This is a genomic window from Herbaspirillum autotrophicum (assembly GCF_001189915.1).
GTDB classification, from domain to species: domain Bacteria; phylum Pseudomonadota; class Gammaproteobacteria; order Burkholderiales; family Burkholderiaceae_D; genus Herbaspirillum; species Herbaspirillum autotrophicum.
Genome location: NZ_LFLS01000034.1, coordinates 1 through 57,671, shown reverse-complemented (window position 1 = coordinate 57,671; position 57,671 = coordinate 1). Strand labels below are relative to the sequence as shown.

General features: G+C 56.7%; 57 protein-coding genes (1 of these 57 running past the window's edge). 23 read left to right on the top strand and 34 right to left on the bottom strand.

The features are described 5' to 3' along the window. On the top strand, positions 1-598 hold the 3' portion of the coding sequence (locus AKL27_RS21765; RefSeq protein WP_050464966.1) for a sulfurtransferase. 260 nt of this gene lie to the left of the window's left edge; the window shows 598 of its 858 coding nt (coding positions 261-858); its start codon lies beyond the left edge, outside the window; it ends in the stop codon at positions 596-598. Here the strand turns inward: AKL27_RS21765 and AKL27_RS21760 are convergent. The 7 genes from AKL27_RS21760 to AKL27_RS21725 all read right to left on the bottom strand — a co-directional run bounded on the left by AKL27_RS21760 (position 572) and on the right by AKL27_RS21725 (position 10,509). Continuing rightward, positions 572-1,480, bottom strand: coding sequence for a LysR family transcriptional regulator (locus AKL27_RS21760; protein WP_050464965.1), 909 nt, complete (start codon positions 1,478-1,480; stop codon positions 572-574). The two genes, AKL27_RS21765 and AKL27_RS21760, sit on opposite strands and share 27 nt — an antisense overlap. 231 nt (positions 1,481-1,711) lie before the next feature. Then, complete coding sequence (locus tag AKL27_RS21750) at positions 1,712-2,482, bottom strand: ZIP family metal transporter (protein ID WP_269749263.1); 771 nt, start codon at positions 2,480-2,482, stop codon at positions 1,712-1,714. Between the two features lie 109 nt (positions 2,483-2,591). Continuing rightward, entirely contained in the window at positions 2,592-6,776 is a 4,185-nt protein-coding gene (locus tag AKL27_RS21745; protein WP_050464963.1) for an Hpt domain-containing protein, read from the bottom strand. Between the two features lie 37 nt (positions 6,777-6,813). Continuing rightward, complete coding sequence (locus tag AKL27_RS21740; protein WP_050464962.1) at positions 6,814-9,036, bottom strand: methyl-accepting chemotaxis protein; 2,223 nt, start codon at positions 9,034-9,036, stop codon at positions 6,814-6,816. A 52-nt stretch (positions 9,037-9,088) separates the two neighbouring features. Next, positions 9,089-9,673, bottom strand: coding sequence for a chemotaxis protein CheW (locus tag AKL27_RS21735; RefSeq protein ID WP_232311062.1), 585 nt, complete (start codon positions 9,671-9,673; stop codon positions 9,089-9,091). Continuing rightward, positions 9,670-10,035 (bottom strand): response regulator transcription factor, encoded by a 366-nt coding sequence (locus tag AKL27_RS21730; RefSeq protein ID WP_050464961.1) that lies wholly within the window; start codon positions 10,033-10,035, stop codon positions 9,670-9,672. Before AKL27_RS21730 ends, AKL27_RS21735 begins: the two co-directional genes overlap by 4 nt. Before the next feature lie 36 nt (positions 10,036-10,071). Beyond that, entirely contained in the window at positions 10,072-10,509 is a 438-nt protein-coding gene (locus AKL27_RS21725) for a response regulator (RefSeq protein ID WP_050464960.1), read from the bottom strand. Between the two features lie 31 nt (positions 10,510-10,540). On the opposite strand from AKL27_RS21725, the gene AKL27_RS27925 reads away from it, so the two are divergent. Beyond that, the gene (locus AKL27_RS27925) at positions 10,541-10,795 is read left to right on the top strand and encodes a hypothetical protein (RefSeq protein WP_157057042.1); all 255 of its coding nucleotides are present in this window, start codon (positions 10,541-10,543) and stop codon (positions 10,793-10,795) included. Positions 10,796-10,805: 10 nt separating this feature from the next. Here the strand turns inward: AKL27_RS27925 and AKL27_RS21720 are convergent, their stop codons facing one another. After that, positions 10,806-10,958, bottom strand: a complete 153-nt coding sequence (locus AKL27_RS21720) for a rubredoxin (protein ID WP_083439209.1) — start codon at positions 10,956-10,958, stop codon at positions 10,806-10,808. A gap of 95 nt (positions 10,959-11,053) precedes the next feature. Here AKL27_RS21720 and thiD point away from each other — a divergent pair, with 95 nt between their 5' ends. Further along, positions 11,054-11,878, top strand: coding sequence for a bifunctional hydroxymethylpyrimidine kinase/phosphomethylpyrimidine kinase (gene thiD, locus AKL27_RS21715; protein WP_050464958.1), 825 nt, complete (start codon positions 11,054-11,056; stop codon positions 11,876-11,878). A 23-nt stretch (positions 11,879-11,901) separates the two neighbouring features. Beyond that, positions 11,902-13,197 (top strand): glutamate-1-semialdehyde 2,1-aminomutase, encoded by a 1,296-nt coding sequence (hemL, locus tag AKL27_RS21710; RefSeq protein WP_050464957.1) that lies wholly within the window; start codon positions 11,902-11,904, stop codon positions 13,195-13,197. Positions 13,198-13,305: 108 nt separating this feature from the next. Here the strand turns inward: hemL and erpA are convergent, their stop codons facing one another. From erpA to rplM, 6 genes are all read right to left on the bottom strand, one after another. Further along, on the bottom strand, positions 13,306-13,671 hold the full coding sequence (erpA, locus tag AKL27_RS21705) for an iron-sulfur cluster insertion protein ErpA (protein ID WP_050464956.1): 366 nt from the start codon (positions 13,669-13,671) through the stop codon (positions 13,306-13,308). A 53-nt stretch (positions 13,672-13,724) separates the two neighbouring features. Beyond that, a complete protein-coding gene (locus tag AKL27_RS21700; protein ID WP_050464955.1) occupies positions 13,725-14,123 on the bottom strand; it encodes a bactofilin family protein in 399 nt (132 codons plus the stop codon). Between the two features lie 9 nt (positions 14,124-14,132). After that, positions 14,133-14,837 (bottom strand): DUF6776 family protein, encoded by a 705-nt coding sequence (locus AKL27_RS21695; RefSeq protein WP_050464982.1) that lies wholly within the window; start codon positions 14,835-14,837, stop codon positions 14,133-14,135. 23 nt (positions 14,838-14,860) lie between these two features. Then, positions 14,861-15,898 (bottom strand): N-acetyl-gamma-glutamyl-phosphate reductase, encoded by a 1,038-nt coding sequence (gene argC, locus AKL27_RS21690; RefSeq protein ID WP_050464954.1) that lies wholly within the window; start codon positions 15,896-15,898, stop codon positions 14,861-14,863. 240 nt (positions 15,899-16,138) lie between these two features. Then, entirely contained in the window at positions 16,139-16,531 is a 393-nt protein-coding gene (gene rpsI / locus AKL27_RS21685) for a 30S ribosomal protein S9 (RefSeq protein WP_050464953.1), read from the bottom strand. Between the two features lie 9 nt (positions 16,532-16,540). Beyond that, positions 16,541-16,969: a 50S ribosomal protein L13 gene (gene rplM, locus AKL27_RS21680; RefSeq protein WP_050464952.1), complete on the bottom strand. Its 429-nt coding sequence runs from the start codon at positions 16,967-16,969 to the stop codon at positions 16,541-16,543. Positions 16,970-17,603: 634 nt separating this feature from the next. On the opposite strand from rplM, the gene AKL27_RS21675 reads away from it, so the two are divergent. After that, complete coding sequence (locus tag AKL27_RS21675; protein ID WP_050464951.1) at positions 17,604-18,050, top strand: OsmC family protein; 447 nt, start codon at positions 17,604-17,606, stop codon at positions 18,048-18,050. 48 nt (positions 18,051-18,098) lie between these two features. Here the strand turns inward: AKL27_RS21675 and coq7 are convergent, their stop codons facing one another. The 9 genes from coq7 to AKL27_RS21630 all read right to left on the bottom strand — a co-directional run bounded on the left by coq7 (position 18,099) and on the right by AKL27_RS21630 (position 28,863). Continuing rightward, positions 18,099-18,725 carry a 2-polyprenyl-3-methyl-6-methoxy-1,4-benzoquinone monooxygenase gene (gene coq7, locus AKL27_RS21670; protein WP_050464950.1) on the bottom strand — a complete coding sequence of 209 codons (627 nt, stop codon included), beginning with the start codon at positions 18,723-18,725 and terminating at the stop codon, positions 18,099-18,101. 35 nt (positions 18,726-18,760) lie between these two features. Then, on the bottom strand, positions 18,761-19,795 hold the full coding sequence (pyrC, locus tag AKL27_RS21665) for a dihydroorotase (protein WP_050464949.1): 1,035 nt from the start codon (positions 19,793-19,795) through the stop codon (positions 18,761-18,763). Between the two features lie 177 nt (positions 19,796-19,972). Then, a complete protein-coding gene (locus tag AKL27_RS21660) occupies positions 19,973-20,698 on the bottom strand; it encodes an amino acid ABC transporter ATP-binding protein (RefSeq protein ID WP_050464948.1) in 726 nt (241 codons plus the stop codon). Positions 20,699-20,752: 54 nt separating this feature from the next. Continuing rightward, the gene (locus AKL27_RS21655) at positions 20,753-21,448 is read right to left on the bottom strand and encodes an amino acid ABC transporter permease (protein ID WP_050464947.1); all 696 of its coding nucleotides are present in this window, start codon (positions 21,446-21,448) and stop codon (positions 20,753-20,755) included. Between the two features lie 3 nt (positions 21,449-21,451). Continuing rightward, entirely contained in the window at positions 21,452-22,201 is a 750-nt protein-coding gene (locus AKL27_RS21650) for an amino acid ABC transporter permease (protein ID WP_050464946.1), read from the bottom strand. A gap of 203 nt (positions 22,202-22,404) precedes the next feature. Further along, positions 22,405-23,352: an amino acid ABC transporter substrate-binding protein gene (locus AKL27_RS21645; protein WP_050464945.1), complete on the bottom strand. Its 948-nt coding sequence runs from the start codon at positions 23,350-23,352 to the stop codon at positions 22,405-22,407. Between the two features lie 971 nt (positions 23,353-24,323). Continuing rightward, positions 24,324-25,619, bottom strand: a complete 1,296-nt coding sequence (locus AKL27_RS21640) for a Glu/Leu/Phe/Val family dehydrogenase (RefSeq protein ID WP_050464943.1) — start codon at positions 25,617-25,619, stop codon at positions 24,324-24,326. Positions 25,620-25,960: 341 nt separating this feature from the next. After that, positions 25,961-26,932, bottom strand: a complete 972-nt coding sequence (locus tag AKL27_RS21635) for a LysR family transcriptional regulator (protein WP_050464942.1) — start codon at positions 26,930-26,932, stop codon at positions 25,961-25,963. 56 nt (positions 26,933-26,988) lie between these two features. Next, positions 26,989-28,863 carry an ABCB family ABC transporter ATP-binding protein/permease gene (locus AKL27_RS21630; RefSeq protein ID WP_050464941.1) on the bottom strand — a complete coding sequence of 625 codons (1,875 nt, stop codon included), beginning with the start codon at positions 28,861-28,863 and terminating at the stop codon, positions 26,989-26,991. Between the two features lie 194 nt (positions 28,864-29,057). Here AKL27_RS21630 and AKL27_RS21625 point away from each other — a divergent pair, with 194 nt between their 5' ends. The 4 genes from AKL27_RS21625 (at position 29,058) to AKL27_RS21610 (ending at position 32,261) form a co-directional block, all read left to right on the top strand. Then, positions 29,058-29,525, top strand: coding sequence for an acyl-CoA thioesterase (locus AKL27_RS21625; protein ID WP_050464940.1), 468 nt, complete (start codon positions 29,058-29,060; stop codon positions 29,523-29,525). 165 nt (positions 29,526-29,690) lie between these two features. Then, entirely contained in the window at positions 29,691-30,650 is a 960-nt protein-coding gene (locus AKL27_RS21620) for a 2-hydroxyacid dehydrogenase (protein WP_050464939.1), read from the top strand. 10 nt (positions 30,651-30,660) lie between these two features. Next, entirely contained in the window at positions 30,661-31,620 is a 960-nt protein-coding gene (locus AKL27_RS21615; RefSeq protein ID WP_050464938.1) for a 2-dehydro-3-deoxygalactonokinase, read from the top strand. A gap of 23 nt (positions 31,621-31,643) precedes the next feature. Continuing rightward, complete coding sequence (locus AKL27_RS21610) at positions 31,644-32,261, top strand: 2-dehydro-3-deoxy-6-phosphogalactonate aldolase (protein WP_050464937.1); 618 nt, start codon at positions 31,644-31,646, stop codon at positions 32,259-32,261. Between the two features lie 90 nt (positions 32,262-32,351). Here AKL27_RS21610 and AKL27_RS21605 read toward each other — a convergent pair whose 3' ends face one another. From AKL27_RS21605 to AKL27_RS21595, 3 genes are all read right to left on the bottom strand, one after another. After that, positions 32,352-34,034 carry a long-chain fatty acid--CoA ligase gene (locus tag AKL27_RS21605; protein WP_050464936.1) on the bottom strand — a complete coding sequence of 561 codons (1,683 nt, stop codon included), beginning with the start codon at positions 34,032-34,034 and terminating at the stop codon, positions 32,352-32,354. A gap of 292 nt (positions 34,035-34,326) precedes the next feature. Next, a complete protein-coding gene (locus AKL27_RS21600; protein WP_050464935.1) occupies positions 34,327-35,382 on the bottom strand; it encodes an aminopeptidase in 1,056 nt (351 codons plus the stop codon). Then, on the bottom strand, positions 35,364-37,481 hold the full coding sequence (locus tag AKL27_RS21595; RefSeq protein WP_050464981.1) for a molybdopterin-containing oxidoreductase family protein: 2,118 nt from the start codon (positions 37,479-37,481) through the stop codon (positions 35,364-35,366). Before AKL27_RS21595 ends, AKL27_RS21600 begins: the two co-directional genes overlap by 19 nt. Between AKL27_RS21595 and AKL27_RS27920 the strand changes: the two genes are divergently transcribed. Both AKL27_RS27920 and AKL27_RS21590 read left to right on the top strand, forming a co-directional pair. Next, complete coding sequence (locus AKL27_RS27920) at positions 37,480-37,755, top strand: hypothetical protein (protein ID WP_157057041.1); 276 nt, start codon at positions 37,480-37,482, stop codon at positions 37,753-37,755. The two genes, AKL27_RS21595 and AKL27_RS27920, sit on opposite strands and share 2 nt — an antisense overlap. A gap of 42 nt (positions 37,756-37,797) precedes the next feature. Then, on the top strand, positions 37,798-39,210 hold the full coding sequence (locus tag AKL27_RS21590; protein ID WP_050464934.1) for a M20/M25/M40 family metallo-hydrolase: 1,413 nt from the start codon (positions 37,798-37,800) through the stop codon (positions 39,208-39,210). A gap of 51 nt (positions 39,211-39,261) precedes the next feature. Here the strand turns inward: AKL27_RS21590 and AKL27_RS21585 are convergent, their stop codons facing one another. The 4 genes from AKL27_RS21585 to AKL27_RS21570 all read right to left on the bottom strand — a co-directional run bounded on the left by AKL27_RS21585 (position 39,262) and on the right by AKL27_RS21570 (position 43,172). Further along, on the bottom strand, positions 39,262-40,209 hold the full coding sequence (locus AKL27_RS21585) for an ABC transporter ATP-binding protein (protein ID WP_157057043.1): 948 nt from the start codon (positions 40,207-40,209) through the stop codon (positions 39,262-39,264). A 74-nt stretch (positions 40,210-40,283) separates the two neighbouring features. After that, entirely contained in the window at positions 40,284-41,267 is a 984-nt protein-coding gene (locus tag AKL27_RS21580; protein ID WP_050464932.1) for an ABC transporter ATP-binding protein, read from the bottom strand. Positions 41,268-41,274: 7 nt separating this feature from the next. Further along, positions 41,275-42,183 (bottom strand): ABC transporter permease, encoded by a 909-nt coding sequence (locus tag AKL27_RS21575; protein ID WP_408609782.1) that lies wholly within the window; start codon positions 42,181-42,183, stop codon positions 41,275-41,277. 11 nt (positions 42,184-42,194) lie between these two features. Continuing rightward, positions 42,195-43,172 carry an ABC transporter permease gene (locus tag AKL27_RS21570; protein ID WP_050464930.1) on the bottom strand — a complete coding sequence of 326 codons (978 nt, stop codon included), beginning with the start codon at positions 43,170-43,172 and terminating at the stop codon, positions 42,195-42,197. Positions 43,173-43,462: 290 nt separating this feature from the next. On the opposite strand from AKL27_RS21570, the gene AKL27_RS21565 reads away from it, so the two are divergent. Further along, complete coding sequence (locus AKL27_RS21565; protein WP_050464929.1) at positions 43,463-44,656, top strand: M20 aminoacylase family protein; 1,194 nt, start codon at positions 43,463-43,465, stop codon at positions 44,654-44,656. 212 nt (positions 44,657-44,868) lie between these two features. Then, positions 44,869-45,222, top strand: coding sequence for a DUF1304 domain-containing protein (locus AKL27_RS21560; protein WP_050464928.1), 354 nt, complete (start codon positions 44,869-44,871; stop codon positions 45,220-45,222). A 12-nt stretch (positions 45,223-45,234) separates the two neighbouring features. Here the strand turns inward: AKL27_RS21560 and AKL27_RS21555 are convergent, their stop codons facing one another. Together AKL27_RS21555 and AKL27_RS21550 are read right to left on the bottom strand one after the other, a co-directional pair. Further along, entirely contained in the window at positions 45,235-45,999 is a 765-nt protein-coding gene (locus tag AKL27_RS21555; protein WP_050464927.1) for a DUF3047 domain-containing protein, read from the bottom strand. 77 nt (positions 46,000-46,076) lie between these two features. Next, on the bottom strand, positions 46,077-47,057 hold the full coding sequence (locus AKL27_RS21550; RefSeq protein ID WP_050464926.1) for a LysR family transcriptional regulator: 981 nt from the start codon (positions 47,055-47,057) through the stop codon (positions 46,077-46,079). 210 nt (positions 47,058-47,267) lie between these two features. Between AKL27_RS21550 and araD1 the strand changes: the two genes are divergently transcribed. The 10 genes from araD1 (at position 47,268) to AKL27_RS21500 (ending at position 56,868) form a co-directional block, all read left to right on the top strand. After that, complete coding sequence (gene araD1 / locus AKL27_RS21545; protein ID WP_050464925.1) at positions 47,268-48,263, top strand: AraD1 family protein; 996 nt, start codon at positions 47,268-47,270, stop codon at positions 48,261-48,263. Between the two features lie 181 nt (positions 48,264-48,444). Then, a complete protein-coding gene (locus AKL27_RS21540) occupies positions 48,445-49,128 on the top strand; it encodes an amino acid ABC transporter permease (protein ID WP_050464924.1) in 684 nt (227 codons plus the stop codon). Positions 49,129-49,137: 9 nt separating this feature from the next. Then, the gene (locus AKL27_RS21535) at positions 49,138-49,788 is read left to right on the top strand and encodes an amino acid ABC transporter permease (RefSeq protein WP_050464923.1); all 651 of its coding nucleotides are present in this window, start codon (positions 49,138-49,140) and stop codon (positions 49,786-49,788) included. Further along, complete coding sequence (locus tag AKL27_RS21530; RefSeq protein WP_050464922.1) at positions 49,772-50,506, top strand: amino acid ABC transporter ATP-binding protein; 735 nt, start codon at positions 49,772-49,774, stop codon at positions 50,504-50,506. Before AKL27_RS21535 ends, AKL27_RS21530 begins: the two co-directional genes overlap by 17 nt. Before the next feature lie 25 nt (positions 50,507-50,531). Continuing rightward, entirely contained in the window at positions 50,532-51,338 is an 807-nt protein-coding gene (locus tag AKL27_RS21525; RefSeq protein ID WP_050464921.1) for a transporter substrate-binding domain-containing protein, read from the top strand. A gap of 65 nt (positions 51,339-51,403) precedes the next feature. Then, on the top strand, positions 51,404-52,939 hold the full coding sequence (locus AKL27_RS21520) for a UxaA family hydrolase (RefSeq protein WP_050464920.1): 1,536 nt from the start codon (positions 51,404-51,406) through the stop codon (positions 52,937-52,939). A 147-nt stretch (positions 52,940-53,086) separates the two neighbouring features. Further along, positions 53,087-54,259, top strand: coding sequence for a fumarylacetoacetate hydrolase family protein (locus AKL27_RS21515; protein ID WP_050464919.1), 1,173 nt, complete (start codon positions 53,087-53,089; stop codon positions 54,257-54,259). Between the two features lie 9 nt (positions 54,260-54,268). Further along, on the top strand, positions 54,269-55,015 hold the full coding sequence (locus tag AKL27_RS21510) for an SDR family oxidoreductase (RefSeq protein ID WP_050464918.1): 747 nt from the start codon (positions 54,269-54,271) through the stop codon (positions 55,013-55,015). A 177-nt stretch (positions 55,016-55,192) separates the two neighbouring features. Further along, the gene (locus AKL27_RS21505; protein ID WP_050464917.1) at positions 55,193-56,086 is read left to right on the top strand and encodes an SMP-30/gluconolactonase/LRE family protein; all 894 of its coding nucleotides are present in this window, start codon (positions 55,193-55,195) and stop codon (positions 56,084-56,086) included. A gap of 233 nt (positions 56,087-56,319) precedes the next feature. Next, the gene (locus AKL27_RS21500) at positions 56,320-56,868 is read left to right on the top strand and encodes an acyloxyacyl hydrolase (protein ID WP_050464916.1); all 549 of its coding nucleotides are present in this window, start codon (positions 56,320-56,322) and stop codon (positions 56,866-56,868) included. A gap of 90 nt (positions 56,869-56,958) precedes the next feature. Here AKL27_RS21500 and AKL27_RS28530 read toward each other — a convergent pair whose 3' ends face one another. Together AKL27_RS28530 and AKL27_RS28525 are read right to left on the bottom strand one after the other, a co-directional pair. After that, positions 56,959-57,180: a hypothetical protein gene (locus AKL27_RS28530; RefSeq protein ID WP_408609781.1), complete on the bottom strand. Its 222-nt coding sequence runs from the start codon at positions 57,178-57,180 to the stop codon at positions 56,959-56,961. 241 nt (positions 57,181-57,421) lie between these two features. Beyond that, the coding region (locus AKL27_RS28525) for a hypothetical protein (protein WP_232311061.1) at positions 57,422-57,671 on the bottom strand (250 nt) is incomplete at its 5' end.

The following is a 57,671-nucleotide window of genomic DNA, read 5'->3' as shown; positions in this document are numbered from 1 at the left end:
GGGCATCAATGATCACACGCAAGTCATCGCTTACGATGCCCACGGCGGCATGTTTGCCGCACGTCTGTGGTGGTTGTTGCGCTGGCTCGGCCATGCCGAAGTGGCGGTACTCGACGGCGGCATTGCCGCATGGCAGGCCGCAGGCGGCACACTGACCGACGCCGTTACCGCACCGGCGACTCCCGGCACCCTCACCGAAAGTACGGCGCTGGTCGGCACGGTGAACGCCGGGAACTTGCTGGAGAATCTGAATACGGCCACGCTGACGGTAATCGATGCCCGCGCTGCCGATCGTTTTCGCGGCGAGAATGAAACACTGGACGCAACCGGCGGCCATATCCCCGGCGCCAAAAATCGTTTCTTCAAAGACAATCTGGATCAGAACGGCAACTTCAAGAACGCTACCCAATTGCGCAGCGAATGGAGCGCGCTGATCAGCGATCCGCGTACCGCAGTGATGCAATGCGGCTCCGGGGTTACCGCTTGCCACAATCTGCTGGCGCTGGAAGTGGCCGGCCTCACGGGCGCGCGTCTGTATCCGGGTTCCTGGAGCGAATGGAGTTCCGATCCGTCACGCCCGGTGGCTACCGGCGCTTAACCGTTTGACGAATGCATCGACGAATTCCGACACCATCGTCGGTGCATCGCGACGGTACATCAGCACTACTTCAGAGCGGAAGTCGGCTTCCGTCAAGTCGATGAATGCCACGCCCGATACGGCAATGGCGCGCATGCTGTCAGGCACGATGGCAATCCCGAAATTGGCATTGACCAGGCTCAGCAGCGATGCCTTGCGCGATGTGGCGCGCGCAACTTTCGGAAAAAATCCATGGGCGATGCAACGCTCCGCCACCAGATAACTCAAACCGCCGCGATCGCGATGTGGCATTGATACGAACAACTCATCCTGCAATTCCGCAATCGCGATTTTCTGGCGTTGCGCCAGACGGTGCTGCAGCGCTACCGCCACCACCAATTTTTCTTCGTACAGCGGCAACGTCAGCAAATGCGGATGCTTTCTCAAAATCGGCAAACGCGCCAGCCCGAGATCGGCACGGCCCTCTTCGATTTCGAGTGCCTGCAATTCCGATGACGCCTGCGAAATATCCAGCGTGATGCCGGGAAACATTTGCAATACGTCATTCAGACCGGGACCCAGCGGTGGCGATAATGGCACCGAACTGGAATGCAGCAGCCGGATCTCGCCGCGTTCACCCTTGCCGATATAACGCGCCTGCGAAATGGCCTGCTCGACATCGTCGAGAATTTTTCTGGCCTTGTCATGAAATGCCAGGCCGGCCTGCGTCAGTTCGATCTGCTTGGCGTCACGTCGCAGCAACACCACATCCATATCACTTTCCAGTTCCTTGATCTGGCGGCTCAGTGCCGACTGCGCGATGTACAGGCGCTCCGAAGCCCGGGTATAACTGCCGGCCGCGACGATTTCAACAAAGTATTTCAACTGTCGGAGGGAAATCATGGTTATGCCGTTTCGAGATAGGTACTGCAGCTATTTGATATTGGCCGCGCCGTTCCGACAACGCTACAGTGTTCTGGTGCCGAACCGTTCGGGCGCTATCGGGGAAAGGGATACTACCGTGCTGGAATCATTGCTCATTCTGCTGGGCTTGCTGGGAATCGTGATCAGCGTCGCCGTCAAACTGCTGTGCCTGCCATCCAAAACCGACCATCGGCAACACCGCCGCCAGCGCTAATGCACATGCGCGTGACGCGTCAGTACCAGCACGATCACCACACCCAGTCCGATCAACAGGATTTGCGGAATGGTTTCACGCAAGGTGGCGCGCCGTTGCATTTGTGGCATCAGATCGCTGACTGCGATATAGATGAAACCGGATGAGGCAAATACCAGCACAAACGGTATCCATTCCATGCCGCGCTCCAGCGTGAAATAACCGAGGATGCCGCCCAGCACCGCCATCAGGCTGCAAATCAGGTTGTACACATAAGCGCGGGTACGGGAAAAGCCGGCATTGAGCAAGACGATGAAATCGCCGATTTCCTGAGGAATTTCATGAGCGATGATCGCCAGCCCGGTTACCAGTCCCAGATGCGGATCGGCCAGGAAAGCTGCGGCAATCAAAATGCCATCGGTGAAATTATGCAAGCCATCGCCGACCAGGATCATCCAGCCGGCCTTGCCCGCTTCGCGTTTATCGTGACCGTGATGATGGCCGTGACCATCGTCTTCATGGTGATGCGAATGGCGCAGAATGGAGAATTTTTCCAGCAGAAAAAATGCCAGCAAGCCACCGAGCAGCGTGGCAAACAGCTGATGCGGTTCGGCCTTCGACTCAAAGGCTTCGGGCAATGCGTGCAATAACGAGGTCGACAGCATGATGCCGACCGACAGACTGACCAGTCGTTCGACCATCTTGGACAGCAGGGCAAACGAAAAAATCGCGGCGGCAGTAATGCTGAAAACGCCGGCAATGGTCGTGGCCAGCAGGATCGAAAGCAAACTTGAGCTGATTTTGGGCCCCTGTCGGTATCACCGTGTCAAATCCGGACGGATGCACGTGTGACTGGAAAATAAAACGAGAGATTAGACCATATTTTGCTCTTGCGCATCAGCCTGCGCTGTTTGCATCGTCATGGGAGCCGGGTAACGATTCGTGATCGAAGATGACCTGATTGACGGAAAAATTGCGCGCCTCGTCGCTCTCCCCGAGAAAATCCCTGATCAACCCCAGCAACATGTCTTCCTGATAAGGTTTGCCGAGATAGGCATTGACGCCCAGTTCCATCGCGCGTTCGCGGTGTTTGGCCGCGGTACGGGAAGTAATCATGATGATCGGAATGCGGACATTGCTATCGATGTCGCGGATATGCCGCGTGAAATCAAAACCATCCATGCGCGGCATTTCGATATCCAGCAAAATCAGATCCGGCGTGGTTTCGCGTAACTGCCGCAAGGCATCCATGCCATCGGTGGCCAGTACCACTTCGTAGGATTCCCGCGTCAGCAAGCGTTGCATGACTCTGCGGACGGTCTGCGAGTCGTCCACCACCATGATGACTTTCTTGCGCAACAGCACCGGCGCCGCGATTGCCGCCGGTTGCTGCAACAGCCGTTTATATTCCTTGCGCTGCGTCAGGCGAATCGGATTCAGGATCAGCACGATCTCGCCGGTACCCAGTACCGTGGCGCCCACGACTCCGATCATGTACGTCAGTTGTGGCCCGATATTTTTGGTCACCACTTCACGGTTGCCGACAATCCGGTCTACCAGAATGGCCGCCAGTTCGTTACCGTTCTTGACGAAAATGACGGGCGCATACGATTGCTGCAGCGGCGTACTGTTGGTATCACCGAGCAGCGCCGACATATAGTGCAAGGCGATTTTCTTGCCCTGCCAGTTAACTGCGCCGTCGCGAAAAACCTGCTCTTGCTCATGCGCCTTGAGTTGCATGACCTGCTCTACCAATACCGAGGGAATGGCGTAAGTCTTGCGACCGGCCGTCAGCAAGACGACCTGCGTCACCGCCAGTGTCAGCGGCAAATGCATGATGAACTGCGCGCCCTGACCGGTGACGGAGTCCACTGCAATGCGACCGCCCAGCGAAGTCACTTCGGAGCGCACCACGTCCATGCCGACACCGCGTCCGGCCAGTGCCGTCAGGTCATGACTGGTGGAGAATCCCGGCTGAAAGATCAGGTCCATCAAGCCGATATCGGAAATTTCCGCATCGGCGGCCAGCAAGCCCAGACTATCGGCCTTGTCGCGGATATGCGCCAGGTTCAACCCCTGACCATCGTCCGCCATGCGGATGGTCACTTCATTGCCCTCTTGCTTCACATCCAGTTGCAAATGCCCGCAGACCGTCTTGCGCGCCGCCAGCCGTTGTTCCAGCGACTCGATCCCGTGCACGGCAGCATTGCGCAATAAATGTTCGAACGGCGCAATCATTTTTTCCAGAATGCTGCGATCAATTTCAACCGCACTGCCGGTGATATCAAGCTTGAATTCTTTACCGGTTTCCTTTGACAGTTGCCGCACCAACCGCTGCAAACGCTCTTCGACGCTGTGAAACTGCACCATGCGGGCGTGCATCAGTTCCTGTTGCAGATCGCGGGTCAGCCGGGCTTGTTCGACCAGATTGGTTTGCGTATTGTTGACCGCACCCAGCAAGGTTTTTTGCAGTGAGGACACATCGCTGACGCTCTCGGCCATCATGCGCGTCAATTCCTGCAAATGGGTAAAGCGGTCAAACTCCAGCGGATCAAAATCCCGGCCCTCGCCAAGCGTTTTGTCAGACGCAGAAATCTGGATTTCCGCCTGAATTTCAATCTTGCGCAACTGCGCCCCGAGACGACTGACATTGGCTGCCAGCTCGGTCGCCGATTCGCGCAAAAACTCGACTTCGGTTTCCAGCCGTGAACGTGAAATGGATAATTCACCCGCCTGATTCAGCAAGCGATCAAGAATGTTGGCGCGAATCCGTACCAAAGGCACCGTCACTGCCGCGTTACCGGCATCACCGTCATTCGGCGACACTCCGGAAGCTTCGCTGGCAGCACTGTCGGGCGCATCGCCGACGGCGTCGACACCATCGGCAATTTCCGGATGTTGCAGCGCTTCAAACAACTGCAAGCCCTGATCATAATCCGTCAGCAAGTGCTGTACTTGCGCCAGAGTCAGGCATCCGCCGTTGACCATCGCCTCGATGTTGCTTTCCATATCGTGCATGTGCTGACCCAGCCGCATCGCACCCGCCATGCGTGCGCTGCCCTTGACGGTATGCAAGGGTCGCAGCAGGCGCTGCAATAATGCCACCTGCTCCGGATCTTTCTGCAACTGGTACAAACCCTCGCCGATTTGCGGCAGCAAGTCGCGTCCCTCTTCGAGAAAGATCGGCAACAGTTCCTGATCAATACAGTCATCGACGTCGGCGGCACCGGGGCCGCGTTCGGGAGCGGCATGCTGCGGCAACTCGCCGCACATGGCGGTCAGTGCCCGCAAGATGATCTGATTCTGTTCCGGCATGACGCCGACCGAAAATTGCAACAACATGCTTTGCGCGGTCTGCAACGCCTGCGACAAGGTTTCACATTGCGCCTGATTCGGTACCAGCGACAACCGGTCAATACCTTGCAGCAAAGCCTCGACCGCCTCGGCCATGGCTTGCAGCGCACCGAAGCCCACCGTCGCCGCACTGCTTTTGACCGAATGCACGGCGCGCAAGGTCTTGGCCGATATCCTATACAGCGCAGGATCATCGCGGCACGCCTCGAGTTCGCGCAGCAAACCGGCCAGCAACTGGGTGGTCTCCTGCAAATAAATGCGGTGCAGTTCAGCGGAAATGCCCAGCGTGCCAACGTCCTCGGACAGCGGTGCTGATCTGGTGCCAGTAGCAGCAGCGATGGATACGCTGTGCGACACCACCGGAGCTACGCGCTGCGGCCATTCCGATATGTTCTCGATGGCCGTCAGCAAGTCACGGCCATTGCGTTCGGAATGGCCATGCCGATGCAAATCCGTGACCCAATCCTGCAGTTCCGTACCAGCCCGCTGCAACAGCGCAACATGGCTGTTCCTGACGCCCGCATCCCAATTGCCAAGTGCGTTTTCAAGCACCATCGCGAGCCTGGCAAAACGCTCGAGTCCCACCATGCGTCCGCTGCCTTTGAGTGTATGAAACGCGCGTCGCAACACGACGAAGTGCATCTCCTCATCAGGTGCCGCATTCAACGCCGCCAGCGCTTGCCGGATCTTGCTCAACAACTCGTCCGCCTCTTGCAGAAAGATTTCCAGCAATTCGGTATCGATTTCTTCCGGCGGATCTTGCATCACGACGGCGGTATCTGCGGCCGCTGGCAACAGCGGCGCATCCCGGAACATTGCAGGTGGCGGCATGACAGATACCTCCGCCTGTCGCAGCGACAAGCGCGGCAGCGCAACACCTGCGTCAAAGACAAATGGCGTCGTGCGGCCATCCGGCGTATGCAACAGCCAATCCACCATCAGACTCAGCACCGCGAGCATGAATACGATCTGCGGCACCTGCGGGGCGCCGCGTGTCTCGCTGCCGGCTGCCATCAACTGCAATATGCTGCCGTGCGCAGCAGCGACCAGATTGCGGATATCGTGATAGCCCGCTGCCGCCAGCAATTCCATATCGCGTATCAGCAAGCCGGCGACATCCGCCAGATTGGCATGACTGCCGGCATCGGAAAAACTGAGTTCCAGCAGATGTTCAATCTGCATCAAATCAAGCTGCAACTCGTTGAGCGCCGTCACTGCGGCAGCGGTGTCATGGTTCGGCTGCGCGGCACGCGCGCCTTGCGCCATCGGCTGAACGGCAGCGAGCAAATGGGGATGCGCCTGCCGCGGCAATTGACTCGGCGGATCCGGCGGTTCACTCACATTTTTGTTGCACAAGCCGGCAGCAACGGAAAACAGGGGCGCGGTATCGGGATTGCCGCCAGCGGCAACCTCATCGAGATAAGCCGACAAGGCAGCGCACAGCCGGCAGATACGGATGTGAACATGCTCGCTTGCGGCATCGCCTGCGGCCACGGCAAAATCCACGGCCCGGCCCATTTCGTCCGCCAATCCGGCCAGCCGGTTGGCACCGATCAGTCGCAAGGCGCCAGCCATTTGCGACAACACCGGCGACGTTATCGTGCCGCCGCCCGACATTGCATCGACCACGCTGCCCAGGCTTTCTTGCAGCGCCGGTGCCAGTAGCGCCAGCCGTGCCAGCGCCGGGGCGTCAACAAGAGGAACGGTGATGGCGGAATCGGCACTCATCATTTCGCTCGCTGGTCTGTGGGATGACGCGCCGGTGTCAAGTGATGGTGACGCGGAAGCGCGATACCGAATTTTTCAACTGATCGGCCAACTCCGACAGCTCGTTGAACAGAGACAGAACTTGCTCTCGCCCCTGTTCGATCAATTCATTTTCCGTCAGGATATTGTGAATATTCTGCGCCACGCTGTTGGCAGAAATGGCCTGATGCCCGGTCGAGGAAGAGATGCCTTGAATCAGTTCCGCCAGTTGATTCGATACGCGTCGGATATCCGACAGCGATGCTCCCGCAGCATCAGACAATTTGGCACCTTCGACCACACCGGCCGTCGATTTTTCCATCGCGGCGACGGCATCGTGGGTATCGGCCTGAATCATGCGTACCAGTGCGCCGATCTGTCTGGTCGCCGCGCTGGATCGCTCAGCCAGACGTTGCACTTCTTCGGCCACGACCGAAAAGCCGCGCCCGGCCTCACCGGCCGATGCCGCCTGAATCGCAGCATTGAGCGCCAGCACGTTGGTCTGTTCGGTGATGTCAGAAATCAGTTCGGTGATTTCACCGATTTCCTGCGAGGATTCGCCCAGACGCTTGATGCGCTTTGACGTTTCCTGAATCTGTTCGCGGATTTCATTCATGCCCTTGACCGCATCTTCCACCGCCTTGGCGCCGCGCTCGGCGACAATCACCGAATGACGGGCAACATCCGCAGATTCGTTGGCGGAGATCGATACATCCGTAATCTGTATCGACATCTCCAGCATTGACTGCCCGGTTTCATGAATGCGACGCGCCTGTTTCTGGCCCGAGGTGGTCAGTTCGGTGGTGGTCTTCTTGACGTGATCGGAAGTCGCCGCAACTTGTGAGGCGGTTTGCGTGACCTGCCCCACCAGTCCGCGCAATGCTTCAACGGTGTAATTGACCGAGTCGGCGATGGCGCCGGTGATATCTTCCGACACCGTGGTATGCACCGTCAGATCGCCGTCGGCAACTTTTTGCAATTCATTCATCAGGCGCAGAATCGCAGCCTGATTGATGGCGTTGGTGCGCATCGCCTTTTCTTCCTGCTGTTGCGCATGCAAACTCTGGGCTTCCGCTTCCTGACGTCGCAGTTCCGCTTCGGCGGCATTGCCGCGACTGCTTTGCAATTGTACCCAGGCGATACCGATACCGCAGACCAGTGAGCCCAGCATCGACAGCAGCATCAGCCAGAACGTCCAGGACCGCGATTCCTGTGCCAGACGATAATCGTTTTGCAATACGGTCAGGTGCTGCTTGAGCATTTCATTTTCCATGAAGACCAATTGCTCGGATTGCTTGGCAGCGATGAAATTTTGCAGATTGCTGAGAATGTTGGCGACCAGCGGCTGATACTCGCCAAACACCTTGCTCAGTTCCATCAGCTTGTCGCGTACATCTTTGTCGCGTACGGCATTGAGTCGCAACAACTCGCTGCCGTTGAGAAAACCATCGATGATGTCGTGGAAGGTATTGACGTCCTTCCCCAACAAAAAAGCGGTTTCGGGATTGACGCCTTCGGAGGTCAGAAACTCGTTGGCGCTTTTGCCGAGCCGCAGCGTCAGCAATACCAGCTGACCGGCGGCGGAAATTTCGCGCGGCGAATTGCCGCCTTGCGAATGCAGCATTGAAATCTGTTCACTGAGATCAAGCAAGGTCGGCGACAACAAACGCAAACGTCCCAGCGTCGCCCCGAAACCGGTCAGCTCGGGACGCAAATTGAGAATCGTGGCGGCGGCCTTGTCCGTGTGGTCCCACACTTTCTTGACGTCGTTGAGCACCGGCGTCATGGCCGGCTCCGGCGGGCTGATGGAACTGCCCTGATAATTCCCACCCAGCATCAGCAGATTCAGTCCCTGATTGAATTCGCGGCGGCTTTCGGTCAACTGGTTGAAGGCTTCGCGGTTACCCTGAATTGCATTGGGCACGGCCTTGCCGATACGCTGCGAATGCATCACCAGATCGCTGGTGATGTGCGCCTGCAAACTCGCGTGAATATAATTCTTGGAACCCAGCCACAGAAAAAAGGCAGTCGACATCAACGCCAGCGCCAACAGCAATAGCAGGATGCGCGTCTGTTGACGCAATGAAAAACGACCAATCAACGGCAATCTCAAATTTTTTCTAGAATCAAGTCTCGCGATTTCGATTGAGGTGACGTCATTGATACGGGCAGCAGAAATGGATTCGGTTTGCACTGAAGGTTTAGTTTTGATTCCAGGAAGACGCGGCAGCTTGAGTGCCATGACTGAGACTCCTTGATTACTTGTTCAGTTCATCGAAAACGGTGTCAGGCAATTAACGCCCGACCTGCATGAAAAGCGGATCGGCCAGCAGCGGCCGCAATCCTATCTGCACCCATTCATTTTTATCCTGATCCAGATACGCATGCGTGGCGCCGGGTATCGACAGATATTTCGCAGGTTCCTGCAACACCATGTCGCCGATATGCCGCAAGCCCAGCACCCGCGACACCAGTAAGGCATTGCTGGCAGACAGTGCCGCAGCAAAGACGACGATGCGACTTTCCTTGCCCCAGGTCTGCAAGGCACCGCCATGAAACCGCTGAAGGTCGACAATGCCGACCAGATTGCCGCGGATATTGGCCAGACCAAGGTACCAGTCTTTCGTCAATGGCACCGCCGTTACCGGCATCGGCGGCACGATTTCCCCCGCTTCGCGCAGGTCCAGCAGACAACGCTGCTCGCCGATCATCACGCCCAGCCGGCTGTCGCGCATGCCGACACCGTCGCGGGCTGCCGCCATGCGATCCAGCAAGCGCGCCTGGAATTCATGCAAACTCAGACGCGGACCGCGCTCGCGTTGCCCTGACAATTCCGGAGCCACCGTGTCAGGCAGTATCAGACGATTTTCCGGGCTCAACAAATGGCACCGATTTTGGAGAGTAATTCGGCAGGATTGACCGGCTTGACGATGTAGTCGCAGGCGCCCTGGCACAATGCCCAGACCCGGTCTGCTTCCTGTCCCTTGATGCTGCACATCATGATCGACAACCCCTGGTTTGCCGGATCCCTGGTGATCTGACGCGTCAACTGAAAACCGTTTTTGCCCGGCATCACCACATCCATCAACACCAGTTCCGGTTTGTCATAATGAATCTTGCGTAACGCATCATCGCCGTCGGCCGCCGTGGCAACCTGAAAACCATGGCGTTGCAAAATGTCCGACAGCATGTAGCGATCAGTCGGCGAATCATCGACGACGAGAATTTTCCTGATCCGCATGTGCGTCCCCCTGTAGATGCACCACCGCAAACGTCGCTACCCCTGTATTTTGACCACCTGAGGTGCATACCCGGTTACTGCACTGAGCAAGCTGTCCTGACTGAATGGCTTGGTCAGATATTCATCGGCCCCGGCGGCAATACCGCGTGCCCGGTCGAAAATACTGTCTCTGGACGACAGCATGATTACTGGAATGGTACGGGATTGCGGGCTGCTTTTGATTAACGCACAGGTCCGGTAACCATCAAGACGCGGCATCAGAATGTCGCAAAATATCAGGTCGGGAGCATGCTCAGCCACCTGAGACAAGGCATCCAGCCCGTCTTCTGCCAGCAGTACCTGACAGCCGGCCTGCGCCAGAAATATCTCCGCAGAACGGCGAATCGTAACGCTGTCATCAACCACCAGCACTTTCAAGGCGACATTGTCGTGCCCGGTCTGGTCGAGTCCCGCTGCAACGTTTCCATTTTCCATGGCAACCTTTTCATCAGAACCTGGCTCCTGAATGACCGCCCGTGCGGTATTGCAGGAATGCGTTCCCGTCAGGCAACCGGTAACTGACATTCGCCCAACTTTAGCAAAAAGCTACCATTTTTGGAATACGAATAAAGCGGTCTTACTGCCTTATATTGTTGAAAAGGAATTTATCCGGCCGGTGCCGGACTGGCGGCGCATCGTTGCAATGACGCCGCCGTATGCTATCCAAGACGCTGCCCGGTACGCTGCCAGACGCGGTATTGCCGCACGGCGCGGCCGTTGAACACTGTTAATTACAGTGCAACCATTTCGAAATCCTCTTTGCGGGCGCCACATTCCGGGCAGGTCCAGTTGATCGGGACGTCGTCCCAGAGCGTACCCGGGGCAATGCCTTCTTCCGGCAAACCGGCTTCTTCGTCGTATACCCATCCACAAATCAGGCACATCCAGGTCTTAAATTCTGTTTTGCTATCGCTCACGGCTGACTATCCCTCAAATCAATCAAGTAAAATGGTAAACCAGATATCTTAATCTACTCGCCGTGCAAAACCAAACTTCTCCGTTGATATTAACCTTTGGCCCCTCCGATCCTGTCGGTGCCATTGGTATCCAGGCTGACCTGGCCACATTTGCGGCGATGGGCTGCCATGGCCTCTCGATCATCACCGCCATTCTGGTCGGTGATACCGCCCGTATCGAAGATGCCCAGATCATCGATGTCGACTGGGTCGCCGATCAGGCACGCGTGATTCTGGAAGACATGCCGGTAGCCGCCTTCAAGGTCGGCGCCGTGGGCAGCATTGAAAACATCTCGGCGATTGCTGAAATCGTGTCCGATTACCCCGATATTCCGCTGATTCTGGATCCGTTCATCTCCGTCATGCCCAATCAGGAAGGCGACGATGACGATAATCTGATCGCCATCCGCGAATTGCTGATTCCGCAAACTACACTGATGCTGGCGTCGGCGGTCGAGTTGTCGCGACTGGCAGAAACCTGGCGTGAACCGGTACCTAACGACGCACTGCCGCTGGACGCCATGCGCATCGTCGAGATGGGTTGCGAATACCTGTTTGTCACCGGCACGCCCGGCGATGTATCCGAAGTCGCCAACACGCTGTTTGATGAAACGGGTATTGTCCGGCGCGATACCTGGCAACGCTTGCCCGGCTCCTTTGTCGGTGCCGGCTCCACCCTGTCGGCAGCGATTGCGGCGATGCTGGCAAACGGCCTCGAAATTCCCGAGGCGACCTCCGAAGCACAAGAATTCACACTGGCCGCGCTGGCTCACGCGCAACGACTGGGCATGGGGAAACTCATTCCAGACCGCTACTTCTGGGCCCGCGAGTCAATCGAACCCAATTAATTTGTTTTCCACGGATTTTCTGCATGAGCACACCTACCTCCAGCACCAACGATGCGCTTTTCGCGCGCGCCCAACTCACTACCCCCGGCGGCGTCAATTCTCCGGTACGGGCATTCCGCTCGGTCGGCGGCACGCCACGCTTCATTACGCGGGCTCAGGGTCCTTATTTCTGGGATGCCGAAGATAAACGCTATATCGATTACATCGGTTCCTGGGGACCGGCCATTGTCGGCCATGCACACCCGGCAGTAGTACAAGCGGTACAGGAAGCAGCCGCGCGCGGCCTGAGTTTCGGCGCGCCGACTGCGGGTGAAATCGAAATGGCAGAAGAAATCTGCAAACTGGTGCCATCGATCGAACAAGTGCGTCTGGTATCCAGTGGTACCGAAGCCACCATGAGCGCATTGCGACTGGCACGCGGCGCGACCAAACGTGACAAGATCATCAAATTCGAAGGTTGCTATCACGGTCACGCCGATTCCTTGCTGGTCAAGGCCGGCAGCGGTTTGCTGACATTCGGCAATCCAACCTCCGCAGGGGTGCCGGAAGATTTCGTCAAACATACTTTGGTGCTGGACTACAACAGCGTCGAGCAACTCGAAGAAGCATTCCGCAACGCCGGTGATGAAATCGCCTGCGTGATCGTCGAGCCGGTTGCCGGCAACATGAATCTGGTGCGCGCCACGCCGGAATTTTTGCAGGCAATGCGCAGCTTGTGTAGCATGCATGGCGCGATCCTGATTTTCGACGAAGTAATGTCGGGTTTTCGTGTGGCACTCGGCGGTGCGCAAGAACTCAACGGCATCACCCCCGACCTGACCGCGTTGGGCAAAATCATCGGTGGTGGTCTGCCGGTAGCGGCATTCGGTGGCCGCGCCGACATCATGAAGCATCTGGCGCCGCTGGGCTCGGTGTATCAGGCCGGCACCCTGTCAGGCAACCCGGTCACGGTTGCTGCGGGTCTGAGCACCCTCAGGATCATCCAGCAGCCGGGTTTCTACGAGTCACTCGGCGCCCAAACCAAAAAACTGACCGATGGCTTGACGGCAGCGGCGAAAGCAGCCGGTGTTCCGTTTGCCGCTGATGCACTGGGAGGCATGTTCGGTTTGTACTTCGCACCACAAGTACCAGCCAGCTACAGCGAAGTCATGCAGGGCGACAAAGAGCGCTTCAATGTGTTTTTCCACGCCATGCTGGATGCCGGCGTTTATCTGGCACCGTCGGCTTATGAAGCTGGTTTTGTTTCCGCACAGCATGATGACGCCATCATCGAGGAAACCATTGCTGCCGCGCGCAAGGCATTTGCCGCCGTCGCCTGACGGGACTGGCGGGCCGGCTGCGGCCGGACCGGGCAATAAAAAAGGACGCAGATGCGTCCTTTTTTATTGCTGCCGGTCAACGCCGGCGTTGCTGTCCTGCTTTCCGTATTACGCGGAGAAGGAAGAGCCGCAACCGCAAGTAGTCGTTGCATTCGGATTCTTGATCACGAATTGCGCGCCTTCCAGGTCGTCCTTGTAGTCAATTTCCGCGCCAACCAGATATTGATAGCTCATCGAATCGATCAGCAACTGGACGCCGTTCTTGTCCATGGTGGTGTCGTCTTCGTTGACGATTTCATCAAACGTGAAACCGTATTGAAAACCCGAGCAACCGCCGCCCTGAACGAAGACCCGCAATTTCAGGTCTGGATTGCCCTCCTCTTCGATCAGCTGCGCAACTTTGGCTGCGGCGCTGTCACTGAACAGGATCGGGGATGGGATAGTGCTGACTGGGATTTCTGCGATGGCATTCATTTTGGGCTCCGGCATGGGCGAACAATGACTTCATTATAAGCGCTACAGAAAATTCATGCATCGCCGCTTGACGCGGCCAGCTTGAGCACCGGGGCTTCTTCGTTCTGGCCATGGCTGAGTTTGCCTGACACCAGTGCCCCGCCATGCATTTCCAGCGCTTTGTAGTACACATCTCCTGTTATGCGGGCTTTCGGCTGTAATTCAAGTAGCTCTGCCGAATGAACGTCGCCGATGATTTCACCGTTGACAATCAGATGCGCCGCGCGCACTTCACCGACGATCCTGGCATGCTCGGAAATGACCAGCACGCTTGGCTGTCCGACTTCAGCGTTGATATTGCCCTTGATATGGCCGTCTATGCGCAGGCCCCCCTTGAAGTTGACATCGCCGATGATATTGGTCGAAATGCCGATCAGGCTATCGATGGTGCTTTTGTTTTTGCGTCCCAACATGATTTCACCTCACAAATTCACCGATTGCTGGGTCCGCATCTGACCTCGGTCCAATACGCGCGCCTGAATCGCTTTGATGGTTGCTCCCTCGGGCAGGGTCAAGATCCCCTCCACCCGCTGATAATATTTGAATGCGAGCTTGTAACGCGCCAAATCTGCTGCATTCTGCTCGGGGAAATTGATAATAGCACTTTTGCCCGCCTGCAACACCGTTACGCTCAACTGTAAATTACCGGTGAACTCACGCGCGCCCTTCTCCCCTTGAATCACGAGCAATCTGTAACGCAATTGGTTCGGCGCAATGATTTCCGCCTTCAGCCGCTGGATGGTAATGCCTTGCACACCGATATTGGTAGGCAACAAACTTTCAAAAAAGGCAAGATCCTCTTTCAGTTTGGCATTTTCCGTTTCCAGCGCCTTGATTTGTCCGGCCAGTTGCGTCTGCGCCGAACGCTCGATGTTGAGCTGGCTTTCGGCCGCATTGGCCGAGGAGGACAACTGATCACGCTCGGCGCCCAGCTTCCTGACTTGCTCGCTGAGGGTCGCCACCTGATCTTTCATGCCGCTCGGATTGAGACCGGCGAAATTACGCCCGAGATCGTATGCCCACATGGCAATGGCCCCGCCCAAACCGACAACGACCGCCAGGAACACAGCCCTGAGCGGCCAAGGCAAATGACGTTTGATGGTCATTTTCGGCGCAGAAATCGACATGCGCCGCACCCATAGTTTGAACTTCACGGCAACACAGGTACGTGCTGCAGACCGGTCGTTTCATCCAGACCGAACATCAGGTTCATGCATTGCACCGCCTGACCTGATGCGCCCTTAACCAGATTGTCCTGCACCACCAGCACCACTACCGTATCGCCATCACCGGGACGATGCACCGCAATCCGCAACATGTTGGAAGAACGCGTACTGCGTGTTTCCGGATGCGAGCCGAACGGCATCACGTCAACAAACGGTTCATTTTTGTAAGCATCTTCAAACAGCGCTTGCAGCGTAACGTTGTCCACTTCGCGATTCAGACGCGCATACAGCGTTGAATGCATGCCGCGAATCATGGGCACCAGATGCGGCGTAAACAGCAAACCCAGCTTGTCCGATGTCAGCTTCGACAATTGCTCCAGCGTTTCCGGCGAGTGGCGGTGACCCGACACGCCATACGCCTTGAAGTTATCGGACGCTTCGGAAAACAGCATCGCCACTTCCGCCTTGCGACCGGCACCGGAAACACCCGACTTGCAATCGGCGATGATGTGCGAGGCATCAATCACGCCGGCCTTGAGCAACGGCGCCAGTCCCAGTTGCATGGTCGTCGGATAACAACCGGGGTTACCTACCAGCCGCGCCTTCTTGATCGCGTCACGGTTGAGTTCGACCAGACCGTAAGCTGCTTCCTTGAGCAACTCAGGGCAGCTGTGCGGCATCTTGTACCACTTCTCGAACACCGCCGTATCCTGCAAACGGAAATCCGCCGCCAGATCGATCACTTTGACACCGGCTGCCAGCAACTCTGGCGCCTGCGCCATGGCGACACCATGCGGCGTCGCAAAGAAGACCACATCGCAATCCGTCAGACGGGCTTTTTCCGGTGCAGAAAAAGCGATATCGACACGGCCGCGCAATGAGGGATACATCTCAGCCACCGGCATGCCATCTTCCTTGCGTGAAGTGACTGCCTGCAATTGCACCTGCGGGTGCGTTGCCAATATGCGCAGCAACTCCACGCCTGTATATCCGGTACCGCCGACGATGCCTACCTTGATCATGTCTGTTCCTTGCTGGTTCAATTGCAATTTATTTTAACAGGAGAATATTGCTGCCACGTTACCCTCGGCATGCTGCGGCGACATTCATTGTCGCCCTGACATTTCTTCGGACCGGACCCGCCACAATATATGAAATGCGCAGCTGCTGCCGACGCCATACTGCGCGCACCAAAAAAAAGCCGCCAAGCGCAATGCCGGCGGCTTTTCGATGTGCTGAAAACGCACGCGTCGGGATAAATCCTAGCGCTTGGAGAATTGTTTTGCGCGACGTGCCTTGCGCAAACCAACTTTTTTACGTTCCACTTCGCGAGCATCACGAGTAACGAAACCTGCCTTGGACAGTTCCGGCTTCAGTGTTGCATCGTAGTCGATCAGAGCGCGTGTGATGCCGTGACGAACAGCACCTGCCTGGCCCGACTCGCCACCGCCATGCACATTGACCATGATGTCAAAACGCTCGACGTTGTTTGTCAGTTCCAGCGGCTGGCGAATGACCATCAGGCCTGTTTCGCGCGAAAAATATTCATTTGCCGGCTTGCCGTTGACGACAATCTTGCCCGAACCGGTTTTGATGAACACACGAGCCACTGCACTCTTGCGACGGCCGGTTCCGTAATTGTAGTTACCGATCATGTCTGTTCCTTAGAGTTCGAGTGCTTTAGGTTGCTGAGCTGCGTGCGGATGTTGACCATCTGCGTACACTTTCAGCTTCTTGATCATCGCGTAGCCGAGCGGGCCCTTAGGCAGCATGCCCTTGACCGCTTTTTCCAGCGCGCGACCTGGAAAACGCTGTTGCATTTTCAGGAAATTGGTTTCGTAGATGCCGCCTGGATAGCCGCTGTGACGATAGTATGTCTTTTCAGTAGCTTTGGTACCTGTGACGCGCAACTTGCCCGCATTGATCACGACGATGAAATCGCCGGTGTCGACGTGCGGAGTAAATTCCGGTTTGTGTTTGCCGCGCAGTCGGAGTGCCACTTCGCTGGCAACACGTCCGAGGACTTTGTCCGTCGCGTCAATCACGAACCACTCGCGCTTTACCTCATGGGCTTTAGCGGAAAAGGTTTTCATGTTGACTTCCTAATGTAAATAAATAAACGCTCAAATTGGCGGTTCCACAAACTTGGTGCCAGGGCGAAATTGCCACCCCGCGTTTGCAGACTCATCCTTGTTATCTTTCCAGAGCGCACGGAAAGCCGAGAATTATAGCCTTTTCAATGACTTAGCGTCAAAGACTTTCTTGGCCGGGGCTGGCTTTGCCGGCATATCCGCGGTCAATTGACGACATTCCCGGGCGCACTGCCTCCGGCGGCTGTGGGAAAACGGACAAAAAAAACCCGAAACATGGTTTCGGGTTGAATCCACACCTGAGAGGAGGGTGGAGGAGACACTGGTTGACTGTCGCGCAGTGCGCTGGCCGGTCAGTGATTTCAATATAGCAAATCAATTTGTGCATCGCAAGGTAGCTTTATCAAAAAATTGAAACAATTTCCAAATTCGCAACACTCGAACTATCTGCTCATACAACGAGACCACGCCAGTATTGATGTGAAAGACTCCAAACCAAAATAAATTCCAAATAGAAATATTATTGCTTCGCAATATAACCAGAAATTTATCGATTGCAAAAACTCCACACCGATAAAACGCCCTTGACGAGAAAAGCTACAATACCGATTTCCCAATTATCAAAACGAGAACGCAAATGGAATGCACAGTACGCTGGACCGGCTTGTCCGGCATGACTTTCCTGGCAGAAACAGGCTCTGGTCACGTAGTGGCGATGGATGGCGCACCTGATGGCGGTGGCCGCAATCTGGCGCCGCGTCCGATGGAAGTCGTACTGCTTGGCACCGGCGGCTGCACTGCTTATGATGTCGTGGTTATTTTGCGCAAGAGCGGACAGGACGTCCGGGGCTGCGAGGTAACACTGAAGTCCGAGCGCGCTGAACAGGATCCCAAGATTTTCACCAAGATCCACTTCCACTTCACCGTCCGCGGCCGCAACCTGAAGCCAAACGTGGTGGAACGCGCGATCAAGTTGTCACATGATAAATATTGCTCGGCATCCATCATGCTGGAAAAATCGGCCGAACTGACTCACTCTTTCGAAATCATCGAAGACCTGACCGAGCCGGCACCACAGCAATAAACCATGGCAGCCGGGTGATCCGGCAGCCCGGATCATTCCGAGGTTTACTTACAGGTAATAGGCGACCGCTGTCATGACTTTTGACATCGCTTTCATCGCTCCGCGCACCGGCGCCGGCATCTCGACCGCGCCGAGTGCCCGTGCAGCAGCACCGTGCTCGGCTTCGTCCACCCGCATTTGTTCGACAATCGCGCGTGACCGGGCATCCTGCGGCGGCAATTTTTCCAGATGACTGGTCAGGTGCAGCTCAACCTGACGCTCGGTTTCGGCGACAAAGCCAAGATTGCGCGCATCCCCTGCTCTGGCCGCAATCGTACCGAGCACATAAGAACCGGCGTACCACAGCGGATTGAGCAAGCTGGTGCGCGAACCCAGTTCCCGCAAACGCTCGGCAGTCCAAGCCAGATGATCCTCCTCTTCCAGACCGGCATGCACAAATTGCTGCTTGAGCGGCTGCGATTGCGTGAAACGGCCTTGCGCGTCGTACAACGCCTGCGCACAGACTTCCCCGACGTGATTGATCCGCATCAGCCCGGCACTGTGCCGTTTCTCTGCATCATTGAGCAGACCGTCACCGGCCAGCGCCGCCGGATTCGGACGCGAAGACGTGACCACGCCACTGACGACGCGCAGCGCCTTGTCGACATCAGCAATCACCTTATCCAGAAAATGCATATGCAATCACTCGCCTTTCATTTCACTTCACACACTTAAACCAGCTTCCAGTTGATGCTTTCGCCGCCATTGAGCGGCACCACCACCGAGTCTCCCATCGGCAATTCAGCAGGAATGGTCCAGCTTTCGCGACGCAAGGTAACGCTGCCCTGATTGCGCGGCAAGTTGTAGAAATCCGGACCATTGAAACTGGCGAACGCTTCCAGGCGATCCAGTGCATCAGCCTGATCGAATGCTTCGGCATACAGCTCCAGCGCGTGCAGCGCGGTGTAGCAACCGGCACAGCCGCAGGCGTGCTCCTTGAGTCCCTTGGGATGCGGCGCCGAATCGGTACCAAGGAAAAATTTGTTGCTGCCGGAAATCGCCGCCGCGATCAGCGCCTGGCGATGCGTCTCACGCTTGAGCACCGGCAGACAGTAATAATGCGGACGAATACCGCCCTTGAAAATTTCATTGCGGTTGTACAGCAAGTGATGCGCAGTAATGGTGGCGGCAGTCGGACCGGTGTCGGCCATCACGTAATCGGCGGCATCCCTGGTCGTGATATGTTCGAACACCACTTTCAATTCCGGCATATCGCGACGCAACGGCAACATCACGCGGTCGATGAAGACGGCTTCGCGATCGAAAATATCGATGGCCGGATCAGTGACTTCGCCATGCACCAGAAATGGCATACCGACTTCCTGCAGCGTTTCCAGCGTTTTGTAGCACTTGGTCAGATCGGTGACACCGGCATCGGAATTGGTAGTGGCGCCCGCCGGATACAGTTTGACGGCATGCACGAAACCGCTGTCTTTGGCGCGGCGGATTTCCTCCGGCGGTGTATTGTTGGTCAGGTACAGCACCATCAGCGGTTCGAAGTTCATGCCCGCCGGCAGTGCTGCCAGAATGCGATCGCGATATGCGGCAGCCTGCGCCGTGGTAGTGACCGGCGGCTTCAGATTGGGCATGATGATGGCCCGCGCAAACTGCTTCGCCGTATGCGGCAAAACGCTGTTGAGGGTAGCGCCGTCGCGCAAATGCAAATGCCAGTCATCCGGCCGGGTTATCGTCAATACGTCAGTCATTACTCTTCTCTTCCTCAATGCGTCTGCGCCAGCGCCATGCGGCTGGCGAATCAAAACCTCAAGCCCGTCATTTTACCGCAGCGGCAGATACTGATTGCTGCGGCTGCCGCTGCGACCATGAAAAAAGCCGCTTCGACAGGCATCGAAGCGGCTTTGGGTACAGCGCGATACGGGCGATCAGTGAATGATCTTGGCCAGGAAATCGCGGGCGCGGTCAGAGCGCGGCGAATCAAAGAAAGCATCTTTCTGGCAATCTTCAACCACCAGCCCCTTGTCCATGAATACCACGCGATTTGCCACTTTCTTGGCGAATCCCATTTCATGCGTCACGACCATCATGGTCATGCCTTCCTGCGCCAGACCTACCATCACGTCCAGCACTTCGTTGATCATTTCCGGATCGAGCGCCGAGGTCGGCTCATCGAACAGCATTGCAATCGGATCCATCGACAACGCACGGGCAATCGCCACGCGCTGTTGCTGACCACCCGACAACTGCCCCGGGAACTTGTCTTTTTGTGCAATCAGGCCGACGCGATCCAGATACTTCAAGCCCTTTTCGGTGGCTTCGTCGACGCTGCGACCGAGCACCTTGACCTGACCGATGGTCAGGTTTTCACGAATCGACAAATGCGGGAACAGCTCAAAGTTCTGAAACACCATGCCGATGCGCGCGCGCAGTTTCGACAGATTGGTTTTCGGATCACCGACCGAAATGCCATCAACCGTGATGTTGCCCTTCTGGAATGGCTCCAGACCATTGACGGTCTTGATCAAGGTCGATTTGCCCGAACCGGACGGACCGCACACCACCACCACGTCGCCCTTGGCGACACTGGTGGTGCAATCGGTCAAGACTTGAAAGCTGCCGTACCATTTGCTGACGTTGTTGAGTTCAATCATTTATTTCTCCTGATTCCTGAGTTCGGTATATGCGCCGCCGGCGCACTGAGTCGGTTAGCGAATAATGGCGATGCGGTGCTGGAAGCGTTTGACCAGTTGCGACAAGGCGAAACTGAGAACAAAGTAGACCACTGCCACGAACAGATACATTTCCACCAGACGGCCGTCGCGCTGGGCAATTTTCGATGCGCTGGTCACAAAGTCCGGCACCGAGCCGAGCACATAGACCAGCGACACGTCCTGAAACAGCACAATCGTTTGCGTCAGCAGGATTGGCGTCATGTTGCGGAACGCCTGCGGGAGCACCACGTTACCCATCATCTGCCAGTAATTCATGCCGATGGCATAGCCCGCAAAAACCTGACCACGCGGAATCGATTGAATTCCCGAGCGCATGATTTCGCAGTAATACGCCGCTTCAAACAAAATGAAGGTAATCAGCGCCGACTGGAATGCACCGACCTGAATCGGCTCGCTGGCGCCAATGATCCAGGCACCGATGTACGGCACCAGGAAGTAGAACCAGAAAATCACCAGCACCAGTGGAATCGAACGGATCAGATTGACGTAAGTCGTCGCAACGAACGCCATCGTCTTGTTGCTCGACAGACGCATCATCGCCAGCAGGGTACCGATGATGATGCCGCCGGCCATGGCCGAAAACGTCAGCACCATGGTGAACTTCAGACCGGTCGTGAACAGGTAGTACCAGGACCGCTCGATAACGTTGAAATCGAAATTTGAAAACATGATTTAGTGTCCTCCCGTACTGGAGCTGCCAGTCGTGATGTAGCCGGGAACGGCAGTCACTTTTTCCAGAATCCGCGCTGCCAGCAGCGCAATCACGGAAATGACAATGTAGATGATGGTGGCGCCGGTCAGCGCCTCGAACGTCTGGAACGTGAATTCACGCATCGAGTAAGTCGCCGCAGTCAGCTCGACCAGGCCGATGGTCAACGCCACCGAGCTGTTCTTGATGATCGCTGCAAACTCGTTGGTGAGCGACGGAATGATGATACGGAACGCCATCGGCAACAGTACGTAGCGATAGGTCTGCACCGGTGTCAGTCCAAGCGCCGAGCCGGCATTGCGCTGACCGCGCGGCAAGGCGTTGATACCGGTCGATACTTGCACCGCGACCCGCGCCGAAGTAAAGAAACCGAGCGCCAGAAATGCCGTGATGAACGAAGCATTCGGCAACGCCTTGAGCCAGTTGCCGATACCGGCAGGGACCAGCTCCGGCATGACGAAATACCAGAGAAACATCTGCACCAGCAGCGGAATATTACGGAACAGTTCGACATAGCCGTTGGCGATGGTAACTGCCCATGGTTTTTGGGTAGTACGGATGGTACCGACGATGGTGCCGAGGATCAGCGCCATGATCCAGGCCGATATTGCCGTGGCGAGGGTCCATTTGAGACCGATCAGCAGCGTATCGATGTAGGGGATGCCGTCCGGAGATTGCTCCCAGAAGATGCCCCAGTTCCAGTTGTAATGCATATATAGCCTCGTCTTTTCTCGAGTCGCGTGCGTTGACAGGGCACTGCGTCGTAACTTCTACGCTACGATGCCTTTCTGTAACAGGCATTCCACGTTGATTTTTTGATATTGCCCGAACGAAATTATCTTTCGTCCAGTTAAACAAAACGGGGGACAACGCCCCCGTTTTGTATTTCACTTCATAGCTGCAATCGAAGAATGTTTTACTTCTTCTTCGACGACTGCTTTTGCGCTTCTGGCACCGCTGCGTAAGCAGAAGGTTCACCCGAATCTGTCGGCTTCGCCAGCACTGCTTGCAGTTGCGGGCTCATCGGCACGTTCAGGTTGACACCCTTTGGCGGGATTGGCGACAAGAACCACTTGGCATAGATCTTCTTGATGTCATCGCCCTTGTAGACGTTGATCAGCGCATCATCAACGACCTTCTTGAACGCTGTATCGCCGAGTGGCAGGATCAGACCGTATGGCTCAACCGACAGCGCTTCAGCAGAAACGGTGTAGTCGTTAGGCGCCTTGGAGCTGGCAGCCAGCGAAGACAACAGGATGTCATCCATCACGAAAGCCACTGCACGGCCGGTTTCGACCATCAGGAATGCTTCGGCGTGATCCTTGGCAGCCAGGATATTCATGCCCAGGTTACGTTCGGTATTGAGGGTAGTGATTTGCTTCAGGTTGGAAGTACCGGAAGTCGAAACGATGGTCTTGCCCTTGAGGTCGTCCAGCGTCTTGATATTGGCGGACTTCTTGGTCAGGAAACGATTCGCTGTCACGAACTCGGTCACGGCAAACGCGACCTGTTTTTGACGTTCCATGTTGTTGGTAGCGGAATCGCAGGAGATATCAGTTGTACCGTTGGCGATCAGCGGAATACGGGTTGCCGATGTTACCGGCACCATCTTCACGTTCAGCGCGGTCAGACCCAGCTTCTTCTGAATTGCAGTTGCGGCCTTCAGGCACAGATCGATCGAATAACCTTGATACGATTGCTTGTCATCCAGATAGGAGAACGGAATCGAGGCATCACGCACACCCAGTGTCAACGTGCCGGTTTCTTTGATCTTCTTCAATCTGCCGGTCAAGTCTTGCGCCTGAACCGAACCGATCAGAACACTTGCGCCTACCAACACCCCAACTAGCTTAATTAACTTCATGTGACCTCCTGAAAAAATTTTTACGTAGTGTACCAAAAGCCCCTACTCAAAAAAAGCCTTCATTCTTGAATAAGCTTGATTCTGCCGCCATTTCAACGCTTCGGCCTGCTGTTTTTTCTATGTCGAAATCACCGCCGGCAAACCGGAGCCGCTTCGAATTCAGCCGCCCCCTGACGATGTGCGTGAACCGCCATCTGGTACATCATGACTTCAAAAACTGCATTGCATGGTATGCGAGCCGGCCACTGCCATTTGCCGTCAATTTGCACGCACGCTCTGACACGGACAACATAGCAAGATTCAGGCCACACGGCACCAGTTCTGCTCCGCCATCCCTGCAAAAGTACACGGCCAATCATCCGCCCGGCCACCGCCCGCCTGCATGACAACATCATTGCGCCTGGTTCTTGCGACAGGTCGCCCCCACAACATAGACAGCTATTGACTGCCTGCGTCGATAGTATCGTTAAAAAGCTACCCTGTTCACACAATTATTCTGACGACTTGCATCGCCGGTGTTCGCTGGGCACCCTCATGCTTTCGATACTCTGATGCAAGAGACAGCTGATCTTACGATGCCGGCTTTTGTTGTTCAAGCTATTCCGCACGGCTGCGTCGGACCAGTCCTGCGCCGCTGCGCCAAAATGCTGCGCTACACAAACCGCTGTCATTGCAGCCATTGCATAGCTGCAGATCACTTGCGTCACAGCCGCCGCATACGCCATCAACAGCTATGCCGGCAACACCAGACCACTTCAAAACCGAACCAGACAGAAAGAACGAGCCCTCAACCGGCACGCACGGGAACATCGGGCTTGCGCCGCGAATAGTGATGAATGTCTCCGTCACTTATTCTTATCAACCCTGCTGTGCAGGCGGCTCTGATGACCGCTCTTGCACCTTCGAAAACGGGCGGCAACGCGGCCGCCCTTCGTGTTTTCCGTTATTTCAGCTTGCCGCTGCCGGCAGCATCAAGGATACAGACCGCGCATTTCACGTGCCTGCAATACCCGGGTACAAGCGACGATGAAAGCCGCCGTGCGCAAGGATACTTTCTTTTCCTCGGCCAGTTGCCAGACCGCCGCAAATGCCTCACGCATGATGCGCGTCAGACGCAGATTGATTTCATCTTCGGTCCAGAAAAAGCTGGAGAAATCCTGCACCCATTCAAAGTAGCTGACGGTCACGCCGCCGGCATTGGCAATCACGTCCGGTACGATCAAGACGCCCTTGTCGGCCAGAATATCGTCGGCTTCGGGTGTCGTCGGACCATTGGCACCTTCGAGAATGATCGAGGCGCGGATGACGTTGGCATTGCTTTCGTTGATTTGCTGCTCCAACGCCGCCGGCACCAGAATGTCGCAGTCGGTTGCCCAAAACTGGGCACGATCCTTGACTTCGTCAGCACCGGGAAAACCGGAAACGCTGCCATGTTCAGCCACATATTGCTGCAATGCAGGAACATCGAGGCCGGTGGTGCGTACCACAGTGGTCACGTGATCCTGCACTGCGACCACTTTGGCGCCCGCTTCAGCAAACAGCCGCGCAGCGATGCCGCCGACATTACCGAAGCCTTGTACCGCCACTTTCGCTTCTTTGATTTCCAGACCGCGCTTGGCCGCCGCTTCGCAACCGACCACAAACACACCGCGACCAGTTGCCTCATGCCGTCCGAGGCTGCCGCCGAGCGAAATCGGCTTGCCGGTCACCACGCCCGATGCGGTACTGCCCTGATTCATGGAGTAGGTATCCATCATCCACGCCATGATCTGCGAATCGGTATTGACGTCCGGCGCCGGAATATCCTTGTTGGGGCCGATGATGATGCCGATTTCGCTGGTATAGCGTCGGGTCATACGCTGCAACTCGCCGCGCGACAAGGTTTTCGGATCCACCCGGATACCGCCCTTGGCACCGCCGTACGGCACATTGACTGCGGCATTCTTGACGGTCATCCAGGCCGACAATGCCATCACTTCCGACAAGGTCACGTCCTGATGAAAACGCACCCCGCCCTTGCCCGGGCCGCGTGAGGTATTGTGCTGCACGCGATAACCTTCGAAGTGCGCAATGGTGCCGTCATCACGCTCGATCGGGACATCGACGATCAGCATGCGCTTGGGGCGCTTGAGCGTTTCCACCCAGCGTGCCAGCGACCCCAGATAAGGGGTGACGCGATCAATTTGTTCGAGGTAGACACCCCATGGGCCAATGCCATGCGGCGTGAGATAGGAAGGGACTTCGTGCTTGACTGGTACATTCGACATAATGCAATCGCTCCTTGTTTGAGAGGCTGCTGCGAAATCGGGCCGACATTGACGGCTATCATCCTACTCCCTGACAGACGGAAATGGATGCATCAACACCGCTTAATTTTTGCAACAACCCCGGAATCCCTGAATTCCCGGACAGCCGTGCGTGAGCCTTTACAACCGGCATCTGAACGCGACGGATGCAGAGCGCATTGCATGCATAGCTCGCGGCCATTCATGCAATGTGCTCTCTGAAATCAGCGACGCCATCGTAGGGCAAGCCGATATCAATACGCTAATGCTTTGTGCGCATATAACTATGCACATGACGCATAGTTGCCATAAAGATATTTTTATCAATCAACTTTCGTCGCCTTGCGCGAACGCGGTGGCAACAGCTTTTTTTCTTCCTGCAGGCGCAGCAGGTAATCCCACAAACGGCCGACGATGACCTTGCCGCTGCGCTGTGCGGTAGGCCGCTCGCGATAAAGACGAATCTCCATTTCCACTTCCCAGTCGCCATTGCCATCGTCAGCGCGCGCCAGTTGCTTGTTGCGCACTTCGCGGATCACCGAAGACTCTGGCAAGAAGGCCACGCCGTGCCCTTCCAGCGCCATCATCTTGAGACTCTCCGCCATGTCGGTTTCATAGTGTTTTTCCAGGTGCAACGGCCGTTTGACATCCGACAGCAGCAACTCCACCATGCGCCCCAGATAAGCATTGCTGGTGTACGACAGAAATGGCAGCGGCGTCTTGGCGCTGCCCGGAAATGCATGATCCGGCACACCCGATTTGTCACAGCGCGAGTACGGTCGCAGGCTCTCCTTGCCCATGGTCAGCATGTCGTAGCGGCTGGCATCGAGTTGCACCGGCTGGCGCGGATGGTGATAGCACAGCAGCAGATCACAGCCGCCCTCGACGATGGTCATCACCGCATCATGGACATTGAGCGCAATCAGCCGCGTATTGAAAACGCCGAAGCCGGCTTCCAATGTGCTGAGCCATTTCGGCATATAGGTCAGCGACAAGGTATGCGGCACCGCAAAGTCGACCGTGGTCTGTGCCGCCGGTCGCTTGCCGCGCAACAGCGCACGCGTGTTATTGATCTGCCCCAGCATTTCCACGGCCTGCTCGTAAAACACTTCCCCCGCCGCCGTCAGCCGGGTGGGATAGGAGGTGCGGTCAATCAGGTCTGAACCGAGCCATGCTTCCAGCGATTGAATGCGGCGTGAAAACGCCGGTTGCGTCACATGTCGCAATTCCGCGGAACGGCTGAAACTGTGCGTCTCCGCGAGAGAAATGAAATCTTCAAGCCACTTGGTTTCCATTGTTCTTATTCCATGCCTGCGAGGCCCGGGTCAGGCATCGCTGATTCATTTCCCGTTCATCTGCCGGCGAGTTGAAATGCCGCTTCCGCATGCAACGACGAAGCCTCGTCCGGTTCTTCTTCACGTGCCTGCTGGCGATCCCACATTTGCGCGTAGGCACCGTCGGCTACCAGCAATTGCGCGTGCGTTCCGCGCTCAATGATACGCCCCTGATCGAGCACCAGAATCTGCGATGCATCGACAATCGTCGACAAGCGGTGCGCAATGATCAGGGTCGTGCGGTTTTGCGCAATCTCGCGCAATTGCGCCTGAATCGCCTGCTCGGCCTTGGAGTCCAGCGCCGAGGTCGCCTCATCGAAAATCAGGATGGCCGGATTTTTGAGCAAGGTCCGCGCAATCGCCACTCGTTGCTTTTCACCGCCCGACAATTTCAGGCCGCGCTCGCCAACCATGGTGTCATAGCCGGCCGGCAGCGACTCGATGAAGTCGTGAATGTAAGCAGCCTTGGCCGCGGCCACGATGTCTTCGCGCGCGCTGCCCGGCTTGCCGTAGGCGATGTTGTATTCGATGGTGTCATTGAACAGCACGGTATCTTGCGGCACGATGCCGATGGCGCTGCGCAACGATGCTTGCGTGACGTCACGCAAATCCTGACCATCGATAGTGATGCCGCCTTCGTCGACATCATAAAAACGGAACAACAGCCGCGACAAGGTCGACTTGCCTGATCCGCTATGGCCGACTACCGCCGTGGTGGTGCCGGCCGGTACCACAAAGTCGACATCGAACAAGATCTGCCGGTTGCTTTCGTAGCTGAAATCGATATGCGAAAAGCGCAGCTCCGCACCTCTGGTTTCCAACGGTTTTGCAGCGGCGGCATCAGCCACATCGCGATGCTGTTGCAGCAGCGAGAACAAGCGTTCCATATCAGCCAGACTTTGCTTGATTTCGCGATAGATGACACCAAGAAAATTCAACGGAATATACAGTTGGATCATGAAAGCATTGACCAGCACCAGATCGCCCAGCGTCATGGTGCCGTCGATCACGCCCTGCGTGGCGCGCCACAAGATCAGCGTAACCGCGATGGCGATGATCGCCGACTGTCCGGTATTGAGCAACGACAAGGAAGTCTGTGATTTGACTGCGGCTGTTTCATAACGCTGCAAGCCTTCATCGTAGCGCCGCGCTTCAAAGTCTTCATTACCGAAATACTTGACCGTTTCATAGTTGATCAGGGAGTCGATGGCCTTGGAATTGGCGCGCGAATCGAGATCATTCATGGTGCGCCGGAAATGCGTGCGCCATTCCGTCACCGCCACCGTGAACACGATATACAGCGTCAGCGCCACCACGGTGATGATGGTGAACCAGATATCGTAGTGCAACACCAGATAGACCAGCACCAGCGCGATTTCGATCAAGGTCGGCAAGATGCTGAACAAGGTATAGGACACCAGTGACGATACGCCGCGCGTGCCGCGTTCGATATCGCGCGTCATGCCGCCGGTCTGGCGGTTCAGATGGAAGCGCAGCGACAGCGAGTGCAAATGCCGGAATACCTTGAGGGCGATGGTGCGCACTGCGCGCTGGGTAACCTTCGCAAACACGAATTCGCGCAGTTCGGTAAACAGCGTGGTCGCCAGCCGCAACGCGCCATATGCCACCAGCAAGGCCACTGGCAACACCAGCAGCGCTTGCGGATGCTGCGGGCTGATCGTCATGCGGTCCACCAGTTGCTTCAATATCAACGGTACGCCGACATTGGCCAGCTTGGCGCCGATCAGAAAACCCAGCGCCAGCATGACGCGCCATTTATAGGTCCACAGGTAAGGCAGCAGCGTCTTCAGCGTCGCCCAGTCGCTCGGGGTCTGGCCGGACGCCTTGCGCGCGGGCGCCGGTTCGGATGAAGAGGTGGAATATTGGCGCATGGAAGGAAAGATGAAATTTTTTGCTGTATGGCACCGGATACCGAACAAATCCGCCAGTTCCGATAAACTAATGGCTGGCCTGTCTTTGCTGCTGCATTTTCTGGTGCCGCTGAGGCGCCACGCTTCGGCGTCGCCCTTTGGTGCCAGATTATAAGAGCCTGACAGACTTCACGCTTCGAAAAGGAAAAAAAGCAATGACAAATCCGCACAACACCACGCTGCCGCAAGGCAAGATGCCGCAGTTGCGGGTGATGCCGATGCCGGCCGATTCCAATGTGCACGGCGATGTTTTTGGCGGCTGGATCATGGCGCAGGTAGACATCGCCGGCTCGCTGCCAGCCAGCCGCCGTGCCAATGGCCGGGTCGCTACCATCGCGGTGAACTCATTTCTGTTCAAACATCCGGTATTCGTCGGTGACTTGCTTTCGTTTTATGCCGATATCGTCAAGGTCGGCAATACCTCGATTACCGTCAATGTCGAAGTCTATGCCGAACGCAACCGTTTGCAAATCGACATCGTCAAGGTGACCGAAGCCACGCTGACCTATGTCGCCACGGATGAAAACCGCAAACCACGCGCCCTGCCGCCACTGGCTGAAGGCGACCAGATCAGCACCACCAGCAGCTTGCAGGAAATCGGCGGCGGCTGGCACAGCGCCTGAAGTACCACTTGAAAAGCGATTGCCCCGGTCAAGACCGGTTCAGATTGAAACCCGAATCGAAACTCCGCCCGAGCTTCCTTCCCCGTTTTCCCGGTGCGATGCCCCGCCTCCCAAGGTATCGCGCACTCTCCCTCCACTGCAGATGACTTACGGATTCTCTTGCTCATGACTACGCCTTCCAGCTCCCACCCTGACATTCTCATCGTCGCCCGCCTGCCGCAACATCTGAATCAACGCCTGCGCGAACAGTTCAATTGCCACGATCTGCCGGCCGGCTTGTCGGAACAGGCACTCAATGACATCGCCCCTTCGATTCGCGCCATTTCTGCCAATGGCGAATCGACCGTCTCGCGTGAATTCATCGCTCGCTTCCCGGCACTGGAAGTGATTTCCGTATTCGGCGTCGGCTATGACGGCGTCGATGTTGCCGCTGCCCGCGAGCGCGGCATTCATGTCACGCACACACCTGATGTGTTGACCGACGATGTCGCCGACTTTGCCATGACGCTGCTGTTTGCCGTGGCGCGCCAGGTGGTGCGTGCCGACCGCTTTGCCCGCGCCGGTGAATGGAGCAAGGGTCCGTTTCCGTTCACTACCAAGGTCAGCGGCGCCCGGCTCGGGATTGTCGGCCTCGGCCGCATCGGCAAGGCGATTGCCCGCCGCGCAGAAGGTTTCGACATGGATATCGCCTATCACAATCGCTCACCACTCAATGATGTCTCCTGGCGCTACGCCCCCACCCTCAAGGGCTTGGCGGCAGAGGTTGATTTCCTGGTGCTGTCGACGCCGGGCGGTGCCAATACGCGCGCGTTGATCAACGCCGACATTCTGGAAGCACTGGGACCCAAGGGTTTCCTGATCAATGTGGCGCGCGGTTCGGTGGTGGATGAAACCGCCCTGATCGCAGCTTTGGAACAAGGCAAGATTGCCGGTGCCGGTCTCGACGTGTTCGAAAATGAACCCAATATTCCAGCTGCGCTGGCAGCATTGGACAATGTCGTGCTGACGCCGCACATGGCGAGCGGCACCCTGATCACGCGTACCGCCATGGCCGATCTGGCATTCGATAATCTGGCCGCGCACTTCAGCGGCAAACCGGTGCTGACGCCGGTCCCGCAACGCTGACAGGTCAAGCATGCAAAGCACCAAACTGATCGCGCTGGATTGGGGCACCACCTCGTTACGCGCCTATCGTATCGGCGCCAACGGCATGGCGCAGGAAAAGCGTGCGCTGCCGTGGGGCATAATGAATCTGCCGCCGATCGGACCCGGCAGCGATCTCAGGTCCGGCTTCGATCTGGCGCTGGCAGAAGCCTGCGGCGACTGGATCGAAGCAGCACCGCAGGCAGCGGTCATCGCCGCCGGCATGGTCGGCAGCGCACAGGGCTGGAAAGAAGCACGCTATCTTGAGCTGCCGCAAACCATCACTGATATCGGTCAGCAACTGACCAGCGTCAGTCATGCACGCGGCACTTTGCATATCGTACCCGGCCTGTTGCAACGCGGTGCTCTGCCGAATGTGATTCGCGGCGAAGAAACGCAAGTGGTCGGGGCGCTCAGCGAATTGGGTCAGAACGAAGATGTGCTGATCGGCTTGCCGGGCACCCATTCCAAGTGGGTGCGCGTACAAGACCGGCGCATCGTGCACTTCGATACCTTCATGACCGGCGAAGTGTATGCCGTGCTGCGGCGTCACACTATCCTCGGCCGCACCATGCTGCCCACCGACCATGGCGACGACGCCAGTTTTGAACGCGGTGCGCGCGTGGCGATGTCGGAACAAGGACAGGCCGGCGTGCTGTCGACCATTTTCAGCAGCCGCACGCTGGGCCTGACCGGCGAACTTGATGGCGCGGCGCAGCCTGAATATTTATCCGGCCTGCTGATCGGCCATGAAATTGCCGCACTGGCAGCAACCCGCCGGACGACCGGCTTGGATCCGGCACCGCGCATCATCCTGATCGGCGACGATCAGTTATGCGAACGCTACCGCAAAGTGTTGGCACTGCATGCCATGACCACGGTCAACATTGCAGTTGCGGCCACCGAACGCGGTTTGTGGCAGATCGCCTCACAGGCCGGTCTGCTGCCATAAGCTTTACCTGACAAGGACACATCATGTTGAAAGAAGCACTGAAACAATGCGGCCTGATCGCGATTCTGCGCGGTATTCGTCCCGATGAAGCAGAAACCATCGGCACGGTTTTGTACGATGCCGGCTTCCGCGTCATTGAAGTTCCGCTCAACTCACCCGAACCATTCGAAAGCATTCGCCTGCTGCGCAATGCGTTGCCGGCCAACTGCGTAGTCGGCGCCGGCACCGTACTGTCGCCGGCGCAAGTGCAACAGGTCAAGGATGCCGGTGGTCAGTTGATCGTCATGCCGCACAGCGACCCGGCGGTGATTGCCGCTGCCACCGCCGCCGGACTTGCCAGCGCACCGGGTGTGGCAACCGTGACGGAAGCATTTGCAGCCCTCGCGGCGGGCGCCGATATCTTGAAGATGTTCCCGGCCGAACAACTCGGTCCGGCAGTGGTCAAGGCCTGGCGCGCCGTAATACCGGCCAGTGTTTCACTGGCACCGGTCGGCGGCATTACGCCGGCCAACATGAAAAGCTTTACCGAGGCTGGCGCCAGTGGTTTCGGACTCGGTTCGGCCTTGTACAAACCCGGCATGAACGCAGAGCAAGTCAAACAGAATGCCATTGACTTCATCCTCGCCTGGCAACAGCGCTGAATCTGCATTCGGCAGTCAGGATCGCGGCCAATAAAAAAGCTGCACGTCGTCAAACGTGCAGCTTTTCTTATCGGAAAATCCGGAGCGCCGTCAGGCCGCCTTCTTTTCATCCCGCAACTCGCGCCGCAATATCTTGCCGACGTTGGTCTTCGGCAGTTCATCACGAAACTCGATGTACTTCGGTTTCTTGTAGCCAGTGAACTGTTCTTTGCAATACGCCATCAACTGTTCGGCAGTCAGATTTTTATCCTTGCGCACCACGAACAGTTTGACCGCTTCCCCGGTATGTTCATCAGGGACGCCGACACAGGCGCACTCCAGCACGCCCGGATGCAAGGCCACCACACCTTCGATTTCATTCGGATAGACATTGAAGCCGGACACCAGAATCATGTCCTTCTTGCGGTCGACAATCTTGGTATAGCCACGTGCGTCCATGATGCCGATATCGCCCGATTTGAAGAAGCCGTCAGGCGTCATGACCTTGGCCGTTTCATCCGGACGATTCCAGTAACCGGCCATCACTTGCGGACCGCGAATCGAAATTTCCCCGGCCTGCCCCAACGGCACCGGCTGGCCGGCATCATCCAGAATGGTGATGTCCGTTGATGGCAACGGCAAACCGATGGTGCCGGAATACTCTTCGATGGTACAAGGATTGGCGCTGGCAATCGGCGAGGTTTCCGACAAGCCGTACCCTTCGATGATCGGGCAGCCGGTGACTTGCTTCCACTTGTCTGCCACCGCCTTTTGCACCGCCATGCCGCCGCCGACACAGCAACGGTAGCCGGAAAAATCGAGCTTGGCGAAATCCGGATTGTTGAGCAAAGCGTTATACAGCGTATTGACGGCCGGGAAGGTATTGATCTTGTACTTTGCCAACTCTTTGACGAAGCCGGGAATATCACGCGGATTGGGGATCAACACGTTGAGCGCACCTTCGCGCGTACCGAGCAGATTGCAGACCGTCAGCGCAAAGATATGGTACAGCGGCAACGCGCAGATAAATACCAGCTGATCAATCTTCGGACCTTGCTTCAAACCCGGCATCAGCCACTCTTCCGCCTGCAATACATTGGCCACCACATTGCGATGGGTCAGCATGGCGCCTTTGGCGACACCGGTAGTACCACCGGTATATTGCAGGAAGGCGACGTCGTCATGACTGATCGTCACCGGCGTGCGGTTCTTGCCATGGGCCTGCGCCAGCGCCTGACTGAACGTAATGGAGTCCGGCAGCGAAAACGGCGGCACCATTTTCTTGATATGGCGCACCACGAAGTTGACGATGCTGCCTTTCAACAAGCCCAGCAGTTCACCCATGCTGGCCACCACCACATGCCTGATAGCGGTATTGGCGATGACCTTGGCCAGCGTGCCGGCAAAGTTTTCCAGTACAAAAATCGCTTCCGCACCGGAGTCCTTCAACTGATGTTCGAGTTCGCGCGGAGTGTATAAAGGATTGACGTTGACCACGATATAGCCGGCGCGCAAGATGGCGGCGATGGCAATCGGATATTGCAGCACGTTGGGCATCATGATGGCGACGCGTGCGCCCTTTTTCAGGCCGGTGCTTTGCAACCACGCCGCCATCGTCGATGACAGCGCATCCAGCTCGCTATACGTCAGATACTTGCCCATGCAGACATACGCGTTACGGTCGGCATATTTTGTAAATGCCTCGTCGGTCATCTCTACCAGCGAACGATAGCGGGTCGCATCGATTTCTGCTGGAACGCCTTGAGGGTAGGAAGCAAGCCAGAATTTATCCATTGATTTACCTTTGTCTCCGGTTCAGAACGTGACGTTTGGCTAAGTCTTGATTTTTCATCATCGCTTTGGCACGCCATCAAAAAAAGCACGGTTGTGTTTTTATTTATTGCAGATGCTATCCAGCTATCGCGCGCAGAGCAAGTCTTTTCATGCGAATTCAGAAAAACTTGCTGTTCCCTTCTCAGGCAGCAACTATTCTCCGTGAACGGAGATTTCCATGGTTATCTCACAGGAAACAAATTCTCTCATGAATCCGCACTCGCCCGACGCTTGTCCCGGCAGTTCGTTGTCATTATTGCAAATCATCCAGCGCAGCGCTGCGCGCCTCTTTGCTTTGCTTCGCGAGCACCTTGACTTGCCGGTAGAAATCGCTGAAATCGCGGCTGCGCGCAAACAAGGCCTTGAATGCCGGCACCCGTTCGTTATAGGTTGCCACCAGCGCCAGATGGGCATTCGACAAGGTGCCGGCGAACCAGCGGTCATAACCGGCAAAGCCACCCCAGACTGCCTTGCGTTCCTGATACTCGCTGCGCAAGGCTGCAAAGATCTCGGCCTTGCGTCGCAGCTTTTCCTGATCGCTGCCGGCCCCCTGATAGTTGGCTTGCAATTGCGCACGGTATTTCAGCAGCAGTGCCAGGAACTCTTTCTTGCGTTCGGCAAACCGCTGATAGGCCTGATTCAACGCCGGGTCGCCATGCGCTGCCAGCCAGCGTTCCAGTCCCAGTTCCTCGACCGCCGTGGCGAATGACTCATTGAATTGCGAATCGTCTTTGGCGTAAGCCACCTGATGCGCCAGTTCATGAAAAATCAGCCGCGCCACTTCGCCGGCGGGATAGTTGATGAACGTCGACAGCACCGGATCATTGAACCAGCCCAACGTCGAATAGGCCGGCACGCCCAACACCTGCACGTCATCACCGGCCTGCGCCAGGCCATCGGCATAGGCTTGCGCCTCTTTTTGATCGTAATAGCCGCGATAATTGACGCAGCCGGCAATCGGGAAACACCACTGCCGGGCATCCAGCGACAAGGCCGGTGCGGCCACCACATTCCAGACCACGAAGGGCCGTGTCAATTGCGCGTAACTGCGATAGCTGCCGTTGTCCGGCAACGCCAGTGTGCGTATCGAAAACTGCCGGATATTCTGTACCAGCTCCAGTTGGCTGTGCAGTCTGGGGCTGGTCGCCGGATCTTGCAGCCACTCCGTGATTGGCCGTGCCTGCGCCAGCAACGAGAATTGTCCGTGTGCCGCTTGCGCGTAATATCCGAGCGAATTGCAACCGCTGAGCGCCAGACACGTGCTGGCTGCCAGTCCGGCCCGCCAGTATGTCAGGCGGGTGCGCCGCATGCTTCGACTTGTACCAGCACGTCGTAAAACGTTGGCGCATTGCCCATGTCGGTCAGACGCTGGCTGGTAACTTCATTGGCATTCTTGCCATCCCCGGCAAATTTTTTCCACCAGATCGACAGCCCGACCACCAGACCGGGACGCGCCCGGGGTGTGACCCGTGCCTTGGCCAGCATGCTGCCGCGATCATTGAAAATCCGCACCATGCTGCCGGTGACGATGCCGCGCGCGGCGGCGTCGTCAGGATGTACATCGAGATGCGGCTCACCTTCGGTGTCGCGCAAACTCTGTACGTTGACGAAGGATGAATTCAGGAAATTGCGCGCCGGCGGTGAAATCATGGCCAGCGGATATTTTTCTGCCAGCAGCGGATTACTGGCAACCGATTCATACGGTGCGATGTAGGTCGGCAATGGGTCCAGTCCGTCGGCCAGCATGCTGGCCGAATAGAACTCGCACTTGCCGGAAGGCGTGGTAAATCCGCCATCGGCGAATACTGCAGCAGCGACGTTCAAACGCTGCCAGCCTTTTTGCTTGAGGATATTCCAGTCGAAATCCGCGGCGCGCGGATGCTTGCGGTCGAATGCCTGCGCCGCGATCTGATCGTCGCTGTCGCTGAAACAGCCGTCATCGAATCCCATGCGTGCTGCCAGCAGGCGGAAAATTTCCGTATTCGGTTTGGCTTCGCCGAGCGGTTTGATTGCCGCATTGTTGGCCATCATGTACACATGTCCGTATGTCGCGTGTACATCGACGTGTTCCAGTTGCGTGGTTGCCGGCAACAGAATATCGGCGTAATCGGCGGTGTCGGTCTGAAAATGTTCGAGCACAACGGTGAACAGATCTTCACGCGCAAAACCGCGTACGACTTTTTGCGATTCCGGTGCCACTGCCACCGGATTCGCGTTGTACACGATCAAGGCATCGATGCGCGGACCGAAATCGGGAGCAGCCGGACGCGACAGTTCGTCGCCGATGGTGCTCATGTTGATGGTGCGGGGTCGTACACCTTGCCGGGTCAGCAAGTCCGGACGCTGCAACGCCGCAGTATTCTTCGGAAAAGCATCCGACATCGATACCTGGACGCCGCCGGCCCCATGCCGCCACGCACCGACCAGCGCCGGCAGGCAAGCGATATTGCGCACCGCCATGCCGCCGCCGCGAATCCGCTGCAAACCGTAATTGGCGCGGATCATGGTGGCCTCGCCATTCTTGGCCGTCGTACCGTAATCGCGGCCGAGCTGCCAGACCTCCTCTTCACTGATACCGCACACGCCGGCCACGCGTTGCGGCGGCCACTCGGCGACGCGTTGCTTCAATTGCGCAAAACCCAGCGTATGGCGTTCGATGTAATCGGTATCCAGCAAATCTTCAGCGATCAATACATGCATGATGCCCAGCGCCAGCGCAGCATCGGTGCCCGGCAACAAGGCAATATGCTGATGGCACTTTTCCGCCGTCAGCGAACGATAAGGATCAATGGCAATCAGCTTGGCGCCGCGGCGTTTTGCTTCCTGCACCCGCATCCAGAAATGCAGATTGGACGCAATCGGATTACCGCCCCAGATCAGAATCAGTTTGGCATCCTGCACCTGTTCAGTATCGGTGCCCAGGCGCGTACCCATGGTGTATTTGTAACCGGCAGCGCCGGCCGAGGCGCAGATCGTGCGCTCCAGCAATGACGACCCAAGGCGGTTGAAAAACCGCATCGACATCGACTCGCCCTGCACCAGTCCCATGGTGCCGGCATAGCTGTACGGCAAGATGGCTTGCGGGTCGGTGGCGGCAATCGTTTGCAGGCGCGATGCCACGGTATCCAGTGCCTCATCCCAGCTGATGCGCTCGAACTTGCCCTCGCCTTTTTTCCCGACGCGCTTCATCGGATATAACACCCGATCCTTGTGATAAGTGCGGTCGGTATAGCGCGACACCTTGGTGCACAACACGCCGGCAGTCGTCGGATGCTCGGGATCACCGCGTACTTCGGTGGCAACGCCATCCTTGACGGTGACCAGCAAGGCGCAGGTATCCGGGCAATCGTGCGGGCAGGCGGCGCGAACCACGGTGTGACCGGGACTCGGGCTTAGGGTAGAAGACATGGCAATCAAGCGTGAAACGAGGAAAGGCTTACTGTATCTCAAAAACCGTGACTTGGTCCGCCAGGCCTCGCTTTGCATCGAAAGAAAAGCGCCCGGACAGGAGCCGGCCTGCACCCGTGCCCTCAAAAAAATTGTAGTCGCTGACACGGCATTCTTCCATTGCGCAAATAGTGAGGCGATAGCGTCGACAAATGCAGGAATGTGTCCCGGCATTCTTTCTGTGATTGCCCGTTATTTCCGCGCCGGCGTCTTGGTGGCGCCGACTGCCCGTTAATCTGTACGCGGCTTTACTGATCCACAATCAAGGAGATGCAATATGGCTTTTCGTTTTCCCCGACTTCACGGCACACGCTTTGCAGTCGCCTGCAGTTTGTGCGCTGCCACCGGCCTGGCAACGGCGCAGCCGGTTTCACCTGAGCTGCAACGTTTTCGGGATATCTACAAAGAACTGATCGAGATCAATACCACCCACTCATCCGGCAGCACCACCAAAGCGGCACAAGCAATGCAGGCGCGTTTGCAAAGCGCCGGCTTTGGCGCCGGCGAAATGCAGATTATCGAACCCTTCCCCGCCAAGGGCAATCTGGTATTGCGCTGGAACGGCGATGGCCGCAAAAAGCCCATCCTGTTGCTGGCGCATATCGACGTCGTCGAAGCCAAACGGGAAGACTGGAAAACCGATCCTTTCACTTTGCAGGAAGGCGGCGGCTATTTCACTGCGCGCGGCGCGATTGACGACAAGGCAATGGCCGCAGGCCTGGTTTCCGTACTCGACCAGCTCAAGCGCGAAGGTTTCAAACCGCAGCGCGATATCATCCTGGCGCTGACCGCTGATGAAGAGCGCGGCAATGTCGACAGCAACGGCGTGCGCTGGATGCTCAACAACAAACCCGGACTGTTGCAGGCAGAACTGGGCATCAACGAAGGTGGCGGTGGCGAATTGCGCAACGGCAAACCCAATGTGCATCGGGTACAGGTGGCAGAAAAACTGTTCACCAGTTTCACGCTTGAATTACGCGATGTCGGCGGCCACAGTTCGCTGCCAACCGCCAGCAACCCGATCTACGCCATGTCGGCCGCATTGACCCGGCTCGGCGCACATCATTTCCCGGTCAAGCTGGCCGATGTCACCAAAACCTATTTCAGCCGCAGCGCGCAATTTGCCAGCGGTCAACTGGCGGCCGACATGCGCGCCATCGGCAGCGGCCAGACCAGTCCGGCGTTGTTGGCCCGGCTATCCAGGAATCCGGCCTATAACGCGCAGTTGCGCACCACCTGCACGGCGACCATGCTCAATGCCGGCCATGCTGAAAACGCCTTGCCGCAATCGGCCAAAGCCACCGTCAATTGCCGCATACTGCCGTTCGATAATCCGGATGACATCGAGCGCCAGATCAGGCAAGTGCTTGCCAATGACAACATCACGGTGCAGCAGGTATCCAAACCCACCATCAGCCCGGTGTCGCCGCTCAAGGGCGCCATCGCCGACACCATCGAACAATTGACGAAAGAGATGTGGCCGGGGGTGCCGGTGATTCCGTTCATGAGTACCGGCGCTACCGACAGTCGTTTTGCCCGCAATGCCGGCATACCGATGTATGGCGTGTCAGGCTTGTTTTTCGAACCTGCCGACTTGCGCATTCATGGTCTGGATGAACGGGTCGAGATCAAATATCTGTATGAAAGCCGTGAATTTCTGTACCGTCTGGTGAAGAAACTGGCGTCATAAGCGGACCACAATGCAGCGCAAGCCGATGCGCTGGCGCTGCATTACCGTCCCTCATTCGTCGTTCAGATGGCACGCCGACGCATGCCCCGGAGCGATTTCCCGCAACAAAGGTTTTTCTATGGAACAGCGCGGCATCGCATGCGGGCAACGCGGATGGAAATGACAACCACCCGGCGGGTGCAATGGCGACGGAATTTCACCCTTGACCGCAAAGTAGGTCGCCTTGCCAACCGTGAGCTTGGGTGCCGAGGCCAGCAATGCCTGGGTATACGGATGATTGGGGGTCGAGAAAATTGCCTCGGTTGGCGCCGATTCCACAATCCGCCCGAGATACATGATGACCACGCGATCAGAAATGTGACGTACCACACCGAGATCGTGGCTGATGAACAGATAGGTCAGATCCAATTGATCGCGCAGCGCGATGAACAGATTCAATACCTGGGCCTGAATCGATACATCCAGCGCGGCAACAGCCTCATCGCACACCAGAAAATCCGGCTTGACTGCCAGCGCCCGCGCAATGCCGACCCGGGCCCGCTGACCACCTGAAAACTGATGCGGAAACCGGCGCAGCATATCGGCACTCAAACCGACCCGCTGCAACAGATCAACCACATAATCCTGTTGCTCGCTCTTGCTGACAAGGCCGTGTACCAGCGGTGCTTCACCGACAATATCCTGTACCCGGAAACGCGGATTGAGCGACGCATACGGATCTTGGAAAATCATTTGTATCGCCAGTTGCGCCCGGCGTCGTTGCGATGCCGGCAGCGTTGCCAGTTCGATACCCTGCCAGAACAACTGGCCGGCCGAGAGCGTATGCAAACCGGTCGCCATTCGTCCCAGCGTCGACTTGCCGCAACCAGACTCGCCCACCAGCCCCACTACCTCGCCACGGCCAATGCCGAGACTGACATCATCCACCGCATGCACGACTTCTTCTTGTGTAGCGTGACCGAAGCGTCGTGTCACCAGGTTGGCAGTCCTGGCCGCCATATCGAGCGGTTTGACAAAGCGCTTCGAGACCTGGCGCAGCTCCAGCAGCGGGACTTCCTGATTGACACTCTGGCTCACGACATCACCTCCGTCAGCGTTGCTGCGACCGGATGAAAACAGCGCAACGCGCGCTGATCCACAATCCGCAATTCCGGTATCTGTTGACAGACTTCGGTGGCATTTTCGCAGCGGTTACGGAATGCGCAACCGGAGGGCAATTGCAGCAGCGATGGCGTGCTGCCGGGAATTTGCCGCAGTGGCTGACCGCGCGGATTGCGCGATGGCGCCGAAGCAATCAAACCATGCGTATAGGGATGACGCGGTTGCGACAATACCTGCGCGACACTGCCGCTTTCGACGATGCGTCCGGCGTACATGACGCTGACCGTATCGGCCAGACCCGCCACCACCGACAAATCATGTGTAATCCAGATCAGCGCGGTGCCCGATTCGCGACACAGTTTTTGCATCTCATACAGAATCTGCCCTTGTATCGTCACGTCCAGCGCCGTGGTCGGTTCATCGCAAATGATCAGGTCCGGTTTGTTGAGCAAGGCAATCGCAATGGCAACCCGTTGCCGCATGCCGCCGGAAAACTGATGCGGATATGCAAACAGACGTTCATCAGGCGCGGCAATGCCAACCCGCACCAACGCTTCCCGCGCCATTTCCAGCGCCACCGCCTTGCTCACATCCTGATGCGCCAGGACTGCTTCCGTCATTTGGGTATCGATGCGCAAGACCGGATTCAACGTCATCATCGGGTCTTGAAAAATCATGGCAATCCGGTTGCCGCGAATCTCGCGCATGGCTTCCGGCGACAGGCTTCGCAGATCGACGCCATTGAGCAGGATTTCGCCGCTCACGACTTTTCCCGGAGCATCGATCAAGCCCATGATCGAATAACCGGTCATTGACTTGCCGGACCCGGATTCGCCGACCAAGCCCATGACCTGGCCGCGTTCAACCGTGAAGGAAACGTCGTCGACCGCGCGGGCAATGCCGTTGCGCGAAAAAAAACGGGTCTGTAAATTGCTGACTTGCAAGGTAGCGGTCATGCGATCCTCATTGAGTCTGCAAACGCGGATTGAGCACATCGCGCAATTGATCGGCAACCAGATTGATGGCCACTACGGTCGCCAGCAATGCTACCCCCGGAAAGAAACTGATCCAGTATTTTCCCGACAGCAGGTATTGAAAACCATTCGAAATCAACAAACCCAGCGACGGTTCGGTCACTGGCAAACCAAGGCCGAGAAAAGACAGCGTGGCTTCCAGCGAAATGGCCGACGCCACTTGCAAAGCGGCGATCACGATCAGCGGCGGCAAACAATTAGGCAACAAATGACGGAACATGATCCGCAACGGCGACAGCCCCAGCAAACGCGCGGCTTCGATATATTCCTTTTTGCGCTCCACCAGTGCCGTGCTGCGTGTGGTGCGTGCATAGTAAGCCCATTGCACGGTCACCAATGCGATGATGATTTTATCTACCCCGCGCCCGGTCAATGCCAGCAAAATCAAGGCCACCAGAATCGGCGGGAACGCCAGTTGGATATCGGCCACGCGCATGATCAGCGCCTCGGTGCGGCCACCGGCATAACCGGCAATCAACCCCAGCGACAAACCGATTGCCATCGCGATCACGGTACTGGTGACGCCGACCATCACGGAAATGCGCAAGCCGTACAGAATCGCCGACAGCATGTCGCGACCCTGATCATCACTGCCGAGCAGGAAGGTCAGCGTGCCGTCGAGCGATACCTTGCCGGGTTCCAGCCGCGAATCCATGACATCGAGATGTTCCAGGTCATAGGGATTTTGCGGCGCCACCCACGGTGCGAAAATCGCGGCCAGCAAGATCAGCAGCAACAGAATGAAACCGGCGGTCGCGATGCGGCTGCTGAAGAATCTCTGCAGGAAACGCGTCAGCGGGGTATCGGCTTGCCTGATCCGGTTTGATATCGATTTCAACGCTTGCATCATCAGCCTTTCGCCTCGGACAGACGCACCCTCGGGTCCAGCACCGAATACAGCACATCAACACATAAATTGATCACGATGAAAATCACGACAATCAGCGACAGGAATGCCACGATCACCGGCCGGTCCAGAACCCGGATCGAGTCGATCAGCAACTTGCCGACCCCGGGCCAGGCAAAGATCGACTCGGTAACGATGGAAAAAGCGATGATGGAACCGAATTGCAAGGCCACCACGGTAACAATCGGAATCAGAATGTTTTTCAGTACATGCACGCCGATGATGCGACCGGTGCGCAAACCTTTGGCGCGGGCAAACTTGATGTAATCCTGCAGCAGCGCTTCTTGCGTGCCGGAGCGTGTCAGGCGGATGATCAAGGCGATATTGAACAGCGCCAGATTGAGCGCCGGCATCAACAGATGTTTCAATCCGTCCCAGGTCAGGAAGCCGAACGGAATGCCGAACAACATCGCGGTCTGGCCCCGGCCACTGGTTGGCAGCCAGCCGAGTTCGACTGCGAACACCATGATCAGCATCAAGCCGACCCAAAATGTTGGTAACGAGAAACCCAGAATCGACACCGTCATGATGGTCTTGCCGGCCCAGCCGTTGGGCCGCAAACCGGCCCACAATCCCAGTGGCAGCCCGACCACCACAGCGATCAGAATGGCTGATACGGCCAGCTCCATGGTCGCCGGCAAACGTTCCAGAATCAGACCGAGGGCCGGTGTGGCATACACGAACGAGCGCCCCATGTCGCCGGCCAGTGCATTTTTGATGAACAACAGATATTGAATCCAGAACGGCTGATCCAGACCGAAAGCGGCAATGACGCGGGCCCGCTCGATCTGGTCGGCATCGGGACTGATCAGAATGTCGATCGGATTCCCGATGGCGTAGACGCCGACAAAGACCAATAACGACATGAGCAGCAACACGGCGATGCTCTGAACAAACCGGCGAATGATAAAAGCGAGCATCTTGGCTATCTGGCTGAAAAATCTGGATAAGGAGCAAATGATGCATAAATCATGCTCGGCAAGCAACTACATTTATGCCTACGGACATACGCCAGAGAGTAATATAGCCATTCCTGCAGCAAAAACAACGAAGCAGACGCGCCGGCAATTTCGCCACATGCCTCACATCTGCGATGCGATCCCGGAGACTGTGTGGCAGTTTGCCTCGTCGCGGTGCACGGCAACGTCAACCTGTTTTTCTGCAGCAATGAACAGCATACAGAGATACCGCAACTTGTGAGGTCTGCACCATGAAACTGATTGATCCGCTTATCCAATTCCAGAGTGAACTGCAAAAAATCCGGCGCGACATTCACGCCCATCCCGAACTGAGCTACGAAGAACAGCGTACTTCCGACGTCGTTGCCGCCAAACTGACCGAATGGGGCATCCCGGTGGTGCGCGGTCTGGGTGTCACCGGCGTGGTCGGCATCATCAGCAATGGCAGCAGCAAACGCGCCATCGGCTTGCGTGCCGATATGGATGCGCTGCCGATGCCGGAGCTCAACACCTTCGCCCACGCTTCGAAAAATGCCGGCAAGATGCACGCATGTGGTCACGATGGCCATACCGCGATGCTGCTGGGCGCAGCCTATCACTTGTCGCAGCATCGCGATTTTGATGGCACGGTGTATGTCATTTTCCAGCCGGCCGAAGAAGGTGGCCGTGGCGCCGAACGCATGATCCAGGATGGCTTGTTCGAACAATTTCCGATGGATGCCGTGTTCGGCATGCACAATTGGCCCGGCATGAAAGCCGGACAGTTCGGCGTGACAGTCGGTCCGATGATGGCTTCGAGCAATGAATTCGAAGTGATCGTCAAGGGCAAGGGCTCGCATGCGGCCCAACCGCACAAGGCGATTGATCCGGTAATGACGGCGGTGCAAATCGCGCAAAGCTGGCAAACCATTGTGGCCCGCAACGTCAATCCGAACGACCCTGCGGTGGTGTCGATTACCCAGATTCATGCCGGCAGCGCCACCAATGTGATCCCCGATACTGCAACCCTGATCGGCACCGTGCGCACCTTCAACTTGCCGGTGCTGGATCTGATCGAACGCCGCATGCGTGAAATTGCCGCGCATACCGCAGCGGCATTCGATGCCGAAGTCGAATTCAAATTCCTGCGCAACTATCCGCCGCTGATCAACCATGCAGCCGAAACTGCGTTCGCGATTGAAGTCATGCGCGATGTGGTGGGTCACGATCAGGTCGATGGCAATGTGGAACCGACCATGGGCGCAGAAGATTTTGCCTTCATGCTGCAACACAAACCCGGCTGCTATGTCTTTCTGGGCAACGGCGAAGGCGGCCACCGCGACCATGGCCACGGTCTCGGCCCCTGCAATCTGCACAATCCCAGCTATGACTTCAATGACGACTTGCTGCCGGTTGGCGCGACCTACTGGGTGCGACTGGCGGAAGCGTTCCTGAAACAGCAGTAGCCATCCGGTTCCAGGCCGGCAATACAAAAACGCGGCACTGAGCAAATCAGTGCCGCATTTTCTGTCAGCTCTGCGGCAACTTTCAGTCAGATCCGACGCCATTCCGATGCTGCGCCGCCGGCTGGCAAAGCGATGGCGGCAAGTACGCCACAACACCGGCAATTTCAGGCATGATTCCCGGTGACAACAAACAACCATAACGGACCGCCGCCATGAAACTGACTGCCGACCTGCTGCTTGCGCTGATCGCCATCGAACATATCTGGATATTGGTACTGGAAATGTTTTTGTGGACGCATCCGATCGGGCTGAAGACCTTCCGCCAATCGCGCGCCACCGCTGAGGCATCCAAGGTATTGGCCGCCAATCAGGGCTTGTACAACGGCTTTCTGGCGGCCGGTCTGATCTGGGGCCTGCTGGTCGATGATCCGGCGATCAAACTGTTTTTTGTGAGCTGCGTACTGATTGCCGGCATTTACGGCGGCCTCACGGCCAAGCGCTCGATCCTCTACGTGCAAGGATTGCCGGCGCTGCTGGCCTTGCTGGCGCTGCTGGCGAGTCGCTAGCCGGAACGGTCTTCAACCGCCGGTCTGCTGCCGCAAGAGACGAATGTCGCCATACCAGGCTTCAATCGTCTCTTCGGTATTGTCGGTATCGGTCAGCACGCCGACGGCGATCAGTTGCCCCGGTTTCTCACCAAAGGCCTTTTCATAGTCTTCGACAATATTGCGCTGATACTTCATCCACTGCCCCAGATTCTTCGGGCCGCTTTCAGCCACCAGCATCTGGATGCGTCCGGTCCGGGTATTGGGAATGACGGTACCGACCGGCGCCTGGTTTTCCCAGATGTACATCAAGGTGGCGTAAGGGAATTCATGGCCTGAAATCAGTTTCGCCGTATCGAACAGAATCGTATCCATGAAGGACAGCTTGCTGCGATCACCATCGAATGCCAGCACGATGCGGACCGGTGAGTCTTCGGTATCGCGCTTGCTGTTGTCGGCGCCGGGGATCAGTTGATTGGTCTTCCAGGTCCAGCTCAGCCACGGTTGCCGGGCCGGATCAATGCTGACCTCATGCCGCAAACCTGACGATGCCTTGTCTGCCGCCGCGTGCAAGACGGTACGGCCATCCAGATCGGTCAATACATATTCGGTCGGTTTTTTCTTGCGCACCAGAATCAGCGGCTCCCAATCCTTGGGCAAGGCGCCCGGCGGGTTGGTGGAAAACAATGCCAGCGACTGATCCAGCCGCTGCTGCTTGGCGACCGGGTCATGCACCTTCTTGCCCCCCTGACTCGCGCAGCCAGCCAGCAGCAACGCCAGCACGCTCACAGATGTCATGGCGGAGAAATGCTTCAAAGCAGACTTCATTATGCTCTTTACAGTGAAATGCCGGCAGCGCCGGCATCAATCAACCATCAATTCTGTTGTCGCAAAATGTTGATGAACATTTTCCCTATCGACGACAGCGTCGTATTTTTTCGCGTGACGATACCATAATGCTCAATCCGGGTCTTCAATTGCACCGGCAGAATACACAACATTTTCTTCGCTGCAAAGAAATGCGCCAGGTCGAGCGGCATGACTGCCACCATGTGGGAGTGCGATTGCGCCAGCAATGTCACGGTCACCGACCACGACGCGGTCTCGATCACATTGCCGGGCACTTTCAATCCTTCCAGCTTGAATTCATGCTCGATCCAGATGCGCATCGGCATATTGCTGGAGTACAGAATCCATGACGACGTCATCAATTCCTGAAAGCGCACCTTTTGCGCCGTCGCCAGCGGATGGTCAACACCGGTGACGATACACATCGGCTCGCCGCGCAACATTTCATAGTTGTACATTTGCGGCTGCGAACTGACGGATGAACGGCCGATCATCAAATCGATGTGGCCCTGGTCCAGCAGCAGCAACTGGCGGGCACTGGTGTCTTCCATGATTTCAATCGACACTTCGGGTTGCACTTCGCGCAGGCGCATCATGGCGCGCGTGATCAGCGGCGCCGCCCCCATGATGGTGCCAATCGAAAGGCGGCCGCCCTGCCCGCTCAGCATGCCTTGCAATTCATCGCGCAGATTGCTGACATCGCTCTGGATCAGCCGCGCATAACGGATCACGCAACGCCCCAGCTCGGTCGCCTCAATCCCGCGCGACGACCGGTCAAACAAGATCACACCAAGCGCCGACTCCATTTCGTGCAAGGCTTTGGTGGCAGCAGGTTGTGTCATGTGCATCACTTCTGCCGCCTTGTGCAGCGAGCCCTGTTCATCGAGCGCGGTCAGCAGCGCCATCTGCCGGAACCGCAGGCGGCTGACGATGGCATTGACGGAAGGCAAGCTTGCAGCCTGCGTTTCGAGTCGGTTATCACCTGATGAATTAAGGTCATTAGACATCGTTGGGGAAGCCTCTTATATTCAGTTCCAGAAAAACCACAATGCTAACGCATCTATTCGCAGCTGTTTGACAGCAACTGCCAAAGACGCGATTTATTTACGGAGACACTTGCAATCGGGCCCACAGCCGGGACGGTGCATGCGTAAGACATTCATGCTGCAGCACAGCATCGACGACTTGCAAGTTTCTCGCCTCGGAACGGAGACTCTGTGAGACTGATTCAATTTGAAAATCGCCAGGGCGTGCGCAAGGTCGGCATCGTCAACGGCGCAGCCATCAATGTCGTTGCCGACGTCAGCACCATGCGTGAACTGGCTTTGCTGGCGATCCGCCAAAACAATTCACTGGAACGTCAGGCACAACTGCTGCGTGGCGAAGAGCAGGACGTCTACGCCGACATTCTCAAAGAAAACCGCATTCTGGCACCGCTCGATCATGCCGACCCGGCGCATTGCCTGGTGTCCGGCACCGGTCTGACACATCTGGGCAGCGCCTCTACGCGCGACAAGATGCATCAAAAGCTGGGCGACGACGAAGATGCCATGACCGATACCATGCGCATGTTCAAATGGGGTCTGGATGGCGGTCGCCCCGGCGCGGGCAAGGTCGGCGCGCAACCGGAATGGTTTTACAAAGGCGACGGCGCCATCGTGGTGGCGCCAGGCGCGCCGTTCCCGGTACCGGAGTTTGCTGAAGATGCTGGTGAAGAACCGGAACTGACGGGGCTGTACGTGATTGATGATGCCGGCCATCCGCACCGTATCGGCTTCGCCATCGGCAATGAATTTTCCGATCACGTGGTGGAGCGCAAGAATTATCTGTATCTGGCGCATTCCAAGTTGCGCTATTGCTCGTTCGGTCCGGAATTGCTGGTCGGCACCCTGCCCGCCAATCTGGTCGGCATGAGCCGCATCCGTCGCGATGGCCGCGTGATCTGGGAAAAGGAATTCCTGTCCGGCCAGGACAACATGTGTCACGCCATCGAAAATCTGGAATACCACCATTTCAAGTACAACCAGTTCCTGCGTCCCGGCGATATCCACGTGCACTTCTTCGGCACCGCGACCTTGTCGTTTGCCGATGGCGTACGTACCCAACTGGGTGATGCCTTCGAAATCAGTTTGCCCGATTTCGGCGAACCGCTGATCAACGGCATCGTGCGCGAGCAATCGCGGGTTGCCGTCGATGGCGTCAAGGTGCTGTAAGGCGTCCTGCAAGACGACCGCCTGATTTTCTTCATCCTGCGGCATGCAATACATGCCGATTTCGCAGAAGTAGTTGGGAGTCCCGGCAAGCAACCGGCAGACGCCGTACCGAGGGCAGCGCAGCATCAGCCACCGGGTCTGTCCTTGTTCATCCGGGGCGATTTATTGAATCGGAGATTTCATGCATTACACATTTGATTTCATGAGTGTGTTCGTCCACTGGGACCGCTTGTTATACGGCGCCTGGCTGACAGTTCAGTTGTCCACGTTATCCATCGTGCTCGGCTTTGTGGTCGGCACCTTGTGCGCGATCGCGCTCAAAAGCAAAAGCATTTTGCTGCAAGCGGTCGTCAAATCCTACGTCGAAATCATCCGCAACACGCCATTGTTGGTACAGGTGTTCCTGGTGTATTTCGGTTTGGCCAGCATCGGTCTGAAACTGACCGCAGAAACCGCTGCCGTGATTGCACTGACGGTCAACGTCGGCGCTTACACGGCGGAAATCATGCGCGCCGGCATCAACTCGATTCATCCGGGTCAGATCGAAGCGGCCGAATGCCTGGGCATGTCCAAAGCCCACGTGTATTGGCATGTGGTGTTGCTGCCGGCGGTGGAACGGGTTTATCCGTCACTCACCAGTCAGTTCATCCTGCTGATGCTGGCGTCGAGTATCACGTCGCAAATCTCGGCGGAAGAATTGACCGCGACCGCCAATCTGGTGCAATCGGAAACATTCAGAAGCTTTGAAGTGTATGTCGTGATTGCAGTTGCCTATCTCGCCCTGTCGTTCCTGTTCCGTGCCGCATTCTGGCTGATCGGGAAAACAGCATTTGTGCGCAAGCGCAAACTTGGCACCAACCTGTAAGGAGATAGCGTGACCACATTCAGCCTTTTACATTTTGAATATCTGCTGCAGGCGGCAGTCTGGACCATCGTGCTTTCACTGGTGGCCTTTGTGTGCGGCGGCGGTTTCGGTTTCGTGATTGCCTTGTGCCGTATTTCGCGCTCGCCATGGCTGCGCCGGATTGCCAGCTGGTACATCCAGATCGTGCAAGGCATCCCGTTGCTGGTGGTGTTGTTCCTGGCCTACTTCGGCCTGGCCATCGCCGGCTTCAAGTTGTCGCCGCTGGTCGCCGCCGGTATTTCATTCGCCATTTATTGCGCCGCGTTTCTCGGTGAAATCTGGCGCGGTTGTATCGAAGCAGTCCCCAAGACCCAGTGGGAAGCCTCCGAATGTCTCGGTTTCAACCGCTTCGAACAATTGCAAAAAGTGATTTTGCCGCAAGCGTTCAAGATCGCAATTCCGCCGACCGTCGGCTTCATGGTGCAAATCGTCAAGAACACTTCGCTGGCTTCGGTCATCGGCTTTGTCGACTTGTCGCGCGCCGGCCAGATCATCAACAACTCGACCTTCCAGCCATTTACCGTCTTCGGATGTGTCGCCCTGATCTATTTTTGTATTTGCTATCCGCTGTCGGCGCTCAGCAAGCACTTTGAAAGGAAATTGAATGTCAGCAATCGTTAGTATCAAAGATCTCCACAAGAGCTTCGGCGCGGTCAAGGTGCTGAATGGCGTATCGCTGGACGTACAAAAAGGTCAGATGGTTGCGATCATCGGCCGCAGCGGTTCCGGCAAGAGCACATTGCTGCGCTGCCTCAATGGACTCGAACGGGTTGACTCCGGCGACATCAAGGTCTGCGGCCATGACATTCATCAGCCCGACAGCCTGAACCTGCGCGAATTGCGCAAACAGGTCGGCATCGTATTCCAGAGCTATAACCTGTTTCCGCATCTGACGGTCGAACGCAACATCACGCTGGCGCTGACGACAATCAAAAAGCTTTCATCTGCGGAAGCAAAAAAAATCGCGCACAATGTGCTGACGCTGGTGGGACTGGAACCGAAGAAGGATGCCTATCCGGAACAGTTGTCGGGCGGGCAGCAGCAGCGCGTGGCGATTGCCCGTTCACTGGCAATGGCACCGGAACTGATGTTGTTCGATGAAGTGACTTCCGCGCTCGATCCCGAGCTGACCTCGGAAGTATTGAAAGTCATGGAAGATTTGTCGACCCAGGGCATGACCATGGTGCTGGTCACGCATGAAATGGCTTTCGCCCGCAAACTGGCCGACATCCTGGTTTTCATGCATCAGGGCAAAGTCTGGGAAGTGGGCCCGCCGGATGAATTATTCAACAATCCCCAAACGGCCGAACTGGCCAAATTTGTAAGCAGCGATCTGTAACACCATCACGAACTCAGGAGACCACATGAAAAATCTACTCAATTTCACAAAAAAAGCCGCCGCCGTCGCCCTTGGCCTGGTTTGCTTCGCGCAAGTTGTACACGCTGACACGCTGGCCGATATCAAGGCCCGCAAGAAAGTGTTGATCGCCGTCGATCTGGGCGCGCCGCCATTCGGCATGACCAATGCCAAACTGGAACCGCAAGGCTCGGATGTCGAGACTGCGCGTCTGCTGGCAAAAGACCTGGGTGTGGAATTGGAAATCGTGCAGGTGACCGGCCCCAACCGCGTGCCGTTCCTGATGACCGGCAAGGCAGACATGGTGATCGCGACATTCAGTATCACACCTGAACGCGCCAAGGTCATCACCTTCACTCACCCTTACGGCGCATCGCAATTCGTGGTGGCAGCACCGAAGAGCGCCGCCATCAAGAGTCTGGCCGACTTGCCAGGCAAGCGCATCGCCGTGGTACGCGGCAACATGCAAGATTCGCTGTTGACGCCGCTGGCACCAAAGGGCACCACCATCGTGCGCTTTGACGACGATGCCACAGTGACCGCCGCGGTGGTCTCCGGTCAGGTCGACGGATTGTGCACACCGAACGCACTGGCAGCAGCGATTGCCCGTCAGAACCCATCCAAGAATCTGGAAACCAAGTTCGCCATCAAGGATATTCCTTACGCCATCGGTATCCGTCAAAACGATCCTGAACTGCAAAAGTGGTTGAACGCATGGATTGATACCAATACCAAGAACGGCAATCTGGGCAAGATCTATCAACAATGGGTCGGTACCCCGATGCCTGACCTGGCACAGTTCGCGGCCAAGTAACATGCCCGTCGCCGCGGCCTGCCTCATGGCAGTTGCGGCGACACTCTCCCTATATCGAGATCATCATGAAACCTATTTCTCCCGTCATCCGATTGAATCCAGTCGATGATGTTGTCATCGCGCGTCGCCAGCTGATACCCGGGACCATTCTTGAGGAAGAAGGCGGACTGCGCATTGCTGCGCTGATTCCCGCAGGTCACAAGATGGCAACGCGTGCCATCGAAGCCGGTCAGCCCATCAAGCGCTATGGACAAATCATCGGTACTGCCAGCCAAGCCATCGAGCCAGGTCAGCACGTGCATACGCACAATCTGGCGATGGCAGACTTTGCGCGCGCGCACGAATTCGGCGCCGATTTCAAACCGGTGGATTACATCGAAACACCGGCAACCTTCATGGGCATCGTCCGTCCCGACGGCCGCGTCGCTACACGCAACTACATCGGCGTGCTGACTTCGGTCAATTGTTCGGCAACGGCTGCACGCGCGATTGCGGATTATTTCCGACGCGATATTCATCCTGAAGCACTGGCCGATTTTCCCAACGTTGACGGCGTCGTCGCCTTGACCCACGGACTCGGTTGCGCCGTTGATTCGCTCGGCGAACCACTGCAGATTTTGCGCCGCACCCTGGCCGGTTATGCCAGGCACCCCAACTTCGCAGCAGTATTGCTGGTCGGCCTGGGTTGCGAAACCAATCAGATTTCAGGTTTGCTGGAAGCCCACAATCTGAAAGAAAACGAATACTTCCATACCTTCACCATTCAGAGCACCGGCGGCACGGCCAAGACGGTGGCACTGGGTATCGAGAAAATCAAGAAAATGCTGCCCGCGGCCAACAACATCAAACGCGAACCGGTACCGGCCAAGCATTTGACGCTGGGCTTGCAATGCGGCGGTTCCGACGGCTATTCCGGCATTACCGCGAACCCGGCATTGGGCGCCGCAGTCGATTTGCTGGTCCGTCATGGCGGTACCGCAATCCTGTCTGAAACGCCGGAAATCTACGGCGCAGAACATTTGCTGACACGTCGCGCCGTCTCTCCCGAAGTGGGCGAAAAACTGCTGGCGCGTATCGCGTGGTGGGAAGAGTATTGCGCCAAGAACGGCGCTGAAATGAACAACAATCCTTCGGCCGGCAACAAGGCTGGCGGCTTGACCACCATTCTCGAGAAATCGCTCGGCGCCGTTGCCAAGGGCGGCACGTCCAATCTGGTTGATGTCTACAAGTATGCGGAGACGGTGACGGCCAAGGGTTTTGTGTTCATGGACACGCCCGGCTACGATCCTATCTCTGCAACCGGTCAGGTGGCCGGCGGCGCCAACGTGATCTGCTTCACCACCGGTCGCGGATCGGCATATGGCTGCGCCCCTTCGCCATCGCTGAAACTGGCGACCAACACCGCGTTGTGGCAGCGTCAGGAAGAAGACATGGATATCAATTGCGGTGAAATTGCCGATGGTACGGCAACACCGCAAGACATCGGTGCGCAATTCTTCCAGATGATTCTCGATACGGCGTCCGGTAAAAAGACCAAGAGCGAATTGCATGGCTACGGCCAAGATGAATTCGTGCCGTGGCATATCGGCGTCTATACCTGAACTAAGCGGTACCCGGCTGCTGCCTGCGTGAATCGCACCGGCAGCAGTTTTTTCTGCAACTGCATTTCAGGCCAGGCTGCATGGCAGAGCACTCAGGCTGCGGCAATACCGGCTTCCCTTTTTTCCCGACACATGGAGCACACAGGCATGGCACAAGCATTCACCTCTCAGGCACATCTGCCAGAGGATCATCATCAGGCTATTTTGATCGGCCGCATCTGGGCGCCGGGCACAGGCCCCGTGCTGGTGAAAGTGCAAGCCGACGGCGTGTACGATCTGACCTCGATCGCCGCCACCTCAAGTCAATTGCTGGAACTGGAACAGCCGGCAGCGCTGGTGGCACAAGCTTCCTTGCCGCGCCTGGCGACACTCGATGCGTTGCTGGCCAATGCCGACATCTCAACCCGCGATACGGCAAAACCATGGCTGCTGGCACCGATTGATCTGCAAGCGGTCAAGGCCAGCGGTGTAACTTTTGTGGCCAGCATGCTGGAGCGCGTGATCGAAGAACAGGCGCGTGGCGATGCCGGCAAAGCGGAGTCCGTGCGCAAGGCCATCACGGCCGTCATCGGTGACAATCTGTCGAGCGTGGTGCCGGGTTCGCCGGAAGCGGCCAAGCTCAAGGATGTGCTGCTGGCGCAAGGTGTCTGGTCGCAATATCTGGAAGTCGGCATCGGCCCGGACGCTGAAATTTTCACCAAGGCGCAACCGCTGTCGTCGGTTGGTCTCGGCGATGAAGTTGGGATTCATCCGAAGTCGGTCTGGAATAATCCCGAGCCGGAAATCGTCCTGGTGGTCAACAGCCGCGGCGCCACCATCGGCGCCACACTCGGCAACGACGTCAATCTGCGCGACTTCGAAGGGCGCAGCGCACTGCTGCTCGGCAAAGCCAAAGACAACAATGCTTCTTGCGCAATCGGTCCGTTCATTCGCTTGTTTGATGCAAACTTTTCAATTGACGATATCCGCATCGCCGAACTTACAATGCGGGTCGATGGTACTGAAGGCTTCACGCTCAAAGGCAGCAGTTCAATGTCGATGATCAGCCGCGATCCGCTGGATCTGGTTGAGCATGCCATTGGCCCCAACCACCAGTATCCGGATGGTCTGGTTCTGTTTCTCGGCACCATGTTTGCACCGACGCAAGATCGCTTTGGCCCGGGTCAGGGGTTCACGCATCAGGTGGCCGACATCGTCACGATCGAAACGCCACGCCTCGGCGCGCTGGTGAACAAGGTGAACTACACCGATAAGGTTGCACCATGGACCTTTGGTCTGTCGGCATTGTTCAAGAATCTGGCACAACGCAAACTCATTTAAAGGAATCCCATGTCATCACGTCTCGCTGGAAAAACCGTTCTCATCACCGCAGCCGCACAAGGCATCGGCCGCGCCTCGGCGGAACTGTTCGCGCGTGAAGGTGCCCGCGTCATCGCCACCGATATCAATCAGGAAATACTGGCCTCGCTGCAAGGCGTGGAAACGCATGTGCTGGATGTCACCGATGCCGCCGCCATCAAGAAACTGGTGGATAGCATCGGCACCATCGATGTGCTGTTCAACTGCGCCGGCTATGTGCATGCCGGTAACATTCTGGAATGCGATGACAAGGCGTGGGATTTCTCGTTCAATCTGAACGCACGCTCCATGTTCCACACTATTCGCGCAGTTCTGCCAGGCATGCTGGCGCGCAAATCGGGCGCGATCGTCAACATCGCTTCAGCCGCTTCGAGCGTCAAGGGCGTGGCAAATCGTTTCGCTTATGGCGCTAGCAAAGCCGCAGTGGTAGGCCTGACCAAATCGGTGGCGGCGGACTTCGTGGCTCAAGGCGTTCGCTGCAATGCGATTTGCCCGGGCACCATCGAATCGCCATCGCTGAATCAGCGTATTGCTTCGCAAGCCAAGGAAAGCGGCAAGAGCGAAGACGAAGTACGTCAAGCCTTCGTCGCCCGACAACCAATGGGCCGCGTCGGCAAGGCAGAAGAAGTGGCGGCACTGGCGCTGTATCTGGCGTCAGATGAATCGGCATTCACTACTGGCGCGATCCACATGATCGACGGCGGCTGGTCCAACTAAGCCAGGCAGGCACTGCTTTATCCCGCCGGGCTGCACGCAGTACGGCGGCGACTCTGATACCATTTCATTCCCGAGCTTCAAACTTCTCCGCAAATCCTACAGCAGACTGGCAGCTTGTCGGCTTGTCGCCCGCAGGCTGAACGGCGCATAATGCGGGCTTAGTCTTCAGGAGCCGTCATGTCTCACCCTTCCGTTCAGGTTGCCTGTTCCACGCCCATGCAGTTGGGAGAGTCCCCTCTGTGGCATGCCGCAGAATCAGCTTTGTACTGGATCGATATTCCGGGACGTGCAGTGCACCGCCTGGATACCCGGAACGATCAGCACCGTTCATGGCCGCTGCCGGCAGAGCCCGGATGTATTGCGCGCGATGCAGATGGCGGATTGATCGTTGCCTTGCGTACCGGCCTGAGTCATCTGGACACTGATACCGGCGGCCTGACGCCGATGCTGGATGCACCTTATGACCAGGACAAGATCCGCTTCAACGATGGCCGCTGCGATGCCATGGGGCGCTTGTGGACCGGCACCATCTATGAACCGCGGGATCAGTTGCTCGGCTCGCTGTTTTGCATAGAGCGCGGCCGGATTCGGGATGCCCGTCATGCGGTCACCACTTCCAACGGCGTCGCTTTCAGCAATGATCATCGTTTGATGTACCACGCCAATACACCGGCGCATCGCATCCATGTTTATGATTTTGATCTCGCTACCGGGATCACATCGAATCAGCGTCTGTTCAAACAGTTTGATACCGACAAGACTGCCGCAAATTACGGCGGTCGCCCCGACGGTGCCGCAGTCGACAGTGAGAATGCCTACTGGTGCGCCATGTTTGAAGGTGGCCGTCTGCTGCGCTTATCGGCCAGCGGCGACATTCTGCAAGAGATTGCATTACCGGTGCGCTGCCCGACCATGGTCGCGTTCGGTGGCGATGACTTGCGTACCTTGTATATCACCACCGGCCGGCATAATCGCAGCCCGCAAGAACTTGAGCAATATCCGTTGTCCGGCTGCGTGCTCTCGCTGCGGGTGGAGACACCGGGATTGCTGGAGTTTCCCTATTTGCGATGATCGATCCTGCAAACCGGCGGATCCGTCGGGGATGACCTGCCTTTTTGTGTCGGCGGACCAACGGAATTTTATTTCCCGCCCTTAGAAATACTATCGGCCAGAACGCATTTTGCTAGTTATGAGAGAATACTTTCATGTCGTCAACCTGTCATATATCGTTCCAGCAGCGCGACACAAAGCCTTTAAATACGAGCTTTAATCAATTTCAACACTCACTCAATCACGTTCATCTCATGACAATACAAAAAATTGCCTTGAAACTTGCCATCGCGAGTGCCGCCTTTATTTGCATGCAAACACCGAGCTATGCCGTCGACTCAGCATCAGTCGAATTCGGCACCGGTAACAACACACAGATGTTGCGTCTGGCTGCCCAATGGGACTGGCAAAACAAATGGTGGCAGTCAAACGGCACCCATATCGGCGGCTACTGGGACTTGTCGCTGGCGCAATGGCACGGCAACCGCTATAACGATATCGACGGCCAGAAGCAGGATTTCGTCGATATCGGCTTTACGCCGGTGTTCCGTTTTCAGCGTGACGACAAGAAGGGTTTTTACGGTGAAGCCGGTATCGGCGTTCATTTGTTTTCCGAACTGTATAACAACGCCGGCAAGAAATTGTCGACCGCATTCCAGTTCGGTGACCACCTCGGCGCCGGCTATGTGTTCGCCAATGGCCTCGATCTTGGCCTGAAACTGCAACACTTTTCGAATGGCGGCATCAAGCAGCCAAACGGTGGCGTGAACTTCGCCGTCCTGCGTGCAAGCTATCGCTTCTGAGTTTCTGAAAAGCGAGCTGCATAAAAAAATGCCGGCTTCAAGCCGGCATTTTTACGTCTGCGATCATTCTCTGCGCATCGCAAAATACGCTCAACGCCATCCGCGATGCCATCCATATTGCGGGTGATGCCAACCCCAGCCATAGTGCGGATGGTATGCCCACACATAACCGACACCTGGCGAAGCATAAGTCGGTTGCACATAAACGACACCCGGAGGCGCTGCATAAGCAGGTCCCGCAGGCGGTGCCACTACACAGCCACTGACCGCAAACGCCAGTGCAGCAGCCGAAATCAGAGTCAAGGTTTTCATCATATCCACGCTTTCTGTCAAAAATACACTCAGCTGCTTCAAGTTGATCGGCGCCTGTGGCCGTCGATCCGTTCGTTCATCTTTCTGGTTGCGGAAAGATGCAACTTTCCTCAAATACAAGGACTGCAGTCGGAGAAAATCACTGCCGTGGTGTCATAACGTTCGAAAGATACTGAATGCCTACCCGACATTGTGTGCATTTGTAAGCTTGACTATGCGCGAACATTTGATTGATTTCCACTCATTCGTTAAAACTTGCTGCCGTTTGGACAAAAGACAGGCCCGCAGAACTCTTCAGTGCAAAAACCAGCGACGGTAACATGGCGTATGAGGTGTGTTTTACAGGCACTGCAAGCGCCAAAAATTCTGGATGAGTGCTGATATGAAGAGAGATGAGGGATTTATTGCCGGGCAAAGACATTGCTTTGCGACCTCCTGCCTTGATAAAAGGATGTAAAAGACAAAGGAAATTGACGGGAAAAGCAGAGCAT

Excerpts from the sequence above, each read along its gene's own strand:
- AKL27_RS21760 (WP_050464965.1), bottom strand. The coding sequence starts at position 1,480 with ATGATTTCCCTCCGACAGTTGAAATACTTTGTTGAAATCGTCGCGGCC.
- AKL27_RS21745 (WP_050464963.1), bottom strand. The coding sequence starts at position 6,776 with ATGAGTGCCGATTCCGCCATCACCGTTCCTCTTGTTGACGCCCCGGCG.
- AKL27_RS21740 (WP_050464962.1), bottom strand. The coding sequence starts at position 9,036 with ATGGCACTCAAGCTGCCGCGTCTTCCTGGAATCAAAACTAAACCTTCA.
- AKL27_RS21730 (WP_050464961.1), bottom strand. The coding sequence starts at position 10,035 with ATGCGGATCAGGAAAATTCTCGTCGTCGATGATTCGCCGACTGATCGC.
- AKL27_RS21725 (WP_050464960.1), bottom strand. The coding sequence starts at position 10,509 with ATGGAAAATGGAAACGTTGCAGCGGGACTCGACCAGACCGGGCACGAC.
- AKL27_RS27925 (WP_157057042.1), top strand. The coding sequence starts at position 10,541 with ATGACCGCCCGTGCGGTATTGCAGGAATGCGTTCCCGTCAGGCAACCG.
- AKL27_RS21720 (WP_083439209.1), bottom strand. The coding sequence starts at position 10,958 with ATGTGCCTGATTTGTGGATGGGTATACGACGAAGAAGCCGGTTTGCCG.
- hemL (WP_050464957.1), top strand. The coding sequence starts at position 11,902 with ATGAGCACACCTACCTCCAGCACCAACGATGCGCTTTTCGCGCGCGCC.
- erpA (WP_050464956.1), bottom strand. The coding sequence starts at position 13,671 with ATGAATGCCATCGCAGAAATCCCAGTCAGCACTATCCCATCCCCGATC.
- AKL27_RS21700 (WP_050464955.1), bottom strand. The coding sequence starts at position 14,123 with ATGTTGGGACGCAAAAACAAAAGCACCATCGATAGCCTGATCGGCATT.
- AKL27_RS21695 (WP_050464982.1), bottom strand. The coding sequence starts at position 14,837 with ATGTCGATTTCTGCGCCGAAAATGACCATCAAACGTCATTTGCCTTGG.
- argC (WP_050464954.1), bottom strand. The coding sequence starts at position 15,898 with ATGATCAAGGTAGGCATCGTCGGCGGTACCGGATATACAGGCGTGGAG.
- rpsI (WP_050464953.1), bottom strand. The coding sequence starts at position 16,531 with ATGATCGGTAACTACAATTACGGAACCGGCCGTCGCAAGAGTGCAGTG.
- rplM (WP_050464952.1), bottom strand. The coding sequence starts at position 16,969 with ATGAAAACCTTTTCCGCTAAAGCCCATGAGGTAAAGCGCGAGTGGTTC.
- AKL27_RS21675 (WP_050464951.1), top strand. The coding sequence starts at position 17,604 with ATGGAATGCACAGTACGCTGGACCGGCTTGTCCGGCATGACTTTCCTG.
- coq7 (WP_050464950.1), bottom strand. The coding sequence starts at position 18,725 with ATGCATTTTCTGGATAAGGTGATTGCTGATGTCGACAAGGCGCTGCGC.
- pyrC (WP_050464949.1), bottom strand. The coding sequence starts at position 19,795 with ATGACTGACGTATTGACGATAACCCGGCCGGATGACTGGCATTTGCAT.
- AKL27_RS21660 (WP_050464948.1), bottom strand. The coding sequence starts at position 20,698 with ATGATTGAACTCAACAACGTCAGCAAATGGTACGGCAGCTTTCAAGTC.
- AKL27_RS21655 (WP_050464947.1), bottom strand. The coding sequence starts at position 21,448 with ATGTTTTCAAATTTCGATTTCAACGTTATCGAGCGGTCCTGGTACTAC.
- AKL27_RS21650 (WP_050464946.1), bottom strand. The coding sequence starts at position 22,201 with ATGCATTACAACTGGAACTGGGGCATCTTCTGGGAGCAATCTCCGGAC.
- AKL27_RS21645 (WP_050464945.1), bottom strand. The coding sequence starts at position 23,352 with ATGAAGTTAATTAAGCTAGTTGGGGTGTTGGTAGGCGCAAGTGTTCTG.
- AKL27_RS21640 (WP_050464943.1), bottom strand. The coding sequence starts at position 25,619 with ATGTCGAATGTACCAGTCAAGCACGAAGTCCCTTCCTATCTCACGCCG.
- AKL27_RS21635 (WP_050464942.1), bottom strand. The coding sequence starts at position 26,932 with ATGGAAACCAAGTGGCTTGAAGATTTCATTTCTCTCGCGGAGACGCAC.
- AKL27_RS21630 (WP_050464941.1), bottom strand. The coding sequence starts at position 28,863 with ATGCGCCAATATTCCACCTCTTCATCCGAACCGGCGCCCGCGCGCAAG.
- AKL27_RS21625 (WP_050464940.1), top strand. The coding sequence starts at position 29,058 with ATGACAAATCCGCACAACACCACGCTGCCGCAAGGCAAGATGCCGCAG.
- AKL27_RS21620 (WP_050464939.1), top strand. The coding sequence starts at position 29,691 with ATGACTACGCCTTCCAGCTCCCACCCTGACATTCTCATCGTCGCCCGC.
- AKL27_RS21615 (WP_050464938.1), top strand. The coding sequence starts at position 30,661 with ATGCAAAGCACCAAACTGATCGCGCTGGATTGGGGCACCACCTCGTTA.
- AKL27_RS21610 (WP_050464937.1), top strand. The coding sequence starts at position 31,644 with ATGTTGAAAGAAGCACTGAAACAATGCGGCCTGATCGCGATTCTGCGC.
- AKL27_RS21605 (WP_050464936.1), bottom strand. The coding sequence starts at position 34,034 with ATGGATAAATTCTGGCTTGCTTCCTACCCTCAAGGCGTTCCAGCAGAA.
- AKL27_RS21600 (WP_050464935.1), bottom strand. The coding sequence starts at position 35,382 with ATGCGGCGCACCCGCCTGACATACTGGCGGGCCGGACTGGCAGCCAGC.
- AKL27_RS27920 (WP_157057041.1), top strand. The coding sequence starts at position 37,480 with ATGGCAATCAAGCGTGAAACGAGGAAAGGCTTACTGTATCTCAAAAAC.
- AKL27_RS21595 (WP_050464981.1), bottom strand. The coding sequence starts at position 37,481 with ATGTCTTCTACCCTAAGCCCGAGTCCCGGTCACACCGTGGTTCGCGCC.
- AKL27_RS21590 (WP_050464934.1), top strand. The coding sequence starts at position 37,798 with ATGGCTTTTCGTTTTCCCCGACTTCACGGCACACGCTTTGCAGTCGCC.
- AKL27_RS21585 (WP_157057043.1), bottom strand. The coding sequence starts at position 40,209 with ATGGCGGCCAGGACTGCCAACCTGGTGACACGACGCTTCGGTCACGCT.
- AKL27_RS21580 (WP_050464932.1), bottom strand. The coding sequence starts at position 41,267 with ATGACCGCTACCTTGCAAGTCAGCAATTTACAGACCCGTTTTTTTTCG.
- AKL27_RS21570 (WP_050464930.1), bottom strand. The coding sequence starts at position 43,172 with ATGCTCGCTTTTATCATTCGCCGGTTTGTTCAGAGCATCGCCGTGTTG.
- AKL27_RS21565 (WP_050464929.1), top strand. The coding sequence starts at position 43,463 with ATGAAACTGATTGATCCGCTTATCCAATTCCAGAGTGAACTGCAAAAA.
- AKL27_RS21560 (WP_050464928.1), top strand. The coding sequence starts at position 44,869 with ATGAAACTGACTGCCGACCTGCTGCTTGCGCTGATCGCCATCGAACAT.
- AKL27_RS21555 (WP_050464927.1), bottom strand. The coding sequence starts at position 45,999 with ATGACATCTGTGAGCGTGCTGGCGTTGCTGCTGGCTGGCTGCGCGAGT.
- AKL27_RS21550 (WP_050464926.1), bottom strand. The coding sequence starts at position 47,057 with ATGTCTAATGACCTTAATTCATCAGGTGATAACCGACTCGAAACGCAG.
- AKL27_RS21540 (WP_050464924.1), top strand. The coding sequence starts at position 48,445 with ATGCATTACACATTTGATTTCATGAGTGTGTTCGTCCACTGGGACCGC.
- AKL27_RS21530 (WP_050464922.1), top strand. The coding sequence starts at position 49,772 with ATGTCAGCAATCGTTAGTATCAAAGATCTCCACAAGAGCTTCGGCGCG.
- AKL27_RS21525 (WP_050464921.1), top strand. The coding sequence starts at position 50,532 with ATGAAAAATCTACTCAATTTCACAAAAAAAGCCGCCGCCGTCGCCCTT.
- AKL27_RS21520 (WP_050464920.1), top strand. The coding sequence starts at position 51,404 with ATGAAACCTATTTCTCCCGTCATCCGATTGAATCCAGTCGATGATGTT.
- AKL27_RS21515 (WP_050464919.1), top strand. The coding sequence starts at position 53,087 with ATGGCACAAGCATTCACCTCTCAGGCACATCTGCCAGAGGATCATCAT.
- AKL27_RS21510 (WP_050464918.1), top strand. The coding sequence starts at position 54,269 with ATGTCATCACGTCTCGCTGGAAAAACCGTTCTCATCACCGCAGCCGCA.
- AKL27_RS21505 (WP_050464917.1), top strand. The coding sequence starts at position 55,193 with ATGTCTCACCCTTCCGTTCAGGTTGCCTGTTCCACGCCCATGCAGTTG.
- AKL27_RS21500 (WP_050464916.1), top strand. The coding sequence starts at position 56,320 with ATGACAATACAAAAAATTGCCTTGAAACTTGCCATCGCGAGTGCCGCC.
- AKL27_RS28530 (WP_408609781.1), bottom strand. The coding sequence starts at position 57,180 with ATGAAAACCTTGACTCTGATTTCGGCTGCTGCACTGGCGTTTGCGGTC.